The sequence below is a fragment of the Pseudomonas sp. GL93 genome (genome assembly GCF_003408955.1).
GTDB lineage: Bacteria > Pseudomonadota > Gammaproteobacteria > Pseudomonadales > Pseudomonadaceae > Aquipseudomonas > Aquipseudomonas paracarnis.
The window spans coordinates 56,367-112,769 of record NZ_NKRF01000076.1 but is presented as its reverse complement, the minus strand read 5'-3'; the positions used below and the strand labels follow the sequence as shown (position 1 = coordinate 112,769).

Sequence of the window (56,403 nt, the reverse complement as noted above, 5' to 3'; positions counted from 1 at the left end):
ATGTTCATCGTCGCGTTCAGTTACTTTTACAGTCATCTGCTTGCTCCAATCTCTGGTTGATCTGCGGCAAGTCGTCGCAGGCCTCTGTTATATGATTTGTTAGCTTGCTAAGTAAACTGATTTTGCGCGCAATAATTCATTGCAGGGAATGCAACAATGCTGGAGGCCGTGTAAACCAAGGCATTGCGTCGCCATCGCAGAGGCTTTATGACAAAAGTTTCATGTTCAGGTCGGCTAGGTTGACCTCGGCACCGCTATCGCAAGCAAGCCAGCTCCCACCTTGGAATGCATTCCACTGTGGGAGCTGGCTTGCCTGTGATAGCGGTAGTGGCTCCCCCTAAAAATCCCAGGCAAAAAAAAAGCCCCGCATTCAGCGAGGCTCTTATTCAACTCATCAGCGCAATCAGCTGCCCTTGACGGCCTGGCCGTCAACAGTGCCATCCTGCAGCATGATGTTGTATTCCTTGCCGTCAGTCTCGACCTGACGCAGGGCAACCAGGATGCCGCCCTGGTCCTTGGCAAACCACATCTGCGTGATGCGCTTGCTCTGCGACGGGTCGCGCACGCGCTCGACCTTGATCGCGTCGATCGAGCCGACCTTGGTCTGGACCTTTTCCGAGCCGATCACGCGGAAGTCGTAGGTATCGGTATCGGTACCCTCAACCACGCGGTAGCTCATGCTCTTTTTGCCAGCGGCAACATCGCGTTGCAGAGCAAGCTGGTAGGTGGACTTGTCGAGCATGCCGCTTTCGAGAGTGACGTTGACCGGGTCTTTGTTTTCAAAGCCGGTGACTTTCTTGGCGCTCTGGTCGAAGTCCAGATTGATCTTCTTCGCCTTGCCCAGGCCGCCGCGTTCGAAGCTGTAGCTCTTGGGTTGCAGGGTGTCCTTGTCGAACAGGATCACACTGGTTTCGGTCAGGCTGGCAATCATCATCGAGGCCTTGAAATTCAAGGTCCAGGTACCGTCGCCATTCTTGCTCAGGCTGCGTTCAGCCGAACCGCTCATGGGCAGTTGTTTCCAGTCGGCGGTGTAGCTGACGGAGAAGGGGTGAAGGTCTGCCGCTTGTACGGCAGGCAAAGCGAACAGCGCAAAAGCGAAAAGCAGGGCGCGACGCATAAAATCTCCTAGGTTCGAATCAAGTGGCCGCTGGCCGCGAGTAACTGGCCGTCCAATAATGCACCCTGGTCGCCAAGAATCAACCGTCCTTCGGCAAACCAGCGAACAGCCAGCGGGTAAATCCTGTGTTCCTGGGTATGAACCCGTTGCGCAAGCGTCTGCGCCGAGTCGCCTGACTCTACCGGAACCACTGCCTGTACGACCAGAGGCCCGCCATCGAGTTCCTCGGTCACAAAGTGCACGCTGCAGCCATGCTCACTGTCGCCAGCGTCGAGAGCGCGCTGGTGGGTGTGCATGCCTTTGTACTTGGGCAGCAGGGAAGGGTGGATATTGAGCAGGCGCCCTTCGTAGTGCCTGACGAAATCTGCGCTGAGAATGCGCATGAAGCCGGCAAGGACCACGAGTTTGGGGTTGAAGGCGTCGATCAGCTCGACCAAGGCGCTGTCGAAGGCCTCGCGGCCGTCGAACGCCTTGTGATCCAGGGCGCGGGTGTCGATACCCGCGTCCCGGGCGCGTTGCAGACCGTAGGCGTCGCTGCGGTTGGAAATCACCGCAGCGATGCGCACCGGGCTGTCGCCGGTGCGCGTGCTGTCGATCAGGGCCTGCAAGTTACTGCCGGTGCCGGAAAGCAGCACCACGACATCACAGGTCTGGGGCATCAGTGAGCCTTGAGGTTCTTCAGTTCAACCTGGGCTGCGCCTTCGGCGGCAGTGGCGATCTGGCCAATGACCCAAGGTTGCTCGCCGGCTTCACGCAGCACATTCAGCGCGGTTTCAACGTGTTCCTGCGCGACGCAGATCACCATGCCTACGCCGCAGTTCAGCACGCGGTGCATTTCGGTTTCGTTGACGTTGCCTTTTTCTTGCAGCCAATCGAAGACTGCCGGGCGCTGCCAGCTGGCCACGTCGACAATCGCCTGTGCGCCTTTTGGCAGTACGCGCGGGATGTTGTCCAGCAGGCCGCCACCAGTGATGTGGGCCATGGCCTTGACGGCGCCGGTGTCCTTGATCAGCTTGAGCAGTGGCTTGACGTAGATGCGGGTCGGCGCCATCAGCAGGTCGGTCAGTGGCTTGCCGTCGAGCTGGATGTTCTCGATGTCGGCGCCGGACACTTCGATGATCTTGCGGATCAGCGAGTAACCGTTGGAGTGCGGGCCGGACGATGGCAAGGCGAGCAGGGCGTCACCGGCGGCTACTTTGGAGCCGTCGATGATCTCGGCTTTTTCCACCACACCGACGCAGAAGCCGGCCAGGTCGTAGTCTTCGCCTTCGTACATGCCTGGCATTTCAGCAGTTTCACCGCCGACCAGGGAGCAACCCGACAGTTCGCAGCCAGCGCCGATGCCGGTCACGACCTGGGTCGCGGTCTCGACATTGAGCTTGCCGGTGGCGTAGTAGTCGAGGAAGAACAGCGGCTCGGCGCCGCACACCACCAGGTCGTTGACGCACATAGCGACCAGGTCGATGCCGATGCTGTCGTGCTTGTTCAGGTTCAGGGCCAGGCGCAGCTTGGTGCCCACGCCGTCGGTGCCGGACACCAGTACAGGCTGCTTGTAGCCGGCCGGGATTTCGCAGAGGGCGCCGAAACCGCCCAGGCCACCCATGACTTCAGGGCGCGCAGTGCGCTTGGCGACGCTCTTGATGCGTTCGACCAATGCTTCACCGGCGTCGATGTCTACACCGGCGTCCTTGTAGCTCAGGGAGGGTTGCTTGCTCATGATCCAGGCCTTTAGGGGGGATTTCTGGGTAACGACCGGGCGGGCGGGGGCTTTTGGAAAGGGCCCTGCCGTTGACGGTCTGCGAAGGCGCGCGATTTTATCAGGCTTGAGGGGCAGCGGCCATCCTCGGGCCGACGGGCAGGGCATATGAGCTCAAAAAAATGCAAATCGGGCCGGTAATCGTGCGTATTAAGGTATAGCCTTGAACCCGCTATCGTTATGACAGTACAAAAACTTACCGAGGCCCTGTGAATGTTTTGCCGGGTGCTGTGGTCACAGCCTGGCTAAACCGATTCACGCGGTCTGTTCCAGCCGCTAAATTTGTCGTTCGGGAATCTTCCATGCGTCTGTGTAAATTCTTCTTTGTAGGCTGCTTGTCGTTGGTCAGCCTGGCGAGTCATGCCGAAACCCTCAATGGCCTCTATCAAGTACTCGAACCGGTCAGCAGCCAGTCGCCCCAAGAGCGCGACCAAGCCACCCAGCGTGCCGTACAGACCCTGGTGATCCGCCTGACCGGCGACGCCAAGGCCGCCGATGGCCCGGGCCTGGCGGCGATCCGCAAAGACCCGCAACAAATCATCAGCCAGTACGGCTACGACGCCGGCCCGCCGGAAAGCCTGCAAGTGGACTTCGACCCGGTCAGCACCGACCGCGCCTTGCGTGATGCGGGCCTGTCGATCTGGGGCAGCAACCGGCCGTCGATCCTGGGTTGGTGGCTGAACGATTCAACCGAAGGCAGCAGCCTGGTCGGCGATGGCCAGGCCGTTGCCCAGGCCTTGCGCCGGGCCGCGCAGCACCGGGGTCTGCCGCTGCGCTTGCCGCTGGGAGACCTGGATGAACAGGTAGTCGCCACCGCGCCGAATCTTGAAAGCCCGGACGCCACGCCTTTGCGTGCAGCGTCCGAGCGTTACGGTGCCGATGCTTTGCTGGCCGTGCATGCGCGCCAGGAAGGCAGTCAATGGCAGGCCAAATGGCGCCTGTGGCTGGGCGACAAGGCTGAGGAGGGTACCGCCCAAGGCGCTGACACTGCCGCGCTTGCCGACGCGGTATTGCTGGCGGTCAGCCAAAAGCTGGCGCCACGTTTTGCGGTCAAGCCTGGAGTGAGCAGTGAGCAACTGCTTGAAGTGCAAGGCATGAATCTGGAGCGCTACGCCGCCCTGGGTCGCTTGCTGGAGCCCTTTGGCGGCCAGCCGCAGTTAGTGGATGGCAACCGGATTGTGTATCGCGTCAATGGCAGCGCCGAACAACTGCGCACCCAATTGAGCCTGGCCAAGCTGCAGGAAATTCCTGCTGGTGAAGCCCCGGCCCAGCCAGCCGTGATCGAAGGCACGCAACCGGCTGTTGCACCTGAGCCACAGGCGCAACTGCGTTTTCGTTGGTAAATAGTGTTCCTCTTTCTATATAGAAGAAGGGCGTAAAAACAGATGGAGTGGTTTATGGCGGATACGCGTCGTTGGGTGTGGCTTGGCGGGATTGTCCTGCTGTGCGTGTTTGTGTTCTTGCTGCATTCGATCCTGACGCCGTTCCTGGTGGCGCTACTGCTCGCCTATCTGTTCGATCCCGTGGTGGATCGCCTGGAAAAAGTCGGCATGTCGCGCACCTGGGGCGTGATCACGGTGTTTGCGCTGTTCACGTTGATCATCACGGCGCTGGTGTTGATATTGGTGCCGATGTTGGCCAAGCAGCTGTTTCGTCTCTATGAACTGGCGCCGCAGATGCTCGACTGGTTGCAGCACACGGCAATGCCGTGGGCCCAGTCCAAGTTCGGGCTGGCGGATGGCTTCTGGAAGTTCGACAAGGTCAAGGCGGCCATCAGCGAGCATATGGACAAGACCACCGATATCGTCACGGTGGTGCTCAGCCAGGCGACTGCGTCGAGCCTGGCGCTGATCGGCTGGTTGACCAACCTGGTGCTGATCCCGGTGGTGGCGTTCTACCTGCTGCGAGACTGGGACATCATGATGGCCAAGATCCGCAGCCTGCTGCCTCGTGACCGCGAAGAGCGTGTTGTTTCCCTGGCGGCGGAGTGTCATGAGGTACTGGGCGCGTTCGTACGTGGCCAGTTGCTGGTGATGCTGGCCCTGGGGGTGATTTACGCTGCCGGCCTGATGGCGATCGGCCTGGAACTGGGGCTGTTGATCGGCTTGATCGCGGGCCTGGCGGCCATCGTGCCCTACATGGGCTTTGTGATCGGCATCGGTGCGGCGCTGGTGGCCGGGCTGTTCCAGTTCGGCGGCGACCTGTACCCGATGCTCGGGATTGTCGCAGTGTTCATGGTGGGCCAGGCCTTGGAAGGTATGGTGCTGACGCCACTGCTGGTGGGCGATCGGATCGGCCTGCACCCAGTGGCAGTGATCTTTGCGATTTTGGCGGGTGGCGAGCTGTTCGGCTTTACCGGCATCCTGTTGGCGCTGCCGGTGGCGGCGGTGATCATGGTGCTGGTGCGCCATGTGCACGACCTGTACAAGGATTCGGACGTGTATACCGGGGTGGATGAGCCCGAGTTGTAATCGCGGTGTCACAAACCCGGCCCTGGCCGGGTTTGTTGTTTCGGGCGCCGGGTGCGTCAAACAATCTGCGTAAAACCGCCGGGTTAACGCAAACCTTTGATTTTGCTTGTGGTCTGCTGCATTGTGCGCCCGGCGTCACGGGTATAAACTTTGCAAACTTTACATAGAGGCCACTAACGGTTCGATGGGAGCCGTTCAGTCAGCATGAAACCGATTCAGCTGCCCCTAGGTGTGCGTCTGCGTGATGACGCTACCTTTATCAACTACTACCCAGGCGCCAATGCCGCTGCACTCGGCTATGTGGAGCGGCTTTGCGAAGCCGACGCCGGGTGGACTGAAAGCCTGATCTATCTGTGGGGCAAGCATGGCGTGGGGCGTACCCACCTGCTGCAGGCCGCGTGCCTGCGTTTCGAGCAGACGGGCGAGCCGGCGGTCTACCTGCCCTTGGCCGAGTTGATGGACCGCGGGGTCGGCATCTTCGATAACCTTGAGCAATATGAACTGGTGTGTCTCGACGACCTGCAGGCAGTGGCCGGCAAGGCGGAGTGGGAAGAGGCGCTGTTTCATCTGTTCAACCGGCTGCGCGACAGCGGTCGGCGCTTGCTGATCGCTGCATCCACCTCGCCGCGTGAACTGCCGGTGAAGCTGGCTGACCTCAAGTCGCGCCTGACCCTGGCGTTGATCTTCCAGATGCGCCCGTTATCCGATGAGGACAAGCTGCGTGCGCTGCAACTGCGCGCTTCCCGTCGTGGCCTGCACCTGACCGACGAGGTCGGGCACTTTATCCTCACCCGTGGCACCCGCAGCATGAGCGCGCTGTTCGATTTGCTTGAGCAACTCGACCAGGCTTCCCTGCAGGCGCAAAGAAAATTGACGATCCCTTTCCTGAAAGAAACCTTGGGCTGGTAAGGTCTTGATTTCCCTTGTGTCGGCATTTTCAAGGCGTCAGAAAACCTGCGTTTGAGCCCGAAGGGCTACGCAACTGCAGCGATAAATGGAATCACGGCTTAGATGGCATAGTCGAAACGATAAGTCACATAGATCGCGATTGAATTTGCAAATCGATGTGATAGAGGGCATAGTCTCGGCTTCTTTACACATCAGCCACGGTCGTGCCCATGCTAAATCGCTTCGCACCCCTCGTGCCTCTCGCACTCGTTACCCTGTTGTTTGGTTGCGCCTCCCACCCTCAGCAGGTGGCAGAACAGCAAAAACCACAGGTTCAAAATCAGGCAAAGTTCGTTGCTGCACAGTCTGCTTCTGTTTATGAAGAAGAGGTGGCAACCGAAAAAGAACTCGCCGAGTTCTCTGACAGCAAGCCTTACCAACTGCCTCTTCTGGCCGACAGCATCCTTGAGCGCGGCATGTCCTTGATCGGTACCCGTTACCGTTTCGGCGGCACCTCGGAAGCCGGTTTTGATTGCAGTGGTTTCATTGGCTACCTGTTTCGTGAAGAAGCCGGCATGAATCTGCCGCGCTCTACACGCGAGATGATCAACGTGAATGCACCGTTGGTCGCACGAAACAACCTCAAGCCCGGTGATCTGCTTTTCTTTAGTACCAGTGGCCGCGGTCGTGTCAGCCACGCCGGTATCTACCTGGGTGATAACCAGTTTATCCACTCCAGCAGCCGCCGCAGTGGGGGTGTTCGGGTCGATAACCTGGGTGACAGCTACTGGAGCAAAACCTTCATCGAAGCCAAGCGCGCACTCGCCATGGCCCCGACCACGGTTACCGCTAGTAAGTAAAGTTAAAGTGATACTTGAAGTTTGACGTGTAAGCGCTAGAATCCCTGGACATTGTTGTCATCCGTTCGCGCGAGCTTTGCTTGCGCGTTCTGGTTTTCAACGTTCGGCAGCGAAAGCCGCATCCAGACCAGGATTGTTCTGCACATGTCGACCTCGGCCCGCCTGATGCTTATTGTTTGCGCCGCGCTGCTCAGCGCCTGCGCCAGTCGTACACCGCCGCCCGCGCCCGTCGCGGTCAAGCCTAAGCCGGTGTTCAACTATGCCACCCAGAATTTCTCGCCTGCTGCCGAAGACGTGCTCTTTCGTGCGCTGGGCCTGGTCGGCACGCCTTACCGCTGGGGCGGCAACACACCAGACTCGGGGTTTGATTGCAGCGGCCTGATCGGCTTTGTATTCCGCGACGCTGCTGGCATCTCATTGCCGCGCACCACCCGTGAATTGATCGTGATGCGTGGCCAGGACGTCAGCGAACAAAACCTGCAAACCGGCGACCTGCTGTTCTTCGCCACCGGTGGTGGTTCGCGGGTCAGCCATGCGGGTATCTATGTGGGGGAGGGCCGCTTCGTACACGCGCCGCAAACCGGCGGTACGGTGAAGCTGGATACGCTATCCAAAGCGTATTGGCAGAATGCCTACCTGAGTGCCAAGCGAGTACTCCCGGGGAACCTGGCGCGTAACCCCTAGCCGAATACAGCACCCTATGTGGGAGCGGGCTTGCTCGCGAAAGCGGTGGTTCAGTCAGAAAATTTATTGACTGATACTCCGCCTTCGCGAGCAAGCCCGCTCCCACATTGTTTTTGTGGCGCTGTTCAAATGGATTATTTGGCCGCCGACACCCGCCAAACCTTATTACCCACATCATCGGCCACCAGCAAATCCCCCTGCTGATCTATCACCACGCCAACCGGCCGGCCCATAGCTTTCTCATTGCTATCAAGAAACCCCGTCAGCACGTCCACCGGTTGCCCTTTCGGCTGTCCCCCTTCGAAGGGGACGAAAATTACCTTGTAGCCACTATGCGGCTTGCGGTTCCAGGAGCCATGCTGGCCGATAAATGCGCCATTACTGAAGGGGGCGGGGAGTTTGCTGCCCTCGGCGAAGGTCAGCCCCAGCGACGCAGTATGAGGGCCTACCGCATAGTCGGGAGCGATGGCCTTGGCGACCATGTCCAGGTTCTGCGGGGTCACACGCACATCCACATGCTGGCCGTAATAGCTGAAAGGCCAGCCATAGAAGCCGCCATCCTTGACCGAGGTGATGTAATCCGGCACCAGATCACTGCCGATTTCATCGCGCTCGTTGACCGCCGTCCACAGCTTGCCGCTCTGTGGTTCCCACGCCATGCCGTTGGGGTTGCGCAGGCCGGAGGCAAAAATGCGGTGTTGGCCGCTGGCGCGGTCGACTTCCCAAATGGCGGCGCGACCCTGTTCGGCTTCCAGGCCGTTTTCGCCGACGTTGCTGTTGGAGCCGACGCTCACGTACAGCTTGCTGCCGTCCTGGCTGGCCACCACGTTTTTGGTCCAGTGGTGGTTCAAAGGGCCACCGGGTAAATCCACCACCTTGGTGCCTGGGGAGGTGATTGCGGTTTCACCGGGCTGATAGGGGAAGCGCAGCAACTTATCCGAATCGGCCACATACAGGTCGTTGCCCACCAAGGTCATGCCAAAGGGCGAATTGAGGTTTTCCAGGAACACCGTGCGAGTTTCTGCCACACCGTCATGGTCGGCATCGCGCAGCAAGGTTATGCGGTTCGGGCTCGGCACCCCGGCGCCAGCGCGATCCATGACTTTTTCCATCACCCAGCCGCGCAGGCCTTTGGCATCGTCCGGCTTGGGCGGTGCATTGGTCTCGGCCACCAGCACGTCGCCGTTGGGCAGCACGTAGAGCCAGCGCGGATGATCCAGACCTGCGGCGAACGCGGCCACTTGGGTACCGACGGCAGCGACGGGCTTGGCGCCTTCGGGCCAGCCGATGGCCGGGGCGATATTGACGGTGGGGATCAGCGTCTTGTTTGGCTCCGGCAGCTTGGGCGAGGGCCCGGTGCCATCGGCGACCTGCAGGGTCGAGCTTTCGCCGCACGCAGCGAGGCTGCCGGCGAGCATGATCAGTAGGGCGAGGCGGGTCTTAGGCATGGTTTTCTCCTTGATACCTGTAGGGGTAGAGAAGCACGAACGGCAGATGGTTCAAGTCCAAGGCCAGCTTTAATTGACGCTCCACCCCCAACCCACTAACCTTCGCGGCTTGTTCCAGGTGCTCTGTGGCGTGCGCGTCGACAGAGTGAAACAGGGAAGCCGGTGAGTGAGCGCACTTGTACACAGTGCAGCCGCGATTCCGGCGCTGCCCCCGCAACGGTAAATGAGTCAAGACGGTGCTGTTTGCCACTGTATCGCGTGCGATATGGGAAGGCGCATCCTCGGCTGCTTTATATCAAAAGCGCCACTCATGAGCCCGGAGACCGGCCTGGATCATCCAACAGCATCACGGTGGGCGATGCTTGGCTGTCTGTTTTTCTTTTTCCTGCCCGCCGTTTTTGTCCAGCCCCAACGGAGAGCTGCCATGACTGATTCCCCCGACCGCGACGAGCGCCACCTGGCGCGCATGCTGCGCAAAAAAGCCGTGATTGACGAGCGCATCGCCAATTCCCCCAACGAGTGCGGCCTGCTGCTGGTGCTGACCGGCAACGGCAAAGGCAAGAGCAGTTCGGCGTTCGGCATGTTGGCCCGGGCCATGGGCCATGGCATGCAATGCGGTGTGGTGCAGTTCATCAAGGGGCGTAACAGCACTGGCGAAGAATTGTTCTTCCGCCGCTTCCCCGAGCAGGTACGGTTTCATGTGATGGGCGAAGGCTTCACCTGGGAAACCCAGGATCGCCAGCGCGATATCGCCGCTGCCGAAGCGGCTTGGGCGGTGTCCCGGGCCATGTTGAATGACCCCTCCATCGGCTTGGTGGTGCTGGACGAACTGAACATCGCCCTCAAGCACGGTTACCTTGACCTGGACCAGGTACTCAGCGACCTGCAAGCTCGCCCGCCCATGCAGCATGTGGTGGTCACCGGCCGTGGCGCCAAGCCTGAGCTGATCGAAATGGGCGACACCGTCACCGAAATGGGCATGCTCAAGCACGCGTTCCAGGCCGGTATCAAGGCACAGAAAGGCGTCGAACTTTGAATCAGCCCCGTCATTGCCCGGCCGTATTGATCGCCGCTCCGGCGTCCGGCCAGGGCAAAACCACGGTCACCGCCGCGCTGGCGCGTTTGCACCGCAACCTGGGACGCAAGGTGCGCGTGTTCAAATGCGGGCCGGACTTTCTCGACCCGATGATCCACGAGCGTGCCAGTGGCGCGCCGGTGTACCAGTTGGACATGTGGATGGTGGGCGAGCAGGAAAGCCGCCGCCTGCTCTGGGAGGCAGCGGCGGAGGCTGACCTGATCCTCATCGAAGGCGTGATGGGCCTGTTCGACGGCACGCCTTCCAGCGCTGACCTGGCGCGGCACTTCGGTGTACCGGTGCTGGGCGTGATCGATGGCACCGCCATGGCCCAGACGTTCGGCGCCCTGGCCCTGGGGCTGGCGCGCTATCAACCCGACCTGCCGTTTGCGGGCGTGCTAGCCAACCGTGTTGGCACTCTGCGCCATGCGCAATTGCTCGAAGGCAGCCTCACCGAGGGCTTGCGTTGGTACGGTGCATTGTCCCGCGAGACCGGCATCGAACTGCCCAGCCGCCACCTGGGCCTGGTGCAAGCCAGCGAACTGAATGACCTCGACGTGCGCCTCGACGCCGCCGCCCAGGCGTTGGGCAGCAGTTGCGAAGTGGCCCTGCCGCCGCCGGTGACCTTTGCCGCGCCACACGTGATCGAAGCCGAACCCTTGCTGGCCGGTGTGCGTATTGCCGTGGCCCGTGACGAAGCCTTTGCCTTCACCTACGGCGCCAGCCTGGATCTGTTGCGGGCGATGGGTGCGGAGCTGAAGTTCTTCTCACCGATCCATGATCGCCAATTGCCTGAAGCGGACAGCCTCTATTTGCCCGGCGGGTATCCGGAACTGCACCACCAGGCATTGTCGGCCAATACCTCGATGCTGGACGCCATTCGTGCTCATCACGCCGCTGGCAAGCCGCTGCTCGCTGAATGTGGCGGCATGCTCTATTTGCTCGACTCCTTGACCGATGTGGAGGGTAGGCGCGCCGAACTGGTTGGCTTGTTGCAAGGCGATGCGGTGATGCAGAAGAAACTCGCGGCCCTGGCTCTTCAAAGCGTTGAGCTGCCGGAGGGGACCCTGCGTGGGCATACCTATCACCACTCCTTGACCAACACCACGTGGGAGCCAATTGCCCGTGGCCTCAGCCCTAACGGCGGGCGCGGTGCCGAAGCGGTCTATCGGCAGGGGCGCATGACCGCGTCCTATGTGCACTTTTATTTTCCGTCGAATCCTGGCGCGGTGGCCGCGTTGTTCGCGCCAGACCTCCAGGCCGCTATCGCAGGCAAGCCAGCTCCCACAGGGGAATGCATTCCAAATGTGGGAGGGGGCTTGCCCCCGATGAGGCCATGACCGACAACGCCTTCCCCGAGGCCGACCGCCAGGCCGTCTACCGCGCCATCGCCGAACGCCGCGACATGCGCCACTTCAGCGGTGGCAGTGTCGCGCCTGAACTGCTGCAGCGCCTGCTCCACGCTGCGCACCAGGCGCCCAGCGTCGGCCTGATGCAGCCGTGGCGTTTTATCCGCATCAGCGACCGCTCGTTGCGCAGCCAGATTCAACAGTTGGTGGAAGAAGAGCGCGTACGCACAGCCGAAGCATTGGGCGAGCGCTCCGATGCGTTCATGAAACTCAAGGTCGAAGGCATCAACGATTGTGCCGAGGTATTGGTCGCCGCCTTGATGGACGATCGCGAGCGCCACATCTTCGGGCGCCGCACCTTGCCGGAAATGGACATGGCCTCGCTCTCCTGCGCGATTCAGAACCTGTGGCTGGCGGCGCGCGTGGAAGGGTTGGGCATGGGCTGGGTTTCGCTGTTCGACCCCCAGGCCCTGGCCGCACTGCTGGGCCTGCCGCCTGGGGCAAAACCCCTGGCAGTGTTGTGCCTGGGGCCGGTGAGCGAATTTTACCCGGCACCGATGTTGCAGCTTGAAGGCTGGGCCGAGCCGCGACCGCTAAGTGACATGCTGTATGAAAACAAGTGGGGAGTGAGTCAATGAGTGTGGCCTTGCTGTGTGTCGCTGCGGTGGCGCTGGATGCGCTGCTGGGTGAGCCCAGGCGCTGGCATCCGCTGGTGGCGTTCGGCAATTTCGCCGGGCGCATCGAGCAACGCTTCAATACCGGTGGGCGTGGCTGGCGCAGCCATGGCGTGACCGCATGGTTTATCGCGGTGGTGCCGTTGACCCTGCTGGCCACGGCGTTGTCGTGGGCGCCTTATATCGGCTGGCTGCTGGAGATCCTGGCGCTGTACTGCGCCCTGGGCATGCGCAGCCTGGGCGAGCACGTGATGCCAGTGGCCCAGGCCCTGCGCCGTGATGACCTGGACGAAGCGCGCACGCGAGTGAGTTACCTGGTCAGCCGCCAGACCAGCGAACTGGACCATACGGAAGTCGCCCGCGCAGCCACCGAATCGGTGCTGGAGAACGGCAGCGATGCGGTTTTCGCCGCGTTGTTCTGGTTTGTGGTGGCCGGTGTGCCAGGCGTGGTGCTCTATCGTCTGAGCAACACCCTGGACGCCATGTGGGGCTATCGCAATGAGCGCTTTGAGCGCTTTGGCTGGGCAGCTGCCAGGATCGATGATGTGCTCAACTATATTCCTGCGCGGTTGGTGGCTTTAACCTACGCGCTATTGGGTAAAACCCGCCTGGCGCTCAAATGCTGGCGCACCCAGGGCCCGACCTGGGACAGCCCCAACGCCGGCCCAGTGATGGCGGCGGGGGCCGGTGCCTTGGGTGTGGAACTGGGCGGCGCGGCGATTTATCACGGCGAGGTGCATCAGCGCCCGCCATTGGGCGAAGGCCCGCCGGCCGACGCCGATTCTATTGATCGCGGCTGGCAACTGGTGCAGCGCGGCGTATGGCTGTGGCTGCTGGTCCTGTGCGTGGGGGCGCAAATCTATGCTTGAACATGGTGGTCGGCTGCGTAAGGCCGCGATTGAGTACGGCATTGCCGAAGCGGATTGGCTCGACTTGTCCAGCGGCCTGGCGCCCTGGCCGTGGCCGATTCCCGAGATTCCCTTGCGTGCCTGGGCGCGCTTGCCGGAAACCGATGACGGCTTGGAGAAGGCTGCCAGCGAGTACTATGGCGCCGCCCCATTGCTGCCGGTGCCGGGCTCCCAGGCGGCGATCCAACTGCTGCCGCGCCTGCGTCGTTCCGGCAAGGTCGGCGTGCTTTCGCCCTGTTACGCCGAGCACGCCGAAGCCTGGCGCCGCGCCGGTTATGTGGTGCGCGAAGTGCAGGAGCAGGAAGTCGACTTCTTTCTCGACAGCCTCGACGTGCTGGTCGTGGTCAACCCCAACAACCCCACCGGCTTGAGCCTGAGCCCGCAACGCCTGCTGGACTGGCATGCACGCCTTGCCCAGCGCGGTGGCTGGCTGGTGGTGGACGAGGCGTTCATTGACGTGACCCCGGACTTGAGCCTGGCCAGCCATGCCGATCAGGTCGGCTTGATCGTACTGCGCTCATTCGGCAAGTTCTTCGGCCTGGCCGGCGTGCGCCTGGGCTTTGTGTTGGCCGAGCGCAAGTTGCTCAAGCTGTTGGCCGAACAGGTCGGACCCTGGGCCGTCAGTGGGCCGACGCGGGTGCTGGGCCAAGTGTGCCTGCGCGATACCGACGGGCATGCGCGCCAGCGCAGTCGTTGCATCGCAGCCGGCCAGCGTCTGTTCGAGTTGCTTGAGCGCCGCGGCCTTCAACCTCACGGCGGCTGCGCATTGTTCCAGTGGTTGATAACCCCCCACGCTGAACGGCTGTACGAGTTCATGGCCCAGCGCGGCATCCTGCTGCGCCTGTTTGTGCACAACAGCAGCGTGCGCTTGGGCCTGCCCGACACCGAGGCCGACTGGCTGCGCCTTGACGAAGCCCTGGCCGCCTACAAGGACGCCACATGACCACGTTGATGGTGCAGGGCACCACCTCCGACGCCGGTAAAAGCACCCTGGTGACTGCGCTGTGTCGCTGGTTGGTACGCCAAGGCGTCGCGGTGGCGCCGTTCAAGCCGCAGAACATGGCGCTCAACAGCGCGGTGACCGCTGAAGGCGGCGAGATCGGCCGCGCCCAGGCGGTGCAGGCCCAGGCTGCCAACCTGGCGCCCCACACCGACATGAACCCGGTATTGCTCAAGCCCAACAGCGACACCGGCTCCCAAGTGATCATCCATGGCCGTGCTGTCACCAGCATGAATGCAGTGGCCTATCACGACTACAAAGCCATTGCGATGCAAGCGGTGCTGGCCTCCCACACGCGTTTGAGCCAGGCCTACCCGGTGGTGATGGTCGAAGGCGCGGGCTCACCGGCCGAGATCAACTTGCGCGCCAATGACATTGCCAATATGGGCTTCGCCGAAGCGGTGGACTGCCCGGTGCTGTTGATCGCGGACATCAATCGCGGCGGCGTGTTTGCCCATCTGGTCGGCACCCTGGACCTGCTGTCGCCCAGTGAGCAGGCGCGGGTCAAGGGCTTCATCATCAACCGTTTTCGCGGCGATATCGCGTTGCTGCAACCCGGGCTGGATTGGCTCGAAGCGCGCACCGGCAAACCGGTGGTCGGCGTGCTGCCCTACGTGATGGACCTGCACCTGGAGGCGGAAGACGGCATCGACCAGCGCCAGATCGACAAGGCTGCCCAGGTGCTCAAGGTGGTGGTGCCGGTGCTGCCGCGCATCAGCAACCATACCGACTTCGACCCGCTGCGCTTGCACCCCCAGGTGGACTTGCAGTTTGTCGGGCCGGGCCAGGCGATACCTGCCGCTGACCTGATCATCCTGCCGGGCTCGAAAAGCGTGCGCAGTGACCTGGCCTATCTGCGTGCCAATGGCTGGGACACCGCCGTGGCGCGGCACCTGCGTTATGGCGGCAAGGTGCTGGGGATCTGCGGCGGCTTGCAGATGCTCGGCGAGCGGGTCCATGACCCGCTGGGCCTGGAAGGGCTCGCGGGCTCCAGTGATGGCCTTGGGTTGCTGGCGTTCAGCACCACCCTGGAACAAGAGAAACAACTGCGTAATGTGCGTGGACGCCTGGTGTTTGAAGATGCCGCAGTCAGCGGTTATGAAATCCATGCGGGGGTGACCTCCGGCGCTGCCTTATCCAACGCTGCGGTGCTGCTGGACGATGGCCGCAGCGATGGCGCGCAGAGCGCCGATGGGCAAATTCTAGGCACCTACCTGCATGGGTTGTTCGAGACTCCGGCGGCGTGCAGTGCGTTGCTGCGTTGGGCTGGATTGCAGGATGTGCAAGAGGTGGATTATCACGGCTTGCGCGAGCGCGATATCGAGCGGTTGGCGGACTTGGTGGAGCATCACTTGGACACCGATTTGTTGCGCAAGCTATGTGGGATCTGACGGTGTTCACACGGTCCAGCTGTGGGAGCTGGCTTGCCTGCGATAGCGGTGGGACGGTGTACATATCCATTGCTGCGGCAACGACCACTTATGGTTCCGCTCTTACAGCGGGTCACTTTTGGAAGGACCCAAAAGTAACCAAAAGGTCCTCGCCCCACCACTCGGCACCTCGCCTAGGCTCGGTGTGCCCTCTCTCCGGCTTGAATCCGTGGGCCGCCGCAATGGGCCATCCCTGGCCCAGTGCGGCTAACCCGGCGTCCTGCCGGGTTACCCACGGATTCAAGCCTGCGTTCGGCCAGCGTGGTTCAACGGGGCGCCTGAGATCAAAGTCAAAAGCCTGCGCAAAAGCCGATCAGGTTTCCTGTGGGAGCTGGCTTGCCTGCGATAGCGCCCTGGCGGTCGCCTCATGTTCACCTGGCGCACCACACCTTAACGGTGGGAGCGGGCTTGCTCGCGAATGCGATGGATCAGCCATGGGTGCATTCACTGACACACCCTATTGGCGAGCAAAGCCGCTCCCACATTGTTTGCCAGGGGCCTTTGCATGTATCAATTGATCCTCGGCGGTGCCCGTTCGGGTAAGAGCCGCCTGGCCGAAAAGCTTGCCGCAGAGAGCGGGCTTGCCGTCATTTATATCGCCACCAGCCAACCGCTCGACGGTGAGATGAGCGAGCGCGTCGCGCTGCACCGCCAGCGTCGCCCCGACCATTGGGGCCTGGTTGAAGAGCCCATCGACCTGGCGCGTGTGCTACAGGAAAACGCCGCCACTGATCGCTGCCTGCTGGTGGATTGCCTGACCTTATGGCTCACCAATCTTCTGATGCTCGAAGACCCGGCTCGCCTTGCATCCGAGCGTGATCAACTGTTGCAAACCCTGGCCTCGCTGCCGGGGGAAATCATTTTTGTCAGCAACGAGACCGGCCTGGGTGTCGTGCCGCTGGGCGAATTGACTCGCCGTTATGTGGATGAAGCCGGTTGGCTGCATCAAGCCTTGGCCGAGCAATGTCAGCGCGTTGTGCTGACGGTTGCCGGCCTGCCCCTGACTTTGAAAGGTACTGCGTTATGACCGATTCCTGGTGGCTCAACCCCTGCAAGGCGGTGGATACCACGGCCCACGAACAGGCGCTGGCGCGCCAGCAGCAGTTGACCAAGCCAGCCGGCTCCCTCGGCCTGTTGGAGGCGCTGGCGGTGCAGCTGGCGGGTTTGCAGGGCCAGGTCAAACCGACGGTAGATCACCTGTGGATCGCGATTTTTGCCGGCGATCACGGTGTGGTTGCTGAAGGTGTGTCGGCGTTTCCCCAGGAGGTCACCGGGCAGATGCTGCAAAACTTCGTCACCGGTGGCGCGGCGATCAGCGTGTTGGCGCGGCAACTGGGAGCGCAATTGGAAGTGGTCGACCTCGGCACGGTCACGCCGTCCCTGGATTTGCCCGGCGTTCGTCACCTGAATATCGGCGCGGGCACGGCTAATTTCGTGCATGGCCCGGCGATGACCCAAGCCCAAGGGCAGTTGGCCTTGCAAGCTGGACGAGACAGCGCACGCCGTGCCCTGGAAAGCGGCGCGCAACTCTTTATCGGCGGTGAGATGGGCATCGGCAATACCACTGCCGCCAGTGCCTTGGCCTGCGCATTGCTGGATTGCCAGGTCACTGACCTTACAGGCCCTGGCACCGGTTTGAACGCCACAGGGGTCAGCCATAAGGTCGCGGTCATCGAGCGCGCCTTGGCGTTGCACGCCGGTCAGCGCGGCGATGCGTTGCAAACCCTGTTCAATCTCGGCGGTTTTGAAATTGCTGCCTTGGTTGGCGCTTACCTGGCCTGCGCCCAGGAAGGTATCGTGGTGCTGGTGGATGGGTTCATCTGCAGCGTGGCCGCGCTGGTAGCGGTGCGCCTGAACCCGGCGTGCCGCGAATGGTTGGTGTTCGGCCATCGGGGTGCCGAGCCGGGCCATCGCCATGTGCTGCACAGCCTCGATGCGCAACCGTTGCTGGAACTGGGCCTGCGCCTGGGCGAAGGCAGCGGCGCGGCGTTGGCGGTGCCCTTGTTGCGCTTGGCGTGTGCGCTGCACGGGCAGATGGCGACCTTCGCCGAAGCCGCCGTAGCGGACCGCCCCGCATGACCTTGCGCCTGGATTTGCTGCGCCACGGCGAAACCGAGCTGGGCGGCGGCCTGCGTGGCAGCCTGGACGATGCGCTGACCGCCAACGGCTGGCAGCAGATGCGCGACGCAGTGGTGGGGCAAGGGCCGTGGGATCGGCTGATCAGCTCACCGTTGCAACGCTGCGCTCTGTTTGCCCAGGCGTTGGGGGCACAGCTCGATGTGCCGGTGAGTCTCGAGCCTGACCTGCAGGAGCTTCACTTTGGCGCCTGGGAAGGGCAGAGCGCGGCCGCGTTGATGGACACCGATGCCGAAGGGCTGGGCTTGTTCTGGGCCAACCCCTATAGCTTCACGCCGCCGGAAGGCGAGCCTGTCATCCAGTTTTCCGAGCGCGTGCTTGGCGCTGTCGCCCGGCTGCATCAGGCCTATGCTGGCCAGCGCGTGCTGTTGATCAGCCATGGTGGTGTAATGCGCCTGCTGCTGGCCAAGGCGCGAGGGTTGCCCCGTGAGCAACTGCTGAATGTCGAAGTTGGCCACGGCGCCTTGTTCGGCCTGCAGGTTGAGGCTGATGGCGTGTTGAAGGAAGGACGCTGACGATGCTGCCGTTCTGGATCGCCCTGCAATTTCTCAGCAGCCTGCCCATTCGCTTGCCGGGCATGCCGCAGCCTCAAGAGCTGGGCCGTTCGTTGCTGTTTTATCCGTTGGTTGGGTTGCTGTTCGGCGTGCTGTTATGGGGCCTCAACCAGGTGTTACAGGGCGCCCCGTTGCTGTTGCACGCGGCGTTGCTGCTCACAGCCTGGGTGTTGCTCAGCGGTGGCCTGCACCTGGACGGCCTGGCCGACAGCGCCGATGCCTGGCTGGGTGGCTTTGGCGACCGGGAGCGCACCCTCAGCATCATGAAAGACCCGCGCAGCGGCCCGATTGCGGTGGTCACCCTGGGGCTGGTGCTGCTGCTGAAGTTCAGTGCGCTGGTGGCATTGATCGAACAACACAATGGCGCCGCCTTGATCCTGGCGCCCCTGATCGGACGCGCTTCGATGCTGGCGCTGTTTCTCACCACGCGCTATGTGCGGGCGGGCGGATTGGGCCAGGCACTGTCAGACCATCTGCCGCGAATTGTCGGCCAACAGGTGCTGATCCTCAGCGGCTTGGCCTGCATTCTGATCGGCGGTTTCAGCGGCGGCATCGCGGTGTTGCTGGCGGCCCTGTGTTTCGTGTGGCTGCGCCAGTTGATGGTCAAGCGTCTGGGCGGCACCACGGGCGACACCGCTGGTGCACTGCTGGAGCTGCTTGAAGTTGCGGTGCTGGTCGGGCTGGCGTTGTAACGCTTTCTTGCAATTGGTTAACTCCGGGTATATACACGCTCTATGCTTGCCTCCCAATGTTTATGCACCAACCTGCGACGTGCCGCTCGTGGCGTCAGCAGGCACTACGACGGCGCTCTCGACGGCTTCGGGATCAACGTTGCCCAGTATTCTCTGTTGTGCAACCTGCAGCGCCTCGATCAACCGAGCATCTCCAGCCTGGCGGACGCCATGGGCCTGGATCGCAGCACGCTGGGGCGCAACCTGCGCGTCCTGGAAGGTGAGGGGCTCGTGCAGTTGGTGGAGGGTGACGATTTGCGCAACCGCCTGGTGGTGTTGACTGACGCCGGCCATGAACGGCTAGCCGCTGCGTTGCCGGCGTGGGAAGCAGCGCAACAGAAACTGATTGATAAGCTCGGCGCCGAAAAGCGCGAAATGTTGTTGGCCTTGCTGGATGAACTCGCCTGAACGGCGGTTTGTTCGACTACAAGCGGGTATATACCCGCGAACGGAGAATAAGAAATGACCTCGATGTGGCGCACTAGTGGTTGGGTCCTTTTAGGGAGTGCGCTGATCCTGGCGTTGTCCTTGGGCGTACGGCATGGCTTTGGCCTGTTCCTGGCGCCAATGAGCAGCGAATTCGGTTGGGGGCGTGAAACCTTTGCCTTTGCCATCGCCTTGCAGAACTTGATCTGGGGCTTGGCGCAGCCGTTTACCGGGGCCTTGGCCGACCGCTTCGGCGCGACCAAGGCCGTGTTTGTGGGCGGGGTGTTGTACGCCGTCGGCCTGGTGCTGATGGGCATGTCCGACTCTGCCTGGTCATTGTCGTTGAGCGCAGGTTTGCTGATTGGCATTGGCCTGTCCGGCACTTCGTTCTCGGTGATTCTCGGCGTGGTTGGCCGCGCCGTAGCGCCCGAAAAACGCAGCATGGCCATGGGTATTGCCAGCGCGGCCGGCTCGTTTGGTCAGTTCGCCATGGTGCCCGGCACCCTCGGCTTGATTGGTTGGCTCGGCTGGTCGGCAGCGCTGCTGGCGCTGGGCTTGATGGTGGCTCTGATCCTGCCGCTGGTCGCCATGCTCAAGGACCGGCCGCTGGCGGTCACGGTGGGCCAGCAAACCCTGGGCGAAGCGCTGAAAGAGGCCTGCTCCCACTCCGGCTTCTGGTTGCTGTCCTTCGGCTTTTTTGTGTGCGGTTTCCAAGTGGTTTTCATCGGTGTGCATTTGCCGGCCTACCTGGTTGACCAGCATCTGCCGGCCACGGTGGGCACGACGGTGCTGGCCTTGATAGGGCTGTTCAATGTGTTCGGACCCTACACCGCCGGTTGGCTTGGTGGCCGCATGTCCAAGCCGCGCCTGCTCACCGGCTTGTATCTGTTGCGGGCGGTGGTGGTTGTGTTGTTCCTGTTGGTGCCGGTCACCGAAGTCACGGCGTATCTGTTTGGCATGGCGATGGGATTCCTGTGGTTGTCCACGGTGCCGCTGACCAATGGCACCGTCGCGACCCTGTTTGGGGTGCGCAACCTCTCGATGCTCGGCGGGATCGTGTTCCTGTTCCACCAGCTTGGTTCGTTCCTCGGTGGGTGGCTGGGCGGGGTGGTCTATGACCGAACCGGAAGCTACGATTTGATCTGGCAGGTCGCAATTTTACTCAGCCTGCTCGCCGCCGCGCTGAATTGGCCGGTGCGTGAGCGGCCGGTGGCGCGCATTCAGGCGCAGATGGAGGCGGCATGAGCATGACAGCGCGTCTTATGCTGTTGGTTGTGGGGCTGGGGTTGTTGTTGCTGGCTTGGTGGGGCTGGCAATGGGGCGGCCTGGCGTTGATGCAACTGGGCATGGCGATCTGCTAAGTTGTGGGTCTGAACCGACTCAAGGACTTTTGACATGCAGATGCGCTGGCTCGCTGTACCCGTCCTGATGGCTATTGGCAGCGTGGCGATGGCCGCCAGTTGCCCGCCGTTACTGGAGGGCCAATTGCCCAAGCTGCGGGCCAAGGAATCCATCGACCTGTGCCAGCAATTCGCTGGCAAACCCTTGGTGATCGTCAACACGGCGAGCTTCTGCGGCTTTGCCCCCCAGTTCAAAGGCCTGGAAGCGTTATATCAGCGCTACAAGGGCCAAGGCCTGGAAGTGATCGGCGTGCCGTCCGATGACTTCAAGCAGGAAGCCAAGACCGGGGAGGAAACCGCCAAGGTCTGCTACGTGAACTATGGCGTGACCTTCACCATGACCGAGCCGCAGAAGGTCAAGGGGCCGGATGCGGTGCACCTGTTCAAGGTGCTTGCACAGCAGGCCGACGCCGCGCCCAAGTGGAACTTCTACAAGTACGTGGTAGATCGCCAGGGCAATGTTGTGGCCAGTTTTTCCAGCCTGACCAAGCCGGACAGTCCGGAGCTGATCAAGGCGGTGGAACAGGCATTGGCTTCCAAACCCTGATCGCCAGCCAAACAAAAGCCCCGCCTCCTTCACAGGAGAGCGGGGCTTTTTTATACGACTGCGGTTAGAACTTGTAGGTCATGCCCAAGCCGAAGCCGTTGGCGCTGTTTTCATACTTGGCGTTGTAGCTGGCCAATTGGTTGGAGCGCGAAATCTTGACGTCCTCTTCCTTCAGGTAAGAGTAGGCCAGGTCGATGGTCATGTTATCCATGACCTGGTAGCCCAGGCCCAGGCTGAAGATAGTACGGTCGCCGGTCGGGATGCGCGGTGAGCGATCCGTGTTGTTGGTGGGCGACTGGTCAAACGTCAAGCCGGTACGCAGCACCACCTGTTTGGTGAGCTGGTACGAGGTACGCCACGGCGTAGGCCCAGGTGTCGTGCCAGTTCTGGTCTTCCTTGATTGTGCTGACCAGGCCCGGGGCAAGCGCGCCGCCGGTAGCGCCGCTGACGCCTTCGTTCTTGACGGTGATGTCTTTCAGGCGGCTCCAGCGTGTCCAGGTTGCACCGGCGTAGAGTTTCCACGCGTCGGTCAGGTCTTGAGTGACGGACAGGTCGTAGGACTCAGGTGTGTCGATTTTCAGCGACGCGTCATAGCGGTTGCTGCGCAGGAACGGCGAGGTCGCGGTCGGTGCGGTGACTTCGGTGTGGCCTTCCAGCTTGTAGCTGACCTTGGAGTGGTAGGTCAGGCCGACACGGGTGGTATCGGTGGCTTGAACCAGCACGCCGATGTTGAAGCCCAGCGCGGTGTCGTCACCCTTGATCTTGATATTGGTGTCTGGCGCGCGAGGGTTCAGCGTCAGGTCCGATTCCAGGGTACCGGCGATGCGGTTGATGGTCGGGCCAAAACCCACGGAAACGCGGTCGTTGAAGGCGTAGCTGACGGTCGGTTGCAAGGTGATGACTTTCACTTCGCTCTTGCTGCCAAAGCCACGGCCCTGGAAGCCGCTTTCGTAGTCAGTCACCAGGCCGAACGGCGCATAGACGCCGAAGCCGACAGCCCACTGGTCGTTGAGTTTATTGGTGTAGAAACCGAAAGGCACGGCGGTGAAAGGCACCATATCGCCTTTGTTGCTGCCAGCGGAGCGGCCGCTGACATTGCTGATGTCGGTGGAGGCATCAATGGCTGCAACGCCACCGGTGATCTGTTGGCCTTCCAGACGTGCCATACCGGCAGGGTTACCGAACACAGTGCTCGCATCATCGGCAGAAGAAGAGCGACCTGCGAAACCGGTACCCATCCCGCTCACGCTCTGTTCGTTGAGGGCAAAGCCGCTGGCGAACAGTTGGGAGGATGCCATGGCAACGGCGAGGCTAAGTGTGGTCTTGAGCATTACTTTTTTCATTATTAGAACTCCGTGTGATCACCGCTGCGGAAAGTATCAATAAATTTCACATCGCGCTATAGGCTGTAATGCAGGAGATAGAGCGTTTTTGTAGGACAATCCGACCAAAATTGCCGTTTTTTGGCGAATCTTGCAATTTGCCCGGTCAGCAAGCTGCCTGTTTCATTGGCATTACACAGGTTTGCCAGGCTTGGGTGAAATCTCGCAGGCGGCCCTGGGGGTGGAATATTTCTTTCCAGATACGCGCCATGGCCAGTACATCGCCGGGTGCGGGCAGGGCAGGACGATGTTGTTCCACCAGCAACCAGGCGATCGCGGTGGCGTAGCGCAGGTTTACCGTCAGCTCCAACTGGGGCGCGCTGAGGAACGCATGTTGGCTGGCCAGCCCGCGCACGAGGCTGGCGCGTTCCGGGTCCAGCGCCAGGTAGTTATCCCAGAGGGCGCGGTGGCGTGGTTCGGTGATGCTGTAGAGGCCATGGCCGCGGCGGTCATGCAGCGCCGAGCCCAGTTCTGACTGGCTGGCGGCAATGCCCAGCAGCAGGGATTCGGCTGTCGAGCTGTGGCGGCCGAGGTACATCAGCGTCGGCCTGATCACATAACGACACAATTCACTGGCGGCAATACCCATACGAGCCTCAGTCCTTGCAAAGAGTGGACGAGCCTGAGAAGGGGAGCTTGGCAGCGGTGAATCGGATCTCAGGCCCGTCGTAAGCGGATCACGCCGCTTGAGTTGAAGTGTAGTGTCATATTCACGATGTAAAGGACTGTTTTTAAAACATCTTCTGCAACCGGTTATAACGTTTATATCCATTTGTACTTAGCCCGGCGGGCTCAGGGCCAAATTCCAGGCAATAAAAAACCCTGTTATTCAAACAGGGTTTTTGAGGTTTCAGCGACGCGGGTCGATCAGGCAGTCAGTGCCTGACGGGTACGATCGATCACAGCCTGCAGCGGTTCTGCGCTGGAGTATTGATCGGGGTACAGGCGTTCGCTGTGACGAGCGATGCCGTGTTCGTTGACCAGGGTAAAGCTGAAGCAGCCTTTGCGAGCGGCCATGATCAGGCAGTTCATTGGGGCAAAAGCGTTGGTGAGGGTGCGAATGGCATCCTGAGTGTGGATTTGAGCGTTCATATTATTGGTGTTCCTACAAATGACACGGATAAGAACCGTGCAACGTTAAAACGTTCCAGTAACGCTGATCACCATTGATCAAACGAAGAACCCGACTGGAACAAAGCAGCCAGTTTGAAGCGCTATTAAATTTGGCGCGCTTGGGCTGGCAGGTAGGTACTTAGGAGGGCAGGCAACACAACAGGGGCAAAGGTTCTGGGCCCGGGGTGAAGATCCTGATCAATTTGCAGGTTGGTTCGGTCAGAGTATTGGAACTTCGCGCCACCCTTTGCTTGTTCAAAGGCAGTGTCGTCGCAAGGAATACCTGGAAACCATCGAGGTGGCCGATCCCATGTGGTTAAGGGGACTTGTTCGACCAGAATTGACTTTCAGCTTGGTACTAACGCCGCGGATAGTAACGGATTGAAACAGGGAAGGGAAGGCCGATTGCAAAAAAACTTCAATCAGCCGCCGAGCAACTCGCGATAGACCAGCACGGTCATGGACGCGGCCAGTGCGCACCCCAGTCCGTAGGCGGCGAGCGTCAGTCGCAAGGACTGGCCGGTCTCGATCATGTGGATCAGCTCGCGCATGTCATTGATCCTTCCGTCACTGAGTTCGATGCACAGGATCACGGCGGTAAAGGCGGCTGACAGCAAGATAGCAATGGCGAACAGTGCGCCGTCCGGAGAGGGGAGCGCGGCATTGATTCCCAGGGAGATCGCGCAGATGGCCAGTAGCAGCCCGGCGAATAACAGAATTCCTTTCATCGGCCCTACTGGTTTGCATTGTCGGTGGCGCAGTGTGGCGAGCCGAGGCGGATTTGAAAAGCCCTCGGGTTTGCCCGGTCAGTAACATGTTTAACCGGTGTTGAATAAAAAAACGCCGACGATATAACCAGTCGATCGGGACTTGTGCACATTTGTGGCCAAGGGTGTAACCCTGCTGTCACTGGTGTGCAAGTGCGCCCATTTGCCTGTAATCAAAATTTAAGTCAATGAAAAATCTCGCTTTTTTTTATTGGTGAAAAAATCGTCAGTTTGACTGCGGCCCCCGTTCCATGGGGCTTTGCGCCTGTTCAAGGGGGGTTGTCCACTGAGTTATCCACAGCTTCTGTGGATTGTCCCGAGCGCTTGCTCTAGGACGGGCGTGCACGGTTTTTTCAGCTTTACCTGTACGAAAAAAAGAGTAGAGTGGCGCGCCTTCCGTTCTGCCCCACAGTGCTTTATGAAGTTTCGCTCAGTATCACCTTCTGTTACCGACACACCCCAAACTGTTACCGCACCCAAGCGTTTTTCCTTGAAGGTCGCTTTGTGGCTGCTCGACAGCCCGCGCCTTGGGCAGAGCACCAATATCAAGCATCTTGCCGGACGCTTGCTCAAGCAGCCCGCCCGCGAAGGCGTGGTGGCCGCTCAGAGCCGTCTTGGCCAACTGATGTGCCGCGAGTGCGGAAATGCCCGTGACCGGCGCATCGGCCACGATTTGTTGCGTTCGGCGGCTCGCGCCGGCGACCGTCGCGCCCAGCGCGAACTGGGCCAGGTCGAAGACTGAGCTGTCCTCCGGCCTTAGGCTTGGTTACCCTTGATCTTTTTCGGTGATGGCAGAAATGGCTATGGTGTTTGACTGGACCAGTATTGCCTTAGGTCTTGTGGGCGCAGCCGTGCCGCTGCTGGCGCTGTGCTGGCAACTCCAGCGGCGCCTGACCGCACGCACCACCGGCTGGGAGCTGCTGGAAGAACGCCTGGCAACCGCGCAACTGGCCCAGGAAGGGCTCGCCGCCCAACTGGACGCCAGCCGCGATGAGATCAGCGACCTGAGCCAGGCCAATGCCACCAAGCAAGCCGACCTGGCGGCGCTGCGTCGTGAAGTCGAGCTGTTGCAGATCGACCGCGATAACGCCCGCGATGCCGCGCACGCCTGGAACCTCGACCGCAGCGCCAAGGAAACCGAACTGCGTCGTCTCGACGCCTTGGCCGCTGCCCTGAGCGCCGAATTGCGCGAGCAGCAAGAGAGTCATCAGCAACGCCTCACTGACCTGCAAGGCTCACGGGACGAGCTGCGCGCGCAATTTGCCGAGCTGGCCGGCAAGATCTTCGACGAGCGTGAGCAACGCTTTGCCGAAACCAGTCAGGAACGCCTGGGCCAACTTCTGGACCCACTCAAGGAGCGTATTCAGTCCTTCGAAAAGCGTGTCGAAGAAAGCTATCAGAACGAAGCCCGTGAGCGTTTTTCCCTGGCCAAAGAGCTTGAGCGCCTGCAGCAATTGAACCTGCGTCTGTCGGACGAAGCTACCAACCTGACCCGCGCCCTCAAGGGTCAGAAAACCCAGGGCAACTGGGGTGAGCTGATTCTTGAGCGGGTGCTGGAGCACGCGGGCCTGGAGAAGGGCCGTGAGTACCAGACCCAGGTCAGCCTCAAAGGCCCGGATGGCGAGCGTTTCCAGCCCGACGTGCTGATCATGTTGCCGGGTGACAAGCAGGTGGTGGTCGACTCCAAGGTCAGCTTGACCGCCTATCAACAGTACGTCGCGACGGATGACGAGGTGATTGGCCAGGCCGCCTTGAAGCAACACGTGCTGTCCCTGCGCAATCATGTCAAAGGCTTGGCCGGCAAGGACTACAAGCGCCTGGAGGGGTTGCACAGCCTGGATTTCGTGCTGCTGTTCGTACCGATCGAGGCTGCCTTTTCTGCGGCATTGCAGGCCGAGCCCAACCTGTTCCAGGAAGCCTTCGACCGCCATATCGTAATCGTCAGCCCCACGACTTTGCTCGCCACCCTGCGCGTGATCGACAGCCTGTGGAAGCAGGAGCGCCAGAGCCAGAACGCACGGGAAATTGCCGAGCGTGCCGGTTGGCTGTATGACAAGTTCGTGCTGTTTATCCAGGACCTGGACGAAGTGGGCAACCGGCTGCAACAGTTGGACAAGGCCTACAGCGCGGCGCGCAACAAGCTGACGGATGGGCGTGGGAACCTGGTCAGCCGTACCGAGCAACTAAGGTTGCTGGGTGCCCGCGCCAGTAAGAGCTTGCCGGCGGATCTGCTGGAGCGGGCGATGACCGATTCGGATGGCGTGGCGCATCTCCCGGAATAAATAGGGGCCTAAATTGTGGGAGCGGGCTTGCTCGCGAAGTCATCGTGTCAGTCAGCGCATCTAAAACTGAAATACCGCTTTCGCGAGCAAGCCCGCTCCCACAAATAGATCGAATACGGCCTCGTTATAGGGGCAAATGCCTGCTCAACAGCGCCCGCAACGCCGCCGGCTTCACCGGCTTGGCCAAGTAATCCAACCCTGCCCCATGCACCTCGGCCACCATCTCCGGACGGCCATCGGCGCTGATCACCACGCCTGGAATCGGCTCGGCCAGTTGCGCACGCAGCCAGCCCATCAACTCGGTACCGGTTTCGCCGTGGTCCAGGTGGTAATCCACCAACGCCAGTTGCGGGCGGATACCGTCGGCCAGCAGTGCCGCGCATTCGGCCTGGTTGGCGGCCGTCCAGACTTCACAGCCCCAGCGCGTGAGCAGGCTGCGCATACCGATCAGGATGCTGTCTTCGTTATCCACGCACAGCACCCGTGCGCCACTCAAGGGCAGGCCGGTTTCTGTGGGCGCCTTGGGTTGCACGCTGGCCTGGTTGCGGGCCAGCGGCACGCACACGCTGAAGACGCTGCCTTTGCCGGGCCAGGAGCGTACGCTCAGGCGATGGCGCAGTACGCGGCACAGGCCGTCGGCAATCGCCAGGCCCAGGCCCAGGCCTTTTTCGGCACGGGTCTGGTGGCTGTCCAGGCGCTTGAACTCTTCGAAGATCACCTTTTGTTTATCCGGCGCAATGCCAGGGCCGCGGTCCCAGACCTCCAGGCAGAGTTCGCCCTTGCGGCGACGTACGCCTAGCAGTACCGGGCCGTCGGCATAACGGAAGGCATTGGTCAGAAAGTTCTGCAAAATCCGCCGCAGCAGCTTGATGTCGCTGTCCACTCGCAAACGGCTGCCGCGCCAGCGAAAGCGCAAGTGTTGCTCCTGGGCCAACGCCTTGAATTCTGCGCCCAGGGTGTCGAACAACTCGTTAAGGACAAAGGGCTGGCGTTGTGGATTGATCTTGCCGTTTTCCAGGCGTGAAATATCCAGCAAATCACTGATCAAGTCTTCAGCCGAGCGCAGTGAGCTGTCCAGATGCTGCACCAACTGCCGTGCCTCGCCGGACAGGCCATCGGCCTGGTGGGAGAGGGCGGCGGAAAACAGTCGCGCAGCGTTCAGCGGCTGCATCAGGTCATGGCTCACGGCCGCCAGGAACCGCGTCTTCGACTGGCTGGCGGATTCCGCCACGCCCTTGGCGTCGGTGAGGGCCACGTTCAGTTGCGACAGTTCATGGGTGCGCTCGGTCACCCGCTGCTCAAGGCCCTCGTTGGCCTCGGTCAGCGCTTGTTCGGCTTCGCGGAACGCGGTGATGTCGGTGAAGCTCATGACAAACCCGCCGCCGGGCATCGGGTTGCCGATCAACTCGATCACCCGGCCATTAGGGAACAGGCGCTCGGAGGTGTGCGCACGCCCCTGGCGCATCCAGTGCAGGCGACGCGCCACGTGCACTTGCGCTTCACCGGGGCCACACAGGCCGCGCTCGGCGTTGTAGCGAATGATGTCTGCAATTGGCCGGCCCACGCTGATCAAGTCGTCCGGGTAGTTGAACAGTTCCAGGTAGCGCCGGTTCCAGGCCACCAGCTTGAGCGACTGGTCCACCACGCTGATGCCCTGGGTGATGTTCTCGATGGCGCCTTGCAGCAGGGCGCGGTTGAACTGCAGCACTTCCGAGGCTTCGTCGGCGATACGGACCACGTCCTCCAGCTGCATTTCCCGCCCTTCGATTGCCGCTTTCACCACCGCCCGCGTCGAGGAGGCGCCGAGTACGCCCGCCAGCAAGCGTTCGGTGTGGGCGATCCAATCGTTATCGGCATTCTGGTTGGGGTTGAAGCCTTTGCCCTGGCGATAGGCGAAGCGAATAAAACTCTGCTGGGCCCGTTCTTCCCCGACGAAGCGTGCCGCCAGGCTGAGCAGGTCGCTGATCTGCACCGACAGCATGGAGCGCGCACTCGCGCGCTGGCTGATTTCCTGGCCGATAAAACGGCCTGCCTGCCAGTGTTCGGAAACCCGTGTGCGCGACAGCATCGACACCCACACGAAGAGGGTGAAGTTACCTGCCAGAGAGAACACGGTGCCCAAGGTCAGCGATGTCACCGACAGCCCGAACGGGTGGGAGTGCATCCAGGTCAGGCCGGGGAAAAGGTTGAGCGACCAGCCCAGGCTTTTGGCCGTCACCGGCAGCACCAAGGTGTAGAACCACAGGAAGGTACCGGCGGCCAAGCCGGCAAACACGCCACGTCGGTTGGCCTGCTTCCAATAGAGTGCGCCGAGCATCGCCGGGGCCAGCTGGGTCACAGCGGCAAAGGCGATCTGGCCGATGGTCGCCAGGCTGGCGGTAGAGCCCAGCAAGCGGTAGCTCACGTACGCCAGTAGCAGGATGATCACAATGCTCACCCGGCGTACCGACAGCATCCAGTGACGGAAGACTTCGAATGGCCGCTCGGCGCTGGAACGCCGCAATAGCCAGGGCAGCAGCATGTCGTTGGAGACCATGGTCGACAAGGCGATGCTCGCCACGATCACCATGCCAGTGGCCGCCGACGCACCGCCAATGAATGCCAGCACGGCGAGGGCAGGATGGGCCTCGGCCATTGGCAGGCTGATCACATAGGAGTCCGGCAGCACCGAGCTGGGCAGCAGCATCTTGCCACCCAGGGCGATGGGCACCACGAAGAGTGCCGCGAGAATCAAATAAGCCGGGAATACCCACTTGGCCAGGCGCAAATCCTGGGGGTCGATGTTCTCCACCACCGTCACATGAAATTGTCGTGGCAGGCAGATGATCGCCATCATGGCGACGCCGGTCTGTACCACCATCGATGGCCAGTTGATGGTCTCTTTCCAGTACTCCTCCAGGCGCGGGGCGAGCATGGCCTGGCTGAACAGGTCGCCGAAACCGTCGTACAAGCCGTAGGTGACAAACGCACCGACGGCGAGAAAAGCGAACAGCTTGACCAGCGACTCAAAGGCAATCGCCAACACCATACCGCGGTGGTGTTCGGTGGCATCGAGGTTGCGTGTACCGAACACGATGGTAAACAGCGCCAATACCAGCGACACAATCAAGGCCGTGTCCTGGGCGCGGGTGCCGGTGGTGTCGGGGCCGGCGCCGATCAGCAGGTTCACACCCAGCACGATACCTTTGAGCTGCAGCGCGATATAGGGCAGCACGCCGACCAGGCAAATCAGCGCCACCACCACCGCCAGGGACTGGGACTTGCCGTAGCGGGCGGCGATAAAGTCGGCGATGGAGGTGATGTTTTCCTGCTTGCTGATCAGGATCATCTTCTGCAGCACCCAGGGTGCCAGTACCAGCAACAGCACAGGTCCCAGGTAGATCGGCAAGAACGCCCACAGTTGTTCGGCCGCTTGGCCTACGGCGCCGAAGAAGGTCCAACTGGTGCAGTACACCGCCAGCGACAGGCTATACACCCAGGCACGCACGCGCGGCGGCAGCGGCGCATGGCGGCGGTCACCGTAAAAGGCGATGGCAAACATGGTGGCCATATAGGCCAGGGCAACGGCGGCGATCAGCCCGCTGGACAGCGTCATGGTAACTCCGAGCATAAGAACACCCGGGCATTCCAGGCCCGGTTGGACAGTCTCGCATGATGCCTGGTGTTAGTCAGTGTCGACCAAGGTCGTGTGGGATCGAATGTCGCAGGCGGCGCTCAGCGTGGCGGCAGGGTTTTCTGACGCAAGATGTAGATCGTCACCAGCACCGCACTGGTCAGCATAAAGCCCCGTGCCCACGGCAGCGGCACCAGATAGCAGGAGATCGAGATGCTCAACCACATCAAGCCAATGGCGTAAACCTTGCCTTTGAGCGGGATGCCATTGCCGTCCAGGTAATCGCGCACCCAGGGCCCCAGGCGCGGGTGTTCCACCAGCCAGTGGTAGAAGCGCGGGGAGCTGCGAGCGAAGCAGGCGGCGGCGAGTAGCAAAAAGGGTGTGGTTGGCAATACCGGCAGGAAAATACCGATGACTCCCAGCGCAACGCTTAGCCAACCGATGGCCAGCAGCGCATAGCGCAGGAGCAGTGGACGGTTGCCCATGGGTTCCACGGGCAAGCGACTCAGTGGTGACGTGGCTTGAGGATCGCCGGTTTTTCGTCAGGCGCGTTGCACAGCAGGTACAGCGCGGTCAGGGCTTCCGGGATCTGCACGATCATGTCGTCCATCAGGTTGGCGTCGGCGGCGATGTCGGAGAACTCTGCTTCCTCTTCGAACAGGCCCGAACCGACCATGATCGGCAGCAGCATTTCGCTGACTTCTTCTTCGGCGGTTTCGAACCAGGCGGCTTCGCGCAGGAACACGCCTTCCATGAAGCCGATGCACCAGCCGCGCAGGTCGGAGTCATCCGGATCGTCGCCCAGGTCCAGCTCGCACGGCAGCTCGAACTCTTCGTCGGAGGCCAGTTGGCGTGCGATGTGGGCCTTAAGGGCGAGCAGGGTGGATTCGATTTCTGCGCGCTGGGCGTCGTCGCTGTAGTGAGGCTCTTCAGCGAACAGCGCGTCGATCCATTCACGGTCCGGGACGGGGTCGGAGCAGATCGACAGGGCGGTCAGGTAGCCGTGGGCGGCCACGTAGTCCAGCGCCTCGTCATGCAGCTCATCGGCGTCGAGGAAGGCTTGCAGGCGGGTTAGTTGCTCAGCGGAGGGCATTGAAGGGCTACCTTGGGAATAAACGATGCTGAATTCTAGGCTTTCTTGAGCGCCCAGGCCAGCCGCACGGCATATTTGCCCGGTTTTAGCGTGGTGCGTCTATTCGTCAGTCGCGCCCTTTGGTGGATAACGCTCGGGTATACTGCCGCGTTTTGTGATGCCCCTGCAGGCCCAGCGCCAATCCGGGAAAACTTCGCTTACGGATTATTTTTCGTGAACGCGGATTTTTTCGGCCAGCCTGTATAGAGGGATTTCGGCACCATTTTGGAGTTTTACATGCTCGAGCAGGCTCAACGCGTCCTCAAGGACATCTTCGGCTACGACAGTTTTCGTGGCCGCCAGGGTGCGATCATTGAGCGCGTGGCCAGTGGCGGCGATGCCCTGGTGCTGATGCCTACCGGTGGCGGCAAGTCGCTGTGCTTTCAGGTGCCGGCGTTGTTGCGCAATGGCCTGGCCGTGGTGGTGTCGCCGCTGATTGCGTTGATGGACGATCAGGTCGCCACCCTTGAAGAACTCGGTGTCGCCGCCGCGTCGTTGAACTCCACTCTCAGCGCCGAGCAGCAGCGCGACCTGGCCGCACGCATCAAGCGTGGCGAGGTGAAAATGCTTTACCTGGCGCCGGAGCGCCTGGTGCAACCACGCATGCTAGCTTTTTTGCAGAGCCTGGAAATCGCCCTGTTCGCCATTGACGAAGCGCACTGTGTGTCGCAGTGGGGTCACGATTTCCGGCGCGAATACCTGCAGCTTGGCCAATTGGCCGAACTGTTTCCCGATGTGCCGCGTATCGCGCTTACCGCCACCGCCGACAAGCGTACCCGCGAAGAGATCGTCGAGCGCCTGCATTTGCAGAACGCCGAGCGCTTCCTGTCGAGTTTTGACCGGCCCAATATTTTCTACCGCATCGTGCCCAAGGAGCAGCCGCGCAAACAGTTGCTGGCGTTCCTCTCCGAGCGGCGCAGTGACGCCGGCATCGTGTATTGCCTGTCGCGCAAGAAAGTCGACGAGGTCGCCGCGTTCCTCTGTGAACAAGGCTACCCGGCACTGCCTTACCATGCCGGCCTGCCCAATGAAACGCGATCAGCGCACCAAAAACGCTTCCTGAACGAGGAAGGCCTGATCATGGTGGCGACCATTGCCTTCGGCATGGGCATCGACAAATCCAACGTGCGTTTCGTGGCGCACATGGACCTGCCCAAGTCCCTTGAGGCCTATTACCAGGAAACCGGGCGTGCCGGCCGCGATGGCCTGCCGGCGGATGCCTGGATGGTCTACGGCCTGCAAGACGTGGTGATGCTCAAACAGATGCTGCAGAACTCCGAGGGCGACGAGCGCCACAAACGCCTGGAACAGCACAAGCTCGACGCCATGCTCTCGTTGTGCGAAGAGACTCGCTGCCGCCGCCAGACCCTGCTGGCGTATTTCGACGAAGACATGCCTGAACCCTGCGGCCACTGCGATAACTGCATCGACGGCGTGCAAACCTGGGACGCTACCGAGCCGGCGCGCCAGGCGTTGTCGACGATCTATCGCACCGGCCAGCGTTATGGCGTGGGCCATCTGGTGGATGTCCTGCTGGGCAAGGACAACGAAAAAATCCGCAGCTTCGGCCACGAGAAACTCTCGGTGTACGGTGTCGGCAAAGCTCGCGCCGAAGGTGAGTGGCGTTCGCTGTTTCGCCAGATGGTTGCCCGTGGGCTTGTCGACATCGATATAGAAGGCTACGGCGGGCTGCGCCTGAATGACAGTTGCCGGCCCTTGCTCAAGGGCGAAGTGAGCCTGGAACTGCGCCGTGACCTCAAGCCGCAGACCACCGCCAAAAGCAGCAGCACCAGCCAGGCCAGCCAGCTCGTACGGGGTGAAGAGCGCGAACAATGGGAAGCGTTGCGCACCCTGCGGCGCAAACTGGCGCAGGAGCACAGCGTGCCACCCTACGTTATCTTCCCCGACTCCACCTTGCTGGAGATGCTCCGCGAGCAGCCCACCACCATGGCCGAGATGGCCCGGGTCAGCGGTGTGGGCGCACGCAAACTGGAGCGCTACGGCCAGGCCTTCCTGGAAGTGCTCGGCGGCCAGGCCGACGCGCCGAAGGAAATCGCCGATATTCGCCACGAACTGATCAGCCTGGCCCGCGCCGGCATGACCCCGATCCAGATCGCCGGCCAGCTGCAATGCTCGGAAAAAAACGTGTACACCTTGCTCGCCGAAGCCATCGGCAAGCAGCAATTGTCCCTGGAACAGGCCCTTGATTTGCCTGAGGATTTGCTCGGTGAAATCCAGGACGCTTTTCTCGATGGAGAAGGCGAATTGCCAGCTGTGACGGAGATTGCGCCGATGTTTACCGGGCGTGTTCCGGAAGGCGTTTTGTACTGCGTGCGTGCTGCTTTGCAGTCGGAATTCGAAATTTAGTGTGCCAATTACGACAATGTAACGAATCAGTACATAGCGGGCCTTGCCTACGGGCAGGGCTCATGCTTAGCTGACTAATAATTAGCCATACTTTATTTTCAGTCTTAAACACGAGTTTTTTATGCCGTTAACCGATCAACACCGTTTTGGCATGCAGTTAGCGCAAATGTCCCGAGGTTGGCGCGCCGAACTGGACCGCCGCCTGGCGGGGCTGGGCTTGTCCCAGGCGCGCTGGCTGGTGCTGTTGCACCTGGCTCGTTTTGTCGAAGCACCCCCCCAGCGTGAATTGGCCCAAAGTGTCGGCGTGGAAGGGCCCACCCTGGCCCGTCTGCTCGATAGCCTGGAAGGCCAGGGCCTGGTGCAACGCCAAGCCGTGGTGGAAGACCGCCGCGCCAAACGTATCCTGCTGTGCGATACCGCCCAACCGCTGATCGACCAGATCGAAACCATCGCCACGGCGTTGCGCCATGAATTGTTCGTGGGCGTGAATGAGGAAGACCTGCGAGTGTGCATGCGGGTGCATGAGCACATCCTGGCGAACCTGGAAAAGTCCTGATCTGCAAAATGTAGGAGCGAGCTTGCTCGCGAAAAACGTCAACGATAACGCGGGCTTCCTGAATAAACGCAGCGTCTGTGGGTTTTTCGCGAGCAAGCTCGCTCCTACAAAAAATCCTTGGCAATCCCTCTCCCACATTTGGGTTTGGCTTGCCTAGAAGGTCTGGCCCAGGTTCAAGTACACCGCTTTCTGATTATCATCATTGAACCCATAGCTGAAATTCAGCGGCCCCAAGGGTGTATCAAACCCCAGGAAAATACTCGCGGCGTTGATATAGCCGCTGTCGAACTCGTTATCGTTGTTCCACGCCCGGCCCCGTTCCAGGGATGCACCCAGGTACAACGGGAAGTCCAGCGGCAGGTAAGAGCGTGGGGTGAGCCTGCGGAAATACACCGCGCGCATCAGGCTGATGTTCTGCCCCGAAATCGCATCTTGGCGGAAGCCCGACAATTGCCGTGCGCCCCCCAGCAGGAAGCTGGAAATCACCACATCCGAATTATCCAGGGTGCGTCCATAGCGGCCGCCCAGTATCAAGGTGTCCGGGCCGTGGCTCATGGCCTTGTCCAGCTTGAATTCCCACTGGCGGTAGCGCTGGTCGGAGCCCAGGCCGGGCTCGAACTCGCGAAAGGCCAGGCCGATGTCTTCGCCGCTGTGGGGGAAGTACACGTTGTCCAGGGAGTCGAAGGAATATTTGAGTTCATAAAAGCCTTCGCTGAAGCTCACGCTCGGCAGGTCGCGGTCGCCAATGCGCACGTCTGCTTTGCCCCAGGCTTCGCCCACGCCAAAGCGGATCTCGCCGCTGTTGCCGATCTGCCGGCCTACGTTCAAACCAAAGCCATAGCGTTCCAGGCGGTATTCGGAGATGGGGTCGTTGTCCAGGATCAGCTCGACGTTCTGCGCCTCGGCCCTGATGTAGGGGGCCACAAAGTAGCGTGAGCCGGTGTCCATGGGTTGGTAGAACTCGCTATAGAGCTCCTGCCGATCACCAATTTGCACCCGTGTGAGCCATTCCGCGCCGAGGCGGTTGATGCCGTTCACACGGTAACTGGCGCCGAGGTTGAAGGCGCTGTCGCCGCGCATGTCGTCCGACAGGTTCAAGCCCAGGCGCAGGTAGTCGGTGCCGCTGCGCTTGCCACGTGCGCTGATCACCAGGGTGTTGTCCTGGCCCTTTTTCACTACGCGGTATTGCACCTGCTCGAAGTAGTCCAGGCCGTACAGGGTGCCCATGTCTGATTGCAGGCGGCCCAGGTTCAACGGTTCTCCCAGCCCCTGGCGGATGTAGTAGCGGATGACGTCGTCGCTGACCTTGGAGTCGTTCTCCACCTGGATCGCGGTGATCACCGGGGTGCGTTCGCCCGGCGTGCGCGCGGCTATCAGGTCGGCGTCGATGGGTTCGGCAGGGCGCAGGTGTGCCAGGCGTACGTCGAGGGCACGGGTGGCGCGGTAGCCGGCATCGATCATGTCCTTGGCGCGGCCGAAATCGGTGACGCCATAAGCGGCCAGCGGCGGGTGGGTCAACACATCCTTGGGGTACAGGGCCTTGAGTTGTTCCTCGGAGTTACGCCGGGTCATCAGGGTGATGGACTGGTTGAGCACGTCCACCACGGTGGCCAGTTGTTTGCGTGAGCGCAGCGGGGTGCCTATGTCGACCACGATAGCGATATCGACGCCCATCTCCCGCGCCACGTCCAGAGGGATATTGTCGGTCATGCCGCCGTCCACCAGCAGGCGCCCATCCAGCTCCACGGGGGCGAACACCGCGGGGATCGACATGCTGGCGCGTATCACCTGGGGCAGGTGGCCCTTGCTGAACACCACTTTTTCGCCGGTGGTGATGTCGGTGGCCACGGCACGGAAGGGGATCGGCAGCTTGTCGAAGTTACGCGTGTTGCTGCTGTGGGCGAACATGCTCTCCAGCAGCAGCGCCAGGTTCTGGCCCTGGATCACACCCAGCGGCAGGCCGAGGCTGCCATCGTCGCGGAAACTGAGTTTTTGTTTGACCAGGAAATCCCGGTCATCCTGTTTGCGCCGAAACGGTACGTCTTCACGCGGTGGTGCGTCGGACAGGGCCTGCTGCCAGTCGATACCCAGCGCCAACTTCTCCAGCTCGTCAATTTTGTAGCCCGACGCGTACAACCCGCCAATCACCGCACCCATACTGGTGCCGGCAATCGCATCGATATGAATACCTTGCTCTTCGAGCGCCTTGAGCACGCCGATATGCGCCAGGCCACGGGCGGCGCCGCCGGACAGCACTAGGCCGATTTTTGGGCGGGGGGCTTCTACCGCGTCGGCAAGTAGGGGGACAAGGCACAGGAACAGGCAAGACAGCAGGCGGCGCATCATCAATCTCGTGGCTGGGCGACAAAGGCCGCTATTATAGCCACCCGATTCGCTGAGCCTGTTACGCCAGGAGCCGCTTAATGATGTCTGCATGCAAACCCGAGATCGTTATCACTTATTGCACACAGTGCCAGTGGTTGCTGCGCGCCGCGTGGCTGGCCCAGGAGTTACTCAGCACCTTTGCCGATGACCTGGGGCGCGTGGCGTTGGAACCGGCCACCGGCGGCGCGTTTCGCATTACCTGTGATGGCGTGCAGATTTGGGAGCGCAAGGCCGATGGCGGTTTTCCCGAGGCCAAGGTGCTCAAGCAGCGAGTGCGCGACCAGATTGATCCCGAGCGCGACCTGGGCCATAACGATCGTACGCAATGAAGGTCACCGCCACTGGGGGACGGTGCCCCCTCTCGCTATTTGGCGGCGAGTTTCTGCTTGATAAACCCGACCCCCCCCGCCAGCCCCACCCCGCCGACACCACCGCCGACAATATTGCTGCCAACCGCGGCCACATCCAGCGCTTCGCCGCTGGTGGTGCCTGTCAGTGCGGCGACAACCTGGCCCAGCACGAGGCCACCGACCCCGCCGAGGAAAGTATTGAGTCCGGTCCCCAGGCCTTGTTTGGTCATGCCAGCGATGTTGCCGCCGACGGCACCGCTGATGATCTGGACCAGCAAGCTGATAAGCATTTCCATGATGAAGTCTCCTGCATCGCATTGAGAGGTGACCACTCGCTTGCAGCAACTTCAGAAAACGCCAAGGCTGTCGTCGAGGAGTCTTTATCCGTAGAACGACTACTGACTGTTGCGGACGTTTAAAGTATAGATCAGGCCGTTGCCACCGGTTGCTTGGCCTGGCTGGCGCTGCCCATCAGGCCGGAGAGCACAATGGCGACGATGATCAAGGCGCCGCCCAGCAGCATGCGCAAGGTCGGGGTTTCGGCAAACAACAGCCAGGCCACGGTGATGCCGTAGACCGGTTCCATGGCAAACACCACCGAGGCGGTGCGTGCCTTGATCACGGCGAGGCTGGCGACAAACAGGCTGTGGGCCAGGCCGGTACAAAACACCCCCAGCAGCCCGATCCACAGCCAGTCGATTGCACGCACATCTGCCAGCCCCGGCGCGGCCACGGGCAGCAGGCAGGCGGCAACAACGACGTTCTGGCACAGCGCGGCCTGTACCGCTGGAATGCGCCCGGAACTGGCGCGATTGTTCAGCGACAACAACGAGAACAACAGCCCCGAGGCGATGCCCCACAGCAGGCCGCCCGTGGCCTCGCTGGCGAGATTGAAATCCGGGGTCACAAGCACCAGGCCAACGGTGACCAGCACCACCAGCAGCACTTCATTGGCGCGAATGCGCTCGCGGAAGATCAGCCCTTCAAGGATCACGGTAAAGGCCGGAAAGGCGGTGAACCCCAAGGTCGCCACGGCCACGCCGGCGACTTTGACGGCGATAAAGAACGTCACCCAATGGGCGGCCAGCAAGACGCCGCTGACCAGCAGGCGGCGCCAGTCACGCATCTCCAGTTTTTTCCAGGGAGCGTTGCTGGCAAAGCGGGCGAATACCGCCAGCGCCAGCACGGCAAACGCCGCCCGGCCAAACACGATGATGGCGGGGGAGGCGGCTGCGAGTTTGCCGAACACGCCGGTAAGGCCAAACATCAATGCGCCGATATGCAGGGCGCCAAGGGCTGAGCGGGGAGTCATTGCGATCCTTGATCCAACAGGGGGTGACAGCCTCGCAGTCTAGAGGGTTGGCGGGTGTGCGTCTGTCGCGGACGGGGTGATTTTTAGCGCAAGACTCTTGCTAGCCCTCCCGACGCAATGCCCCGGGCGAGGCGCCAAACGCCCGTAGCATGGCCGCGCAAAATGCGCTTTGCGAGGCGTAGCCTACGCGCTCGGCAATCTCGCCGATGGGCAGGGAGGTTTCGCGTAACAGCCTGAGCGCCATGTGCAGGCGACGACCGCGTAGATAGTCCATCGGCGTCTGCCCGCACTCAGCCATAAACCGTGCATGCAGACGCGGCACTGACAACTCGGCAATCCGTGCCAGGTCGGCCACCTGTAACGGGCGCGCCGCATGGCGTTCGATATGGGCATTGAACGCGGCATAAGGCAGACGCCGGCCCGGCAGCGGTTGGGCCTGAGGATGGTTGAGGCTGGCCAGTAACAGCACGGCGCCTTGCTGGACAATCAGCGGATCGTGCACCGGGCTCTGTGCCAGCCACTGCACCAGTTGGTGTTGCCGGGCATCCAACGCCAGGCGCGTGGGTTGGTCGAGCAAGCGGCGGCTGGCATCGGCATGTTCGCCCAAGGATTGCACCATCCAGTTTTCCGTCGGCACATCCAGCACCAGGCAGCGGCTGCCATCGCGGCTGATACAGGCGTGATGGGCGCAGAAGGGCAGCACCATCACGCTGCTTTCGCGCCCCTGGCTGCCACGACCATCGACTTCCAGGTCCAGATGCCCGGACAGGCCGAATACCAACTGTGCATGGTCATGGCTGTGGGCAATGGGCGCTTCGAGGTAGTGGCGTAGCGTGAGAGTCGGGCTCATCGCGGTCTCCAGGGCGGCAAGCCGTCAGTCTACAACGCTTGGCGGGCAGCGGGCGCTGTCATCAGACTGACGCACGCTTGTCATGGGCTATTAATCGCCAAGGCGCAAGCTCGCCAAAACAGCGTCGAGGGATGCCCATGACCCGTGCCGAGTTCACCAAGCCCAGCCGCAAGCAACGGGTGCGAACCCTGTGGATTTCCGACGTGCACCTGGGCACTCGGGATTGCCAGGCCGAACATCTATCGCACTTTCTCAAGGGCTATCACGCCGACAAGGTCTACCTGGTCGGTGACATCATCGACGGTTGGAAAATGCGCGGCGGCATGTATTGGCCCCAGGCCCACACCAACGTGATCCGCCGCTTGCTGACCATGGCCAAGCGTGGCACCGAGGTGATCTATGTCACGGGCAACCATGACGAGTTCCTGCGTCGCTATTCCAAGCTGATCCTGGGCAATATCCAATTGGTCGATGAGGCTGTGCACGTCACTGCCGATGGCCGCCACTTGCTGGTGATTCATGGCGACCAGTTTGATGTGATCACGCGCTATCACCGCTGGCTCGCCTTCCTCGGCGACTCGGCCTACGAATTCACCCTGACGCTGAACCGGTGGCTGAACCACTGGCGAGCACGGTATGGCTACGGCTACTGGTCGTTGTCGGCGTACCTGAAGCACAAGGTCAAGACGGCGGTGAGTTTTATCAGCGATTTCGAAGAGGCGATCGCCCACGAAGTGACCAAGCGGGAATTGCACGGCGTGGTGTGCGGGCACATTCACCATGCCGAGATTCGCAAGGTGGGCGAGGTGGATTACCTCAACTGCGGGGATTGGGTGGAGTCGTGCACGGCCTTGATCGAGCACTGGGATGGGCATATCGAGTTGTATCGGTTGGCGGATGCGCAGGCCAAAGAGGCACTGCTAAAGGCCGAAATGGTTGCTGGCTAAAGGCTTTTTGTAGGAGCGAGCAAGCTCGCTCCTACAGAAGGCGTTCAGTTGGAGACGTCAGCAATGGCTTGAGCCAGCAACGTCAAGCGCGTTGCATCAACCCCGGCCACGTTAGCCCGCCCCGAACTGACCATATACACGCTGTGCTTCTCGCGCAGTTGCTTGACCTGCTCGGCACTCAAGCCGGTATAGGAAAACATCCCGCGCTGCGCGCCGATATGTGCGAATTTCTCGGCCAGGCCATGGGGCGCAAGCGCTTCCACCAACCCTGCGCGCAACTGGGCGATCCGCGAACGCATAGCCTCGACTTCCTCGCTCCACTGCTTTTTCAGCTGTGCATCACCGAGGATGGTCGCCACCACGGCTGCACCGTGATCCGGCGGCGTCGACCACAGGTTGCGCGCGATATTCGCCAGTTGGCTGCGTACATCGGTGAGCTTTTCAGCATCCGCCGCACACACAATCAATGCACCTACACGATCCCGATACAGGCCGAAGTTCTTCGAGCAGGAACTGGTGATCAGCACTTCCGGCAACTCGGCGGCAAACAGGCGCACCGCCCAGGCGTCCTGCTCCAGGCCATCGCCAAAGCCCTGATAGGCGAAGTCGATCAGCGGCAGCAACTGGCGTTCACGCACGATCTGCAAGACCTGGCGCCAGTCATCCTGGGACAGGTCAAAGCCGGTCGGGTTATGGCAGCACGCGTGCAGCAATACCACGTCGCCCTTGGGCACGCTGGACAGGGTTGCCAGCATCGCCGCCACATCCAGGCGGTTGTCACTGCCCACGTAAGGGTAATGACTGACCTTGAGCCCGGCTTTGGCAAAAATGGTTTCGTGAATCGGCCAGGTCGGGTTGCTCAGCCACACGCCACGGCCCGGCAGGCTGTGGGCGATAAAGTCGGCACTCAAGCGCAGGGCGCCGGTGCCGCCTGGGGTTTGCGTGGCGCCAGCGCGGCGGTCACGCAGCAAGGCCGAGTCGGCGCCGAGCACCAGTTCGCTGATCAGGCTGCCAAAGGCCGCATCGCCATGGCCACCGATATAGGTCTTGGTCACTTGGGTCTCGACCAGGCGCTGTTCCGCCAGCTTCACCGAGTGGGGAATCGGCGTCAGGCCCTGGTCGTCCTTATAGACACCTACGCCCAGGTCGAACTTGTTCGGGTTGGCGTCCTGGGTATACAGGTCCATCAGCCCGAGGATTGGGTCGCCAGGCACGCGGTCGATGGCATCGAAATGCATTACTTGCGGCCCTCGGCAGTCTTGGCCACTTCGTCGGTGCGCGCGGCCATGATGAAGTCGTTACGGTGCAGGCCCTTGATGGAGTGGCTCCACCAGGTCACGGTGACTTTGCCCCACTCGGTGAGCAGGCCTGGGTGATGGCCTTCGGCTTCGGAGATTTCACCCATCGCGTTGGTGAAGGCCAGGGCGAATTTGAAGTTCTTGAACAGGAAAACCTTTTCCAGCTGCATTACGCCGTCGCGCACTTCGATGTTCCAGTCAGGGATCTGCTTGATCAGTACCGGCAGTTCTTCATCGCTGACTTGCGGGGCATCGGCGCGGCAGGCTTCGCAGTGGGCTTGGTTCAAGGTGGTCATGGAAGGTGTCCTGAATTCGAATGATTGAAGGTCAGTGGCGTTACCCTAAAGCAACGCGGGGCCAGGGAACAGACTCACCTGGCCTTAAAACGCAAGGTTCACGCGGCTTTGGGTTTGGGCGGAAATTTCGGGGCGTGCAGACCCAGCTGCATACCGCGCTCGACCATGCCCATGATGTCTTCCTGCGCCACGTCGAACAGGCGCTTGAGCTCGGGCAATACGAAATACAAAGGTTGCAGGATGTCGATGCGATAGGGCGTGCGCATCGCTTCCAGCGGGTCGAAGGCCTGGTGCTCGGGCTCGTCCGACAGGCAATACACACTTTCTTTAGGCGACGACAGAATGCCGCCACCGTAGATACGCCGGCCCTGAGGCGTGTCCACCAGGCCGAACTCGATGGTCATCCAGTACAGGCGCGCCAGGTACACCCGTTGTTCCTTGGTGGCCGCCAGGCCGAGTTTGCCGTAGGTGTGGGTGAATTCAGCGAACCAGGGGTTGGTCAGCAGTGGGCAGTGGCCAAAGATTTCGTGAAAAATATCCGGCTCTTGCAGGTAGTCCAGTTCTTCACGGGTGCGAATAAAGGTCGCCACCGGAAACTGCTTGCTGGCCAGCAATTCAAAAAAGGTCTGGAAGGGAATCAGCGCCGGCACGCGGGCGACTTGCCAGCCGGTGGTGTCGGCCAGCACCTTGTTGATCTCGCCCAGTTGGGGAATGCGGTCCAGGGGCAGGCCGAGCTTGTCGATACCGTCCAAGTATTCCTGGCAGGCGCGGCCCTCAATCACTTTCAATTGGCGAGTGATCAGGGTGTTCCACACCGCATGTTCTTCTGGCGGGTAGTGGATAAAACCTTGCGCATCGGGCTCGCGGGCCACGTAGTGCGTCTGCTTCATACGGCTCTCCTGCTAGGCATTCGTTCTTGTTATGTCCTGGGATGCACCTATTGATAACCGGATAGGCGCAGGATTCCATCAGCCTTTAGCGAATGCATGTAGGAAAAATTACCGATATTCGTAAAGAATTCGTTACGATAGGCTCGTTTGTCGCAGCTATGGGCTGGGAATAGCTGCCGTACTGTCACATAATCTTGACGACTATCTGCGCCCAGCGACAAAAAGACGCGGCGCCTACTCCCTATTAGAGTTTTTCCATGCGTATCAAAGTGCACTGCCAGAACCGCATCGGCATCCTGCGGGACATCCTCAACCTGCTGGTGGAGTACGGCGTCAACGTCGCCAAGGGCGAAGTCGGCGGTGAGCATGGCAATGCTATCTACCTGTTCTGTCCCAACCTGGTGAACATGCAATTCCAGGCGCTGCGCCCGCAGTTCGAGGCGATTGCCGGGGTGTTCGGGGTCAAGCGGGTAGGGCTGATGCCCAGCGAGCGGCGGCATATGGAACTCAATGCATTGCTCGGCGCCCTGGAATTCCCGGTGCTGTCCATTGATATGGGCGGCTCCATCGTGGCCGCCAACCGGGCGGCGGCGCAGTTGCTTGGGGTGCGGGTAGATGAAGTGCCGGGGATCCCCCTGTCGCGTTACGCCGAGGATTTCGATCTGCCGGAACTGGTGCGCGCCAGCAAGTCGCGAATCAATGGCCTGCGGGTCAAGGTCAAGGGCGACGTATTTCTGGCGGATATCGCGCCCCTGCAATCCTCCGAGCACGATGGCAGCGAAGCCATGGCCGGCGCCGTGCTCACCCTGCACCGTGCCGACCGTGTCGGTGAGCGTATCTATAACGTGCGTAAGCAGGAGCTGCGCGGTTTCGACAGCATCTTCCAAAGCTCCAAGGTCATGGCCGCAGTGGTGCGTGAAGCACGGCGCATGGCGCCGCTGGATGCGCCGCTATTAATAGAAGGCGAAACCGGCACCGGCAAGGAGCTGTTGGCCCGAGCCTGCCACTTGGCCAGCCCGCGCGGGCAGTCGCCGTTGATGGCGCTCAACTGCGCAGGGTTGCCCGAGTCGATGGCCGAGACTGAACTGTTTGGCTACGGCCCCGGCGCGTTTGAAGGGGCGCGGGCGGAAGGTAAATTGGGCCTGCTTGAGCTGACGGCGGGCGGTACTTTGTTTCTCGACGGTGTGGGAGAAATGAGCGCGCGCTTGCAGGTCAAGCTGCTGCGCTTTTTGCAGGACGGTTGTTTTCGCCGGGTGGGCAGTGATGAAGAGGTGTACCTGGATGTGCGGGTGATCTGCGCGACTCAGGTGGACTTGTCGGAACTCTGCGCCCGGGGTGAGTTTCGTCAGGACCTTTATCACCGGCTGAATGTGCTGTCGTTGCATATCCCGCCGTTGCGCGAATGCCTGGATGGTCTCGCACCGTTGGTCGAGCACTTTCTCGACCAGGCCAGCCGGCAGATTGGTTGCCCACTGCCCAAGCTGGCCCCAGCTGCCATGGACAAACTCAGCCACTACCACTGGCCGGGCAACGTGCGGCAACTGGAAAACGTGCTGTTCCAGGCGGTGTCGTTGTGCGAAGGCGGCACGGTCAAGGTTGAGCATATTCGGTTGCCGGATTACGGCGTGCGTCAGCCGCTGGGTGACTTTTCCCTGGAGGGGAGCCTGGAGGATATCGTCGGGCGCTTTGAGAAAGCGGTGTTGGAAAGCCTGTATGCCGAACACCCCAGCAGTCGCCAGTTGGGCAAGCGCCTGGGGGTGTCGCACACCACCATTGCCAACAAACTGCGCGATTACGAAGTGCTCAAGGCCGATCGCAGTTAAAACTGTGGGAGCGGGCTTGCCTGTGGCATATCAGTGCCTGCCCAATCGCTATCGCAGGCAAGCCAGCTCCCACCTTCGATCTCTACCGGTTTGAAGGCCAGTGTTTGCCGCAGGCGGCAGTAGTCCGCCGTTTTTTCGACTGTTTCTCCCATCACCTCTTTCAGCTACCTCCACGAAACCCCCGCCCAGCCTGGATTTTCTCCTCTTTCAAAAAGTTGGTTCGCAAATTGCTTAAGCCTCCTCAGTACAGCGGTGGGCGGCAAGCGTCCGTCAGAAAGAGGATAGAGCGTGGACAAGTACCTTTATGTGGCAATGACCGGCGCCAGCCAGAATGCACTGGCGCAGAAGGCCCATGCCAACAATCTGGCGAACATTTCCACCAACGGTTTCCAGCGCGACCTGGAGCAGGCGCGTTCGATGCCGGTGTTCGGTGACAGCTTTCCGGCGCGGGCGTTTGCCATGACCGAGCGGCCGGCTACCGACTTTTCACCGGGCGCGATGATCGAGACCGGCCGCGACCTGGACGTAGCCGTCAGCGGTGACGGCTGGATGGCCGTGCAAACCCCGGATGGCGGCGAAGCCTACGTGCGCAGCGCCAGCATGAACGTGGACGCCCTGGGTGTGCTGCGGGCCGGCAACGGTATGCCGATCATGGGCAACGGTGGTCCGATTGCCGTGCCGCCCCAGCAGAAAATCGAAGTGGGTTCAGACGGCACCATCAGCATCCGTGCCATGGGCGAAGGCCCACGGGTAATGGCGGAAGTGGACCGTATCAAGATGGTCCAGCCTGACCTCAAGAACATGACCAAGGGCCTGGACGGCACCATCCACACCAAGGATGGCCAACCGGCCCAGGCCGACGCGAACGTGCGGCTGACCTCGGGTTTCCTGCAGGCGAGCAACGTCAATGCCGTGGAAGAAATGACCGCGGTGCTGGCGCTGGCCAAGCAGTTCGAGCTGCACATCAAGATGATGAACAGCGCTAAAGAAGACGACCAGGCCATGACGCGCGTCATGCAGATGAGCTGATTCAAGCCCATTAACTAATTTGCAACGCAGCGCCAACCATCCGGCGCACGAAGGAGAACAGCATGCTTCCGGCTCTATGGGTTGCCAAAACAGGCCTGTCCGCCCAGGACACCAACCTGACGACCATTTCCAACAACCTGGCAAACGTGTCGACCACGGGCTTCAAACGTGACCGCGCCGAGTTCCAGGACTTGCTCTACCAGATCAAGAAGCAGCCTGGCGCCCAATCGACCCAGGACAGCGAACTGCCGTCGGGCCTGCAACTGGGTACCGGTGTGCAGATCGTCGGCACCCAGAAAAACTTCAGCGCCGGCAACCTGCAGCAAACCGGCCAGCCCCTGGACATGGCGATCAATGGCCGGGGCTTTTTCCAGGTACTGCAGCCGGATGGCACCACCTCTTACACCCGTGACGGCACCTTCCACCTGGACTCCAACGGCCAGATCGTGACCGCCAACGGTTTCGCCCTGGAGCCTGCTGTCGTGGTGCCGCCCGACGCCAAGACCTTCACCGTCGGCAACGACGGCACCGTGTCCATCACCGTCGCTGGCAACCCGGCGTCTCAGGTGATCGGCAACCTGCAAACCGCCGACTTCATCAATCCGGCCGGCCTGCAGGCGATGGGCAACAACCTGTTCCTGGAAACCGCCTCCAGTGGCGCGCCGCAAATCGGCACCCCAGGCTTGAACGGCTTCGGCACCACGCTGCAAAGCACCCTGGAAACCTCCAACGTCAGCACCGTTGAGGAGATGGTCAACATGATCACCACTCAGCGCGCCTACGAGATGAACTCCAAGGTGATTTCCACCGCCGACCAGATGCTTTCGTTCGTTACGCAGAATCTGTAATCAGTCTATGGGGCGCCCTTGAGGGTGCCTGCAACACCGTGAGGTTAGGGTCATGAATCGCTATGTTTGTGTGTTGGCATTGAGTGGGATCGCCGTGCTTGCGGGCTGTGTCGCCCCCACGCCAAAGCCCAATGACCCGTACTACGCGCCGGTGTTGCCACGCACACCACTGCCGGCGGCGGCCAACAATGGCTCGATCTACCAGGCCGGTTTCGAGCAGAACCTGTACAGCGACCGCAAGGCGTTCCGGGTCGGTGACATCATCACCATCACCCTGAACGAGAAGACCCAGGCCAGCAAGAACGCCAACTCGCAGATCGGCAAAAACAGCAAGACCAGCATCGGCCTGACCTCGCTGTTCGGCGGCGGCCTGAACACCAACAACCCGCTGGGCAGTGGTGACCTGAGCCTGGACGCCGGCTACAGCGGCGACCGTGCCACCAACGGCAAGAGCGCGGCCGGGCAGGGCAACAGCCTGACCGGTTCGATCACCGTGACCGTCGCTGATGTATTGCCCAACGGCATCATTGCCGTGCGTGGTGAAAAGTGGATGACCCTCAACACCGGTGACGAGCTGGTGCGCATCGCCGGCATGGTCCGCGCCGATGACATCTCCACCGACAACACCGTGCCGTCGACCCGCATTGCCGATGCCCGCATTACCTACTCGGGCACCGGTTCGTTTGCTGATGCGAGCCAGCCGGGCTGGTTCGACCGCTTCTTCCTCAGCCCGCTGTTCCCTTTCTAGGTGGTCATTTTGAAGTTCAAACAGCTGATGGCGATGGCGCTTTTGCTGGCCTTGAGCGCTGTGGCCCAGGCCGAGCGCCTGAAGGACATCGCCAGTATTTCCGGCGTGCGCTCCAACCAGTTGATCGGCTATGGCCTGGTCGTGGGGCTCAACGGCACGGGTGACCAAACCACCCAGACGCCGTTCACCCTGCAAACCTTCAACAACATGCTTTCGCAGTTCGGCATCAAGGTGCCGCCAGGCTCGGGCAACGTGCAGTTGAAGAACGTTGCAGCCGTGTCGATCAGCGCCGATCTGCCCGCGTTCGCCAAGCCGGGGCAGGTGGTGGACATCACTGTTTCGTCCATGGGTAACTCCAAGAGCCTGCGCGGCGGCACCTTGCTGATGACGCCGCTCAAAGGTATCGACGGTAACGTCTACGCCATCGCCCAGGGCAACCTGGTGGTCGGCGGTTTTGACGCCGAAGGCCGTGACGGTTCGAAGATCACCGTCAACGTGCCGTCGGCCGGGCGTATCCCCGGTGGTGCCACGGTTGAACGCACCGTGCCGAGTGGTTTCAACCAGGGCAACAGCCTGACCCTGAACCTCAACCGTTCCGACTTCACCACCGCCAAGCGCGTGGTCGATAAGATCAACGACATGCTCGGCCCTGGCGTGGCCCAGGCCATCGACGGCGGCTCGGTTCGCGTCACTGCGCCTTTGGACCCAAGCCAGCGTGTGGACTACCTGTCGATCCTGGAAAACCTTGAGGTGGACCCCGGCCAGGCCGTGGCCAAAGTCATCATCAACTCCCGCACTGGCACCATCGTGATCGGCCAGAACGTCAAGGTTTCGCCAGCGGCGGTGACCCACGGCAGCCTGACGGTGACCATCACCGAAGACCCGATCGTCAGCCAGCCTGGGCCGTTGTCCGGTGGCCAGACTGCCGTGGTCCCGCGTTCGCGCGTCAATGCCCAGCAAGAAGCCAAGCCGATGTTCAAGTTCGGCCCCGGCACCACTCTGGATGAGATTGTCCGTGCGGTGAACCAGGTGGGCGCTGCGCCCGGCGACTTGATGGCGATCCTCGAAGCTTTGAAGCAGGCCGGCGCGTTGCAAGCCGACCTGATCGTGATCTGAGGCCATGGCCATGGATATGCGCAAGAGCGGTATCAGCAGCACGGCGGACTCGGGGTCTTACTCCGACCTGAACCGGCTTAACCAGCTCAAGGTCGGTGCCGACAAAAACAGCGAAGGCAACCTGCGCAAAGTGGCGCAGGAATTCGAGTCGCTGTTTTTGAACGAGATGCTCAAGTCCATGCGTTCGGCCACCGAGGCCCTGGGCAAGGACAACCCGCTGAACACCCCGGCCGCCAAGCAGTACCAGGAAATGTACGACCAGCAACTGGCGGTGTCGATGTCCCGCGAAGGCGGTGGTATCGGCCTGGCCGATGTGCTGATGCGCCAGATGCAGAAGAACAAGCCGGTGGAGGCCCAGGCCGCCACCTTGCAAGGCCCGGCGGCGGATGCGCCGGTGAAGAAAGTCGATGTGCCGACCGAGATTGCCGCCGGTACCCAGGCCGAAGGCCCGTTAGGCCGCTCCAATGGCCAGCGGCCTTTGTGGGCGTATCGCGTGGCTGTGCCTGAGGGCGCCAGCACCCATGCCAACGACATGGAACTGATGAACCAGCGCCGTATCGCCTTGCCCAGCAAGCTGGCCGACCGCCTGCTGGCGGGCATCGTGCCGAACGCTCCGGTCGAGGCCAAAGCCGCGCCCCTGCGTAACAGCGCTGCCGACGACACGGTCATCAACAGCAGTGCGCGTAGCTTTGCCGTGCCGAGCGGGCGCATGCAGGTGTATGGCCGCGCCATTGCCCAGCCACCGCTGGCGCCGGCCAAGAAAGCCTTCAGCTCCCAGGATGAATTTGTCGCCACCATGCTGCCGATGGCCAAGGCCGCCGCCGCACGTATCGGTATCGACCCCAAGTACCTGGTGGCTCAAGCCGCGCTGGAAACCGGCTGGGGTAAATCGGTGATGCGCGCCGAGGACGGCAGCAGCAGCCACAACCTGTTCGGCATCAAGGCCGGCCAGAGCTGGCAGGGCGGTCAGGCCCGGGCGATCACCAGCGAGTTTCGCGATGGCGCGATGGTCAAGGAAACGGCGCAGTTCCGTTCCTACAGCTCCTACCAGGACAGCTTCCACGACCTCGTGACCCTGCTGCAAAGCCATGATCGCTATAAAGAAGTTGTGAAATCAGCCGACAACCCGGAACAGTTTGTACGCGAGTTGCAAAAAGCCGGTTATGCAACCGACCCGGATTACGCCAGCAAGATTTCGCAGATCGCAAAAACCATGAACAGTTACCAGAACTACGCTGCCGCTGGCGCAACCACACATTTATAAGGTCTGAACCATGAGTTTGCTCAGTATCGGGATGTCAGGGCTCAATGCCGCTCAAGGATCGTTGTCGGTCTTGAGTAATAACATCGCCAACGTGAATACCCCGGGGTACTCGCGTCAGCAGACCACGCAAAATACCAACGCGTCGAACCCGTTCGGCGGTGTGTTCATCGGCACCGGAACCACCCTGGCCGACGTGCGCCGGGTGTACAACGAATACCTGGACACCGCCTACCAGAACAGCACGGCCCTGAACAACGATGCCAAGGCGTACCTTGACCAGGTCGGTGCCGTCGACAAAGTGCTGTCGGACAAAACCACCGGTCTGTCCTCGGTGCTCAGTTCGTTCTTCGCCACCCTGCAAACCGCCGCGTCCAACCCCAGCGACCTGTCGGCCCGCCAATTGCTGGTGACCAACGCCCAGACCCTGAGCAGCCGTTTCAACGCGATCTCGACGCAGTTGACCCAGCAGAAAGAGACGATCAACAACCAACTGAGCAGCATGAGTGACCAGGTCAACCAATTGACCGCCTCGATTGCCTCGCTTAACAAGCAGATCTCCCAAGTGCAAGGCGCGTCGGGCAATGCACCGGCCAACCTGCTGGACTCGCGTAACGAGGCGGTACGCTCGCTCAATGAACTGATCGGCGTCACGGCCACCGAGAAGAACGGCCAGTTCAGCGTGACCACCGGCAGCGGCCAGTCGCTGGTGGAAGGCGGAATTTCCAACACGATTTCGGCGGTGCCGAGCAAAACCGATAACAGTCAGTACACCATTGAGTTGAACATGAACGGCACCACCATGGATCTGGGCGGCGTCATCAGTGGTGGCAGTATCGGCGGCCTGTTGCGTTATCGCAGTGACGCCTTGATGCCGGCTATCAACGACCTGGGCCGTATCGCCATCGCAACTGCAGACACCATCAATAACCAACTGGGCCAAGGCCTGGACCTCAATGGTGACTTTGGCGTTTCGTTGTTCAAAGACATCAACAGTGCCGCCGCCATTGCTTCGCGCAGCCAGGGCGCCTCGGGCAACAGTGCTGGGGCAGGCAACCTGAACGTGACGATCAAGGACAGCAGCCAGTTGTCCACGTTTGATTACACCGTGACCTTCAGCGACAAGACCGACCCCAATAAGGTCACGGTACTGCGCTCGGACGGCAAGGCCATGGGCACCTTCGACATGGGCGCTACACCGCCGCCGACCATGGATGGCTTTACCCTGGCGCTGGACGGCAAGGGCACCATGGCGTTTGGCGACAGCTTCAAGGTCAGCCCGACCGCCACTGGCGCCAGCGGTATTGGTGTGGCGCTCACCGATGCGAACAAACTGGCGTTCGCCGGCCCGTTGGCAGGTACCAGCAGCAAGACCAACAGCGGCACAGGCACCTTTACCCAGCCGGCCTTGACGGTGCCTTTGGATATCCATGGCGGCACCGACACCGCCCAGTTGCGCGCCGGTATTGAAAACTCGATGCCGGTGAAAATGGTGTTCGGCAAGCCTGCCGCCGACGGCACGCAGTCGTATACGATCAGCGACTCCAAGGGCAACCCGATTAGCACCGGCTCGATCATCCCGGGGCAGGGCAACAAGATCACCGTGGATGTGCCGATGCGCGACGCCAGCGGTGCAGCCATTCCTGGCAAGAGCTTCAAGTTCGACACCACCGTCAACGGCTCCCCGGCAGACGGCGACAGCACCACCTTCGCCTTCAATAGTGGCGGCAAGTCCGACGGCCGCAACGCCCAGGAACTGCTGAACCTGCAAACCAAGGCCACCGTTGGCATGGGCGAGGGCAACGGCGGCACCAGCCTGGTGGGGGCCAACAGCAAGCTGGTCTCCACTGTCGGCGCCAAGGCCAGTCAGGCCGGGGTCGACAGCGCCGCCACCGGCGCATTGCTGAGCGCCAATAAAGATGCGCGCAACTCGGTGTCCGGGGTCAACCTGGATGACGAAGCGGGCGACATGATCAAGTTCCAGCAGTACTACACCGCGTCGTCGCAGATCATCAAGGCTGCGCAGGAAACCTTCACCACACTGATGAATGCTCTTTAAGGGAGGCTGGGACGATGCGTATTTCTACACAGCAGTATTTCGAGACCAGCTCTGCCAAGTACCAGAGCAACTATTCCAGCGTGGTCAAGGCCCAGGACCAGGCCAGCACCGGTGTCCGTGTGCAAACCGCCGCGGATGATCCGGTAGCGGCGGCGCGGTTGCTGATGCTGCAACAGCAGAAAGATATGCTGGCGCAATTCAACGGCAATATCGACACGTTGAAGAACTCGCTGACCACCCAGGACGGCGTGCTGGAAAACATCAATATCGCGATTCAACGGGCCAGTGAGTTGGCGCTGAAAGCGGGTAACGTTGGTATCAGCGACGCTGACCGCAAATCGACTGCCGCCGAGATCGGCGCCATTGAAGATCAGGTCCTGGGCCTGCTCAATACCAAGGACGCCAGCGGTAATTACTTGTTCTCCGGCAGCAAGACCGACACGCCGCCCTACGCCCGCAACAATGACGGCACTTACAGCTACCAGGGCGATGACACGCCGTTGAGCCTGAAGATCGCAGAGAACCTGTCGGTTGCCATGGGCAATACTGCCAAGAGCATGCTTGAAAGCTCGGCGAATACTGGCCGTACGCAAACCGCGCCGATCCTCGTGCCGCCAGCGGTCGACGATGGCAAGGTCACCGTATCCGCCGGGTTGATCGCGGCCAACAGCAGCTATAACAGCAGCTTTTCCGATGGGCAGCCGTACAAGTTGACCTTCACCAGCAGCACCCAATATGTCGTGACGGACAATGCCGGCAAGGACATCACCTCGGAGATTCCGGGCAACGGCACTTTCGATGCCACCAAGGAAGGCGGTTCGAGTATCAATCTGCGCGGGGTCAAGTTCGACATTGGCTTGAACCTGGGCAAAGACGCACTGGGCAAAGACATACTGCCCGGCGCGCCGTCGGACGCCATCGTCAAGGATCGCGAGTTCAGCCTGTCGGTCAAGCCGGACACCTTCAGCGTTTCGCGCACCCCGAGCAATCCGTCCACTGCCCAATTGAGCGGCGGCACGGTGAGCGATCCGGCGGCGTACGCCAGCACCTTTCCCAACTCGGGCGTGATTGTGAAGTTCGGTGCCGCCGGCGCCTATGACTTGTATGCCCAGCCGTACACCGCAGACAGCAAATCCATCGCCAGTGGCACCCTGGCGGCCGGCGCAACCACCATCACGGCGGCAGGGGTGACCTTTGATGTCACCACCGCACCGGCGCCGGCAGCCGGCGACCAGTTTTCGATCAGTGCCACCAGCAACAAGAACGAGAACGTCCTCGACACCCTGAGCCATCTGCGCAAAATCCTGGAAACGCCGTCCGACGGCAACCCGGCGGCGCAGAAGGAACTCAAGGACGTGGTGGCCAAGTCCATTGGCAACCTGACCAATGCCTACGGTCAGATCGACCAGGCACGCGGCTCCCTCGGTGCGCGCCTCAATGGCCTGGACATTCAGTCCAAGGAAAACGTCAGCCTGGACCTGGCCAATACCACCACCATGAATGCCCTGGGCAATGTCGACTTCGCCGAAGCCGCCATCAACCTGAGCTTGCAGCAAACCATGTTGCAGGCCTCGCAATTGGCCTTTGTGAAAATCTCGCAGTTGAGCCTGTTCAACAAGATGTAAACGGCGTTTCGTCAAGCGGCCCGCTCTGTAAATAGGGCGGGCCGTTGTCGTTTCTGCGGTTTAATTGTTGAAACGTTTTGCATAAACCCCGCAAAATTGAGTGACCTGTGAGTCATAAAGCGCATCTTCACTGTATCGTGTGAAAAGGATAAGTCGTCACAGGGCCTTCATCGGGCGGCTTTCAGCGGGATTTTTATGGGGTTATCCCCTTTATTGTCAGCACTTCCGGCGCAGCCCGAGGGGTGTTCTCCAGCTATTTAGTATTGGGAAGCCACAATGATTGGCATAAAAAGCATCGCCAGTTACGTGCCGGCGGATGGGATCGATAACTACGCCCAGGGTGCCAAGTTCGCCAAGGATGAAGAGTTCATCATCGGCAAGATCGGCTCGGCGTTCCTGCCGCGCAAGGAAGCTGCACAGGAGACGTCCGATCTGTGCGTCGAAGCAGTCAACGCATTGTTTGCCAATAACCCGGATTTGAAGCGCGAGTCCATCGACGCGCTGATCGTCGTCACCCAGAACGGCGATGAAGAGGGCTTGCCCCACACCGCCGCCATCGTCCAAGACAAACTGGGCCTGCCCACTCACGTGGCCGCCTTCGATATTTCCCTGGGCTGCTCCGGCTACGTTTACGGCATCTACGCGATGAAGGGCTTCATGGAAGCCGCAGGCCTGAAAAACGGCCTGCTGATCACCGCCGACCCGTATTCGAAGATCGTCGACCCGGAAGACCGCAACACCACCATGCTGTTCGGCGATGCCGCCACCGCCACTTGGATGGGCGAAGATGCGCCGTGGTTGCTGGGCAAATCCAAGTTCGGCACCGACGGTTCCGGCGCGCCGCACCTGAAGGTCAGCGACGGCGTGTTCTTCATGAACGGCCGCCAGGTGTTCAACTTCGCCTTGCTCAAGGTGCCGGCGCACTTGCACGAGCTGCTCAATGAGTCGGGCCTCAAGGCTGATGACATCGACGCGTTCTGCATCCACCAGGGCAGCGCGGCCATCGTTGATGCCGTGGCGCGCCGCTTTGAAGAAGCGCCGGTGGACAAGTTCATCAAGGACATGGTCGAGACCGGCAACACCGTGTCGTCGAGCATCCCGCTGTTGCTGGAAAAGCACGTGATGGATGCCACCTGGAAGCGCGTGGCCATCAGCGGCTTTGGTGTGGGCCTGTCGTGGGGCTCGGCGATTCTCTATCGTCCGTGATGCTTTAGCAGCTGTACAAAAAAACGCCGATGATCCCACGATCATCGGCGTTTTTTTTGCGCCCCCCCCCTGTAGGAGCGAGCTTGCTCGCGAAAAACCTGAGTGCGCCGCGTACATTCTGAATGCCCGCATCATCGTTAACGTTCTTCGCGAGCAAGCTCGCTCCTACAGGGGGGAATGTCTTGAAGGCGAAGTTTTGGCGCCAGTAACCCGTGATTACTGGCGTTTCACGCCTCTATAAGGCCTTGAAATACAAGGGCTGGCACAGGGCTACTAAAAAAAATCAAAAAAATCCTCAAGCAACCGGCTACCACGACGATAACTATTACGTAGGTTCTCTAGGCCACACCCGGCGGTCGCCAGGGCCGGAAGCCGCAGTATCCAAACCACGAGGATTTCGTCATGGCATTATCAGTAAACACCAACATCACCTCCCTGGGTGTCCAGAAGAACCTGAACAAAGCTTCCGACGCCCTGAGCCAGTCGATGAACCGTCTGTCCTCCGGCCTGAAAATCAACAGCGCCAAAGACGACGCTGCCGGCATGCAGATCGCTAACCGTCTGAACAACCAGGTCAAAGGCCTGAACGTTGCCATCGCCAACGCCAACAACGGCGTGTCGATTGCCCAGACCGCTGAAGGCGCGATGCAAGAATCCACCAACACCCTGCAGCGTCTGCGTGAACTCGCCCTGCAAGCTTCCAACGGTGATAAAAGCGACGCTGACCGTGTTTCCCTGCAACAGGAATTCACCGCTAAAGTGGGCGAACTGAACCGTATCGCCAGCACCACCACCTTCGGTGGTCGTAACCTGCTGGACGGCTCGTTCAGCAACGTAGCCTTCCAGATCGGCGCCAACGCCAACGAGACTATCTCGTTCGGTATGACCGACATCAGCTCGACTGCGCTGAAGGGTAACTACAAAGAAGCTGCTGTAAACGGCACCGCGATGACTGGTCTGGCTGCTACTTCGACCGGCTCCGTGTTGGGCGGTACTAAAGCCACCGTAACCGGTGGTGCCGCAGCACTGGCAACTGTTGCAACTGACGCGTTCACCATTAACGGTACTGAAATTACTCTGGGTGTTGCCGCTGCTGGTGCAGCAGCCGGTACTGCAGCCGTTACTGCTATCAACGCTCAAACAGCTACCACTGGTGTTACTGCGAGCGCTGATGCTGCCGGTGTCGTTACTCTGACCTCGAAAAGTGCTATTACCCTGGGCGCTTCCGCTACCGGCGGCGCAACAGCGGGCCTGGCCAAACTCGGTCTGACTGCAGGTGCTACTCCAGCTACCAACAGCACCCCTACCGGCACCACCGCAATGGGTTTGACTGGCGGTATCTCGGTTAACGGCACTGCTGTAGCCTGGACTGCCACTGATACAATGGCTGACGTGCTGACTGACATCGCTGCTGCTGCGGGTGCTGGTGCAACCGCTACATTGGTTGATGGTCGTGTCAAAGTGACCTCCGGTGGTGGCCAGGACATCAAGCTGTCCAACACCTCTGCGGGTTCGCTGTCGCAATTGGGTCTGTCCGCTGGTACTTCCCAAGCCAAACTGACCGCTGACACCTCCATCGATGTGAACGGCGTTGAAGTCAAGTTTAAGAAAGGTGACACCGCTGACGCGATCGTTTCTTCGATCAACAGCGCCAGCACCGGTGTTCAAGCCAGCAAAAACGCTGACGGCACCCT

At 61.0% G+C, this 56,403-nt stretch carries 52 protein-coding genes, 1 pseudogene and 1 riboswitch (2 of these 54 running past the window's edge); of the genes and pseudogenes, 34 read left to right on the top strand and 19 right to left on the bottom strand.

Annotated features, from left to right (window positions below):
- The 4 genes from CER19_RS15235 to purM all read right to left on the bottom strand — a co-directional run.
- Window positions 1–36: the 5' end (the start) of a hypothetical protein gene (locus tag CER19_RS15235; protein WP_003193064.1), read on the bottom strand. Its footprint begins 153 nt before the window's first position; 36 of the gene's 189 nt are visible here — the first part of the coding sequence; the start codon lies at window positions 34–36; its stop codon lies beyond the left edge, outside the window.
- Between the two features lie 367 nt (window positions 37–403).
- On the bottom strand, window positions 404–1,117 hold the full coding sequence (locus CER19_RS15230) for a DUF3108 domain-containing protein (RefSeq protein WP_116667000.1): 714 nt from the start codon (window positions 1,115–1,117) through the stop codon (window positions 404–406).
- 8 nt (window positions 1,118–1,125) lie between these two features.
- The gene (gene purN / locus CER19_RS15225) at window positions 1,126–1,776 is read right to left on the bottom strand and encodes a phosphoribosylglycinamide formyltransferase (protein WP_116666999.1); all 651 of its coding nucleotides are present in this window, start codon (window positions 1,774–1,776) and stop codon (window positions 1,126–1,128) included.
- The gene (gene purM / locus CER19_RS15220) at window positions 1,776–2,834 is read right to left on the bottom strand and encodes a phosphoribosylformylglycinamidine cyclo-ligase (protein ID WP_014719398.1); all 1,059 of its coding nucleotides are present in this window, start codon (window positions 2,832–2,834) and stop codon (window positions 1,776–1,778) included. Before purM ends, purN begins: the two co-directional genes overlap by 1 nt.
- A gap of 341 nt (window positions 2,835–3,175) precedes the next feature.
- On the opposite strand from purM, the gene CER19_RS15215 reads away from it, so the two are divergent.
- The 5 genes from CER19_RS15215 to CER19_RS15195 all read left to right on the top strand — a co-directional run bounded on the left by CER19_RS15215 (window position 3,176) and on the right by CER19_RS15195 (window position 7,776).
- Window positions 3,176–4,216 (top strand): DUF2066 domain-containing protein, encoded by a 1,041-nt coding sequence (locus tag CER19_RS15215; protein ID WP_116666998.1) that lies wholly within the window; start codon window positions 3,176–3,178, stop codon window positions 4,214–4,216.
- Between the two features lie 54 nt (window positions 4,217–4,270).
- Window positions 4,271–5,344 (top strand): AI-2E family transporter, encoded by a 1,074-nt coding sequence (locus tag CER19_RS15210; protein WP_003193054.1) that lies wholly within the window; start codon window positions 4,271–4,273, stop codon window positions 5,342–5,344.
- Window positions 5,345–5,548: 204 nt separating this feature from the next.
- Window positions 5,549–6,253 (top strand): DnaA regulatory inactivator Hda, encoded by a 705-nt coding sequence (gene hda / locus CER19_RS15205; RefSeq protein WP_116666997.1) that lies wholly within the window; start codon window positions 5,549–5,551, stop codon window positions 6,251–6,253.
- A gap of 209 nt (window positions 6,254–6,462) precedes the next feature.
- Complete coding sequence (locus CER19_RS15200; RefSeq protein WP_003193051.1) at window positions 6,463–7,092, top strand: C40 family peptidase; 630 nt, start codon at window positions 6,463–6,465, stop codon at window positions 7,090–7,092.
- 144 nt (window positions 7,093–7,236) lie between these two features.
- Window positions 7,237–7,776: a C40 family peptidase gene (locus CER19_RS15195; RefSeq protein ID WP_116666996.1), complete on the top strand. Its 540-nt coding sequence runs from the start codon at window positions 7,237–7,239 to the stop codon at window positions 7,774–7,776.
- A gap of 134 nt (window positions 7,777–7,910) precedes the next feature.
- Here the strand turns inward: CER19_RS15195 and CER19_RS15190 are convergent, their stop codons facing one another.
- Entirely contained in the window at window positions 7,911–9,224 is a 1,314-nt protein-coding gene (locus CER19_RS15190; protein ID WP_116666995.1) for a sorbosone dehydrogenase family protein, read from the bottom strand.
- A gap of 99 nt (window positions 9,225–9,323) precedes the next feature.
- Window positions 9,324–9,571: riboswitch (cobalamin riboswitch) on the top strand.
- 77 nt (window positions 9,572–9,648) lie between these two features.
- Here CER19_RS15190 and cobO point away from each other — a divergent pair.
- From cobO to CER19_RS15125, 13 genes are all read left to right on the top strand, one after another.
- The gene (cobO, locus tag CER19_RS15185) at window positions 9,649–10,260 is read left to right on the top strand and encodes a cob(I)yrinic acid a,c-diamide adenosyltransferase (RefSeq protein ID WP_005790169.1); all 612 of its coding nucleotides are present in this window, start codon (window positions 9,649–9,651) and stop codon (window positions 10,258–10,260) included.
- Window positions 10,257–11,639, top strand: coding sequence for a cobyrinate a,c-diamide synthase (locus CER19_RS15180; protein WP_116666994.1), 1,383 nt, complete (start codon window positions 10,257–10,259; stop codon window positions 11,637–11,639). Before cobO ends, CER19_RS15180 begins: the two co-directional genes overlap by 4 nt.
- On the top strand, window positions 11,636–12,286 hold the full coding sequence (gene bluB, locus CER19_RS15175) for a 5,6-dimethylbenzimidazole synthase (RefSeq protein ID WP_116666993.1): 651 nt from the start codon (window positions 11,636–11,638) through the stop codon (window positions 12,284–12,286). Before CER19_RS15180 ends, bluB begins: the two co-directional genes overlap by 4 nt.
- Complete coding sequence (gene cbiB / locus CER19_RS15170) at window positions 12,283–13,191, top strand: adenosylcobinamide-phosphate synthase CbiB (RefSeq protein WP_116666992.1); 909 nt, start codon at window positions 12,283–12,285, stop codon at window positions 13,189–13,191. Before bluB ends, cbiB begins: the two co-directional genes overlap by 4 nt.
- Complete coding sequence (gene cobD / locus CER19_RS15165; protein ID WP_116666991.1) at window positions 13,184–14,173, top strand: threonine-phosphate decarboxylase CobD; 990 nt, start codon at window positions 13,184–13,186, stop codon at window positions 14,171–14,173. The genes cbiB and cobD overlap by 8 nt, the downstream gene beginning before the upstream one ends.
- Window positions 14,170–15,621 (top strand): cobyric acid synthase, encoded by a 1,452-nt coding sequence (locus CER19_RS15160; RefSeq protein ID WP_116666990.1) that lies wholly within the window; start codon window positions 14,170–14,172, stop codon window positions 15,619–15,621. Before cobD ends, CER19_RS15160 begins: the two co-directional genes overlap by 4 nt.
- 544 nt (window positions 15,622–16,165) lie before the next feature.
- Window positions 16,166–16,687, top strand: a complete 522-nt coding sequence (gene cobU / locus CER19_RS15155) for a bifunctional adenosylcobinamide kinase/adenosylcobinamide-phosphate guanylyltransferase (RefSeq protein ID WP_019818435.1) — start codon at window positions 16,166–16,168, stop codon at window positions 16,685–16,687.
- Entirely contained in the window at window positions 16,684–17,739 is a 1,056-nt protein-coding gene (cobT, locus tag CER19_RS15150; RefSeq protein WP_116666989.1) for a nicotinate-nucleotide--dimethylbenzimidazole phosphoribosyltransferase, read from the top strand. Before cobU ends, cobT begins: the two co-directional genes overlap by 4 nt.
- Window positions 17,736–18,311 (top strand): alpha-ribazole phosphatase family protein, encoded by a 576-nt coding sequence (cobC, locus tag CER19_RS15145; RefSeq protein WP_116666988.1) that lies wholly within the window; start codon window positions 17,736–17,738, stop codon window positions 18,309–18,311. Before cobT ends, cobC begins: the two co-directional genes overlap by 4 nt.
- Before the next feature lie 2 nt (window positions 18,312–18,313).
- Window positions 18,314–19,042: an adenosylcobinamide-GDP ribazoletransferase gene (locus CER19_RS15140; protein ID WP_073527131.1), complete on the top strand. Its 729-nt coding sequence runs from the start codon at window positions 18,314–18,316 to the stop codon at window positions 19,040–19,042.
- 42 nt (window positions 19,043–19,084) lie between these two features.
- A complete protein-coding gene (locus tag CER19_RS15135; protein ID WP_003193031.1) occupies window positions 19,085–19,489 on the top strand; it encodes a MarR family winged helix-turn-helix transcriptional regulator in 405 nt (134 codons plus the stop codon).
- 54 nt (window positions 19,490–19,543) lie between these two features.
- Complete coding sequence (locus CER19_RS15130; protein WP_116666987.1) at window positions 19,544–20,752, top strand: MFS transporter; 1,209 nt, start codon at window positions 19,544–19,546, stop codon at window positions 20,750–20,752.
- Window positions 20,753–20,902: 150 nt separating this feature from the next.
- Window positions 20,903–21,454 (top strand): glutathione peroxidase, encoded by a 552-nt coding sequence (locus CER19_RS15125; RefSeq protein WP_034136127.1) that lies wholly within the window; start codon window positions 20,903–20,905, stop codon window positions 21,452–21,454.
- 64 nt (window positions 21,455–21,518) lie between these two features.
- Here CER19_RS15125 and CER19_RS15120 read toward each other — a convergent pair.
- The 4 genes and pseudogenes from CER19_RS15120 to CER19_RS15100 form a co-directional block, all read right to left on the bottom strand.
- Window positions 21,519–22,797 (bottom strand): annotated as a pseudogene (locus CER19_RS15120) (OmpP1/FadL family transporter).
- 145 nt (window positions 22,798–22,942) lie between these two features.
- Window positions 22,943–23,425: a hypothetical protein gene (locus tag CER19_RS15115; RefSeq protein ID WP_116666986.1), complete on the bottom strand. Its 483-nt coding sequence runs from the start codon at window positions 23,423–23,425 to the stop codon at window positions 22,943–22,945.
- A 278-nt stretch (window positions 23,426–23,703) separates the two neighbouring features.
- Window positions 23,704–23,928, bottom strand: coding sequence for a hypothetical protein (locus CER19_RS15110; RefSeq protein WP_003193022.1), 225 nt, complete (start codon window positions 23,926–23,928; stop codon window positions 23,704–23,706).
- Between the two features lie 443 nt (window positions 23,929–24,371).
- The gene (locus CER19_RS15100; RefSeq protein WP_116666985.1) at window positions 24,372–24,677 is read right to left on the bottom strand and encodes a hypothetical protein; all 306 of its coding nucleotides are present in this window, start codon (window positions 24,675–24,677) and stop codon (window positions 24,372–24,374) included.
- A 457-nt stretch (window positions 24,678–25,134) separates the two neighbouring features.
- Here CER19_RS15100 and CER19_RS15095 point away from each other — a divergent pair, with 457 nt between their 5' ends.
- A complete protein-coding gene (locus CER19_RS15095; RefSeq protein ID WP_034128342.1) occupies window positions 25,135–25,458 on the top strand; it encodes a hypothetical protein in 324 nt (107 codons plus the stop codon).
- A gap of 175 nt (window positions 25,459–25,633) precedes the next feature.
- Window positions 25,634–26,998, top strand: a complete 1,365-nt coding sequence (gene rmuC, locus CER19_RS15090; RefSeq protein WP_165861638.1) for a DNA recombination protein RmuC — start codon at window positions 25,634–25,636, stop codon at window positions 26,996–26,998.
- Window positions 26,999–27,122: 124 nt separating this feature from the next.
- Here the strand turns inward: rmuC and CER19_RS15085 are convergent, their stop codons facing one another.
- The 3 genes from CER19_RS15085 to CER19_RS15075 all read right to left on the bottom strand — a co-directional run bounded on the left by CER19_RS15085 (window position 27,123) and on the right by CER19_RS15075 (window position 31,704).
- Entirely contained in the window at window positions 27,123–30,593 is a 3,471-nt protein-coding gene (locus CER19_RS15085) for a PAS domain-containing hybrid sensor histidine kinase/response regulator (protein ID WP_116666983.1), read from the bottom strand.
- Between the two features lie 119 nt (window positions 30,594–30,712).
- Window positions 30,713–31,096 (bottom strand): YbaN family protein, encoded by a 384-nt coding sequence (locus CER19_RS15080; protein WP_019818414.1) that lies wholly within the window; start codon window positions 31,094–31,096, stop codon window positions 30,713–30,715.
- 20 nt (window positions 31,097–31,116) lie between these two features.
- Complete coding sequence (locus tag CER19_RS15075) at window positions 31,117–31,704, bottom strand: YecA family protein (RefSeq protein WP_116666982.1); 588 nt, start codon at window positions 31,702–31,704, stop codon at window positions 31,117–31,119.
- A 276-nt stretch (window positions 31,705–31,980) separates the two neighbouring features.
- Between CER19_RS15075 and recQ the strand changes: the two genes are divergently transcribed.
- Both recQ and CER19_RS15065 read left to right on the top strand, forming a co-directional pair.
- Complete coding sequence (recQ, locus tag CER19_RS15070) at window positions 31,981–34,110, top strand: DNA helicase RecQ (protein WP_116666981.1); 2,130 nt, start codon at window positions 31,981–31,983, stop codon at window positions 34,108–34,110.
- Between the two features lie 121 nt (window positions 34,111–34,231).
- Entirely contained in the window at window positions 34,232–34,666 is a 435-nt protein-coding gene (locus CER19_RS15065) for a MarR family transcriptional regulator (protein WP_116666980.1), read from the top strand.
- 153 nt (window positions 34,667–34,819) lie between these two features.
- On the opposite strand, the gene CER19_RS15060 is transcribed toward CER19_RS15065, so the two are convergent.
- Window positions 34,820–37,009: a patatin-like phospholipase family protein gene (locus CER19_RS15060; RefSeq protein ID WP_116666979.1), complete on the bottom strand. Its 2,190-nt coding sequence runs from the start codon at window positions 37,007–37,009 to the stop codon at window positions 34,820–34,822.
- A gap of 83 nt (window positions 37,010–37,092) precedes the next feature.
- Here CER19_RS15060 and CER19_RS15055 point away from each other — a divergent pair, with 83 nt between their 5' ends.
- The gene (locus CER19_RS15055) at window positions 37,093–37,380 is read left to right on the top strand and encodes a SelT/SelW/SelH family protein (protein WP_073527233.1); all 288 of its coding nucleotides are present in this window, start codon (window positions 37,093–37,095) and stop codon (window positions 37,378–37,380) included.
- A 35-nt stretch (window positions 37,381–37,415) separates the two neighbouring features.
- Here the strand turns inward: CER19_RS15055 and CER19_RS15050 are convergent, their stop codons facing one another.
- From CER19_RS15050 to CER19_RS15040, 3 genes are all read right to left on the bottom strand, one after another.
- Window positions 37,416–37,697: a hypothetical protein gene (locus CER19_RS15050; RefSeq protein WP_116666978.1), complete on the bottom strand. Its 282-nt coding sequence runs from the start codon at window positions 37,695–37,697 to the stop codon at window positions 37,416–37,418.
- A 131-nt stretch (window positions 37,698–37,828) separates the two neighbouring features.
- Window positions 37,829–38,713 carry a DMT family transporter gene (locus CER19_RS15045; protein ID WP_116666977.1) on the bottom strand — a complete coding sequence of 295 codons (885 nt, stop codon included), beginning with the start codon at window positions 38,711–38,713 and terminating at the stop codon, window positions 37,829–37,831.
- 100 nt (window positions 38,714–38,813) lie between these two features.
- A complete protein-coding gene (locus CER19_RS15040; protein ID WP_116666976.1) occupies window positions 38,814–39,563 on the bottom strand; it encodes an AraC family transcriptional regulator in 750 nt (249 codons plus the stop codon).
- A 137-nt stretch (window positions 39,564–39,700) separates the two neighbouring features.
- Between CER19_RS15040 and CER19_RS15035 the strand changes: the two genes are divergently transcribed.
- Window positions 39,701–40,510: a UDP-2,3-diacylglucosamine diphosphatase gene (locus CER19_RS15035; RefSeq protein ID WP_003192999.1), complete on the top strand. Its 810-nt coding sequence runs from the start codon at window positions 39,701–39,703 to the stop codon at window positions 40,508–40,510.
- A 44-nt stretch (window positions 40,511–40,554) separates the two neighbouring features.
- Here the strand turns inward: CER19_RS15035 and CER19_RS15030 are convergent, their stop codons facing one another.
- From CER19_RS15030 to phhA, 3 genes are all read right to left on the bottom strand, one after another.
- Window positions 40,555–41,748, bottom strand: a complete 1,194-nt coding sequence (locus CER19_RS15030; protein ID WP_116666975.1) for an amino acid aminotransferase — start codon at window positions 41,746–41,748, stop codon at window positions 40,555–40,557.
- Complete coding sequence (locus CER19_RS15025) at window positions 41,748–42,104, bottom strand: 4a-hydroxytetrahydrobiopterin dehydratase (protein ID WP_003192995.1); 357 nt, start codon at window positions 42,102–42,104, stop codon at window positions 41,748–41,750. The genes CER19_RS15030 and CER19_RS15025 overlap by 1 nt, the downstream gene beginning before the upstream one ends.
- 98 nt (window positions 42,105–42,202) lie before the next feature.
- Entirely contained in the window at window positions 42,203–42,994 is a 792-nt protein-coding gene (phhA, locus tag CER19_RS15020; RefSeq protein ID WP_003192992.1) for a phenylalanine 4-monooxygenase, read from the bottom strand.
- Window positions 42,995–43,251: 257 nt separating this feature from the next.
- On the opposite strand from phhA, the gene CER19_RS15015 reads away from it, so the two are divergent.
- The 10 genes from CER19_RS15015 to CER19_RS14970 all read left to right on the top strand — a co-directional run.
- Entirely contained in the window at window positions 43,252–44,817 is a 1,566-nt protein-coding gene (locus CER19_RS15015; RefSeq protein ID WP_116666974.1) for a sigma-54-dependent transcriptional regulator, read from the top strand.
- 288 nt (window positions 44,818–45,105) lie between these two features.
- Complete coding sequence (locus CER19_RS15010; protein WP_003192988.1) at window positions 45,106–45,846, top strand: flagellar basal body rod protein FlgF; 741 nt, start codon at window positions 45,106–45,108, stop codon at window positions 45,844–45,846.
- Window positions 45,847–45,908: 62 nt separating this feature from the next.
- Window positions 45,909–46,694: a flagellar basal-body rod protein FlgG gene (gene flgG, locus CER19_RS15005; RefSeq protein ID WP_003192986.1), complete on the top strand. Its 786-nt coding sequence runs from the start codon at window positions 45,909–45,911 to the stop codon at window positions 46,692–46,694.
- A 52-nt stretch (window positions 46,695–46,746) separates the two neighbouring features.
- Complete coding sequence (flgH, locus tag CER19_RS15000) at window positions 46,747–47,442, top strand: flagellar basal body L-ring protein FlgH (protein ID WP_014719364.1); 696 nt, start codon at window positions 46,747–46,749, stop codon at window positions 47,440–47,442.
- 6 nt (window positions 47,443–47,448) lie between these two features.
- Window positions 47,449–48,558, top strand: coding sequence for a flagellar basal body P-ring protein FlgI (locus CER19_RS14995; protein ID WP_161793221.1), 1,110 nt, complete (start codon window positions 47,449–47,451; stop codon window positions 48,556–48,558).
- 4 nt (window positions 48,559–48,562) lie between these two features.
- Window positions 48,563–49,822 (top strand): flagellar assembly peptidoglycan hydrolase FlgJ, encoded by a 1,260-nt coding sequence (gene flgJ / locus CER19_RS14990; RefSeq protein ID WP_116666973.1) that lies wholly within the window; start codon window positions 48,563–48,565, stop codon window positions 49,820–49,822.
- Between the two features lie 10 nt (window positions 49,823–49,832).
- Window positions 49,833–51,878, top strand: a complete 2,046-nt coding sequence (gene flgK, locus CER19_RS14985) for a flagellar hook-associated protein FlgK (protein ID WP_116666972.1) — start codon at window positions 49,833–49,835, stop codon at window positions 51,876–51,878.
- A 14-nt stretch (window positions 51,879–51,892) separates the two neighbouring features.
- Window positions 51,893–53,503 (top strand): flagellar hook-associated protein 3, encoded by a 1,611-nt coding sequence (locus CER19_RS14980; RefSeq protein ID WP_116666971.1) that lies wholly within the window; start codon window positions 51,893–51,895, stop codon window positions 53,501–53,503.
- Window positions 53,504–53,779: 276 nt separating this feature from the next.
- Window positions 53,780–54,709, top strand: a complete 930-nt coding sequence (locus CER19_RS14975; RefSeq protein WP_116666970.1) for a ketoacyl-ACP synthase III — start codon at window positions 53,780–53,782, stop codon at window positions 54,707–54,709.
- Between the two features lie 402 nt (window positions 54,710–55,111).
- Window positions 55,112–56,403, top strand: the 5' portion of a protein-coding gene (locus CER19_RS14970) for a flagellin (RefSeq protein ID WP_005790094.1). Its footprint extends 433 nt past the window's final position; the window shows 1,292 of its 1,725 coding nt (coding positions 1–1,292); it begins with the start codon at window positions 55,112–55,114; its stop codon lies off the right edge, out of view.

What these genes read in the sequence shown, in the direction of transcription:
- purN (WP_116666999.1), bottom strand. Translation starts at nt 1,776, where the DNA reads ATGCCCCAGACCTGTGATGTCGTGGTGCTGCTTTCCGGCACCGGCAGT.
- cobC (WP_116666988.1), top strand. Translation starts at nt 17,736, where the DNA reads ATGACCTTGCGCCTGGATTTGCTGCGCCACGGCGAAACCGAGCTGGGC.
- purM (WP_014719398.1), bottom strand. Translation starts at nt 2,834, where the DNA reads ATGAGCAAGCAACCCTCCCTGAGCTACAAGGACGCCGGTGTAGACATC.
- bluB (WP_116666993.1), top strand. Translation starts at nt 11,636, where the DNA reads ATGACCGACAACGCCTTCCCCGAGGCCGACCGCCAGGCCGTCTACCGC.
- cobU (WP_019818435.1), top strand. Translation starts at nt 16,166, where the DNA reads ATGTATCAATTGATCCTCGGCGGTGCCCGTTCGGGTAAGAGCCGCCTG.
- CER19_RS15055 (WP_073527233.1), top strand. Translation starts at nt 37,093, where the DNA reads ATGTCTGCATGCAAACCCGAGATCGTTATCACTTATTGCACACAGTGC.
- CER19_RS15035 (WP_003192999.1), top strand. Translation starts at nt 39,701, where the DNA reads ATGACCCGTGCCGAGTTCACCAAGCCCAGCCGCAAGCAACGGGTGCGA.
- CER19_RS15230 (WP_116667000.1), bottom strand. Translation starts at nt 1,117, where the DNA reads ATGCGTCGCGCCCTGCTTTTCGCTTTTGCGCTGTTCGCTTTGCCTGCC.
- CER19_RS15200 (WP_003193051.1), top strand. Translation starts at nt 6,463, where the DNA reads ATGCTAAATCGCTTCGCACCCCTCGTGCCTCTCGCACTCGTTACCCTG.
- CER19_RS15075 (WP_116666982.1), bottom strand. Translation starts at nt 31,704, where the DNA reads ATGCCCTCCGCTGAGCAACTAACCCGCCTGCAAGCCTTCCTCGACGCC.
- cbiB (WP_116666992.1), top strand. Translation starts at nt 12,283, where the DNA reads ATGAGTGTGGCCTTGCTGTGTGTCGCTGCGGTGGCGCTGGATGCGCTG.
- flgK (WP_116666972.1), top strand. Translation starts at nt 49,833, where the DNA reads ATGAGTTTGCTCAGTATCGGGATGTCAGGGCTCAATGCCGCTCAAGGA.
- flgJ (WP_116666973.1), top strand. Translation starts at nt 48,563, where the DNA reads ATGGCCATGGATATGCGCAAGAGCGGTATCAGCAGCACGGCGGACTCG.
- CER19_RS15160 (WP_116666990.1), top strand. Translation starts at nt 14,170, where the DNA reads ATGACCACGTTGATGGTGCAGGGCACCACCTCCGACGCCGGTAAAAGC.
- CER19_RS15125 (WP_034136127.1), top strand. Translation starts at nt 20,903, where the DNA reads ATGCAGATGCGCTGGCTCGCTGTACCCGTCCTGATGGCTATTGGCAGC.
- cobO (WP_005790169.1), top strand. Translation starts at nt 9,649, where the DNA reads ATGACTGATTCCCCCGACCGCGACGAGCGCCACCTGGCGCGCATGCTG.
- cobT (WP_116666989.1), top strand. Translation starts at nt 16,684, where the DNA reads ATGACCGATTCCTGGTGGCTCAACCCCTGCAAGGCGGTGGATACCACG.
- CER19_RS14980 (WP_116666971.1), top strand. Translation starts at nt 51,893, where the DNA reads ATGCGTATTTCTACACAGCAGTATTTCGAGACCAGCTCTGCCAAGTAC.
- CER19_RS15030 (WP_116666975.1), bottom strand. Translation starts at nt 41,748, where the DNA reads ATGCATTTCGATGCCATCGACCGCGTGCCTGGCGACCCAATCCTCGGG.
- CER19_RS15025 (WP_003192995.1), bottom strand. Translation starts at nt 42,104, where the DNA reads ATGACCACCTTGAACCAAGCCCACTGCGAAGCCTGCCGCGCCGATGCC.
- recQ (WP_116666981.1), top strand. Translation starts at nt 31,981, where the DNA reads ATGCTCGAGCAGGCTCAACGCGTCCTCAAGGACATCTTCGGCTACGAC.
- CER19_RS15210 (WP_003193054.1), top strand. Translation starts at nt 4,271, where the DNA reads ATGGCGGATACGCGTCGTTGGGTGTGGCTTGGCGGGATTGTCCTGCTG.
- CER19_RS15080 (WP_019818414.1), bottom strand. Translation starts at nt 31,096, where the DNA reads ATGGGCAACCGTCCACTGCTCCTGCGCTATGCGCTGCTGGCCATCGGT.
- CER19_RS15065 (WP_116666980.1), top strand. Translation starts at nt 34,232, where the DNA reads ATGCCGTTAACCGATCAACACCGTTTTGGCATGCAGTTAGCGCAAATG.
- CER19_RS15215 (WP_116666998.1), top strand. Translation starts at nt 3,176, where the DNA reads ATGCGTCTGTGTAAATTCTTCTTTGTAGGCTGCTTGTCGTTGGTCAGC.
- flgH (WP_014719364.1), top strand. Translation starts at nt 46,747, where the DNA reads ATGAATCGCTATGTTTGTGTGTTGGCATTGAGTGGGATCGCCGTGCTT.
- CER19_RS15060 (WP_116666979.1), bottom strand. Translation starts at nt 37,009, where the DNA reads ATGCGCCGCCTGCTGTCTTGCCTGTTCCTGTGCCTTGTCCCCCTACTT.
- flgG (WP_003192986.1), top strand. Translation starts at nt 45,909, where the DNA reads ATGCTTCCGGCTCTATGGGTTGCCAAAACAGGCCTGTCCGCCCAGGAC.
- CER19_RS15040 (WP_116666976.1), bottom strand. Translation starts at nt 39,563, where the DNA reads ATGAGCCCGACTCTCACGCTACGCCACTACCTCGAAGCGCCCATTGCC.
- cobD (WP_116666991.1), top strand. Translation starts at nt 13,184, where the DNA reads ATGCTTGAACATGGTGGTCGGCTGCGTAAGGCCGCGATTGAGTACGGC.
- CER19_RS15130 (WP_116666987.1), top strand. Translation starts at nt 19,544, where the DNA reads ATGACCTCGATGTGGCGCACTAGTGGTTGGGTCCTTTTAGGGAGTGCG.
- CER19_RS15140 (WP_073527131.1), top strand. Translation starts at nt 18,314, where the DNA reads ATGCTGCCGTTCTGGATCGCCCTGCAATTTCTCAGCAGCCTGCCCATT.
- CER19_RS15095 (WP_034128342.1), top strand. Translation starts at nt 25,135, where the DNA reads ATGAAGTTTCGCTCAGTATCACCTTCTGTTACCGACACACCCCAAACT.
- CER19_RS15135 (WP_003193031.1), top strand. Translation starts at nt 19,085, where the DNA reads ATGCTTGCCTCCCAATGTTTATGCACCAACCTGCGACGTGCCGCTCGT.
- CER19_RS15050 (WP_116666978.1), bottom strand. Translation starts at nt 37,697, where the DNA reads ATGGAAATGCTTATCAGCTTGCTGGTCCAGATCATCAGCGGTGCCGTC.
- CER19_RS15015 (WP_116666974.1), top strand. Translation starts at nt 43,252, where the DNA reads ATGCGTATCAAAGTGCACTGCCAGAACCGCATCGGCATCCTGCGGGAC.
- CER19_RS15190 (WP_116666995.1), bottom strand. Translation starts at nt 9,224, where the DNA reads ATGCCTAAGACCCGCCTCGCCCTACTGATCATGCTCGCCGGCAGCCTC.
- phhA (WP_003192992.1), bottom strand. Translation starts at nt 42,994, where the DNA reads ATGAAGCAGACGCACTACGTGGCCCGCGAGCCCGATGCGCAAGGTTTT.
- CER19_RS15195 (WP_116666996.1), top strand. Translation starts at nt 7,237, where the DNA reads ATGTCGACCTCGGCCCGCCTGATGCTTATTGTTTGCGCCGCGCTGCTC.
- CER19_RS14975 (WP_116666970.1), top strand. Translation starts at nt 53,780, where the DNA reads ATGATTGGCATAAAAAGCATCGCCAGTTACGTGCCGGCGGATGGGATC.
- CER19_RS15110 (WP_003193022.1), bottom strand. Translation starts at nt 23,928, where the DNA reads ATGAACGCTCAAATCCACACTCAGGATGCCATTCGCACCCTCACCAAC.
- CER19_RS15085 (WP_116666983.1), bottom strand. Translation starts at nt 30,593, where the DNA reads ATGACGCTGTCCAGCGGGCTGATCGCCGCCGTTGCCCTGGCCTATATG.
- CER19_RS15115 (WP_116666986.1), bottom strand. Translation starts at nt 23,425, where the DNA reads ATGGGTATTGCCGCCAGTGAATTGTGTCGTTATGTGATCAGGCCGACG.
- hda (WP_116666997.1), top strand. Translation starts at nt 5,549, where the DNA reads ATGAAACCGATTCAGCTGCCCCTAGGTGTGCGTCTGCGTGATGACGCT.
- CER19_RS15045 (WP_116666977.1), bottom strand. Translation starts at nt 38,713, where the DNA reads ATGACTCCCCGCTCAGCCCTTGGCGCCCTGCATATCGGCGCATTGATG.
- CER19_RS15100 (WP_116666985.1), bottom strand. Translation starts at nt 24,677, where the DNA reads ATGAAAGGAATTCTGTTATTCGCCGGGCTGCTACTGGCCATCTGCGCG.